The organism is Streptococcus sp. E17BB, assembly GCF_041807725.1.
In the GTDB taxonomy this organism is placed as follows: Bacteria; Bacillota; Bacilli; order Lactobacillales; family Streptococcaceae; genus Streptococcus; species Streptococcus entericus.
Genome location: NZ_JBGTZC010000013.1, coordinates 1 through 50,749, shown reverse-complemented (window position 1 = coordinate 50,749; position 50,749 = coordinate 1). Strand labels below are relative to the sequence as shown.

Genomic DNA, 50,749 nt, shown 5'->3' with positions numbered 1-50,749 from the left:
TGACCGTGGCCATGATTGGGTTTATCCTGTTGAAGATGATGGATAAGGTCGATGTTGAAAATAAAAAACAAAGAGGTCAAGATGAGCCTGAACAAAACTAGAAAACGGGCCATTGCCAGAGCAAGGAGACGGCTGACAAGCAGGGTAACGGCGAACACCTCAAAAAGTCTCTTAGAAACTTCTGAGCAGTTCCTGTTCTTGGGTTATACGGCCGAACAGGTGCGGTCACTTGGTCGTATTGCCCAGGCTGTTAGTGATGGCATGGTGGCCTTTGGAAAGGCATTTAATGAAAGTATGGAAAGGCAAGTGAATGAACAAACGTACTAGAAAGAAGAAAATTCTAAGAGGTCTAGGCAAAGAAGAAAGATACCTTAGAACTCATTGCCCAGTTTGTGATGACAAAATTGGAGTATTTTATGAATATTTCAATAGATATGGATTTTGTTCGGAATATTGCGGGTATGAATACTACGGAATTTCAAGATTATAAAAAAGCCAAGGCGCACCTAGTCCCTGGTCAATAGTTTCTCGCAAGACTATTATATCATAAGGAGGCTGAGTATGAGCAAGGCTAAACAACTTCTTGATGAACTACAAAATCTGGATTTGGATATTCAGAGCCGAATTGACGAAATCAACGAGCTTGAGGCTGATTTGCTCTCAAGCCCTAAATGGAAAGCCGATAAGGTGCAGGGTGGACAAGCTAGGAAAGTTGATGATGTCTATACTCAGCTTATCGTGATGAAAGAAGCATTAGAACAGGCTACAAATGAGGTCATTGAACGGAGAATAGAGCTCATTGGCTTTATCAATAAGCTACAAAATCCTAAACACAGGGCGGTATTAAGGATGGTGTATGTTCGAAAAATGCACCTTTTGGATATTTGTGAGGGCTTGGGCGGTGTCAGTGGGTCTACCTACTCCAGGTTAAAACGTTCGGCTGAAGCTGAATTGGAACGTATCTTGAGCGAAATGACAGTGGATGACAATAAATGACAATGAATGAACGAGCATGATTTCAAAAATCTGGTAGAATGGTAGTATCAAGAAATAAGGGTAAGACACCTATCAAGTGTCTTGCCTTTTTTGATTTTCAAAACGGACAAATAGGAGGTAAAAGGTTGGGCAGAGCACGAGACCCAAACCGAGATAAAGCTTTTGAAATTTACAAGCAAAATAACGGAAACATCACTAACCGCAAGCTTGGTGGAATGTTGGGCGTGCCTGAAAAAACTATCTCAGTTTGGAAGTTAAGAGACAAATGGAATGAATGTAGTACTACAAAAAATAAAAGTAGTACTACCAAACGAACACGGGGAGCGCCAAAAGGAAATAAGAATAGTAAAGGTGCAACCACAGGCAACACAAACGCCCTCAAACATGGATTGTTTGCAAAATACCTTCCTAAAGAAGTATATGAGATAGCGCAGGAACTGGAAGACAAACAGCCTATAGATATACTCTGGGAAAACATTACGCTGACCTATGCTAATTTGTTGCATGCTCAGCGTATTTTATTTGTCCAGGACATAGATGACAGCAATACCTTAATCACAAGCGAGGGCAAAGCTGGCGTAGGCTATGAACATCACACAGCATGGGATAAGCAAGGCAAGGCTCTAGCTGCAATAGCAAGGGCACAGTCAGAGCTTAAAAGCATGATTAAGACCTATGACGAGCTAACACACTCACCGCTTGTCACAGAGGAGCAACGCCTGAGAATTGACAACCTCAAGGCACAGCTTGGGTCTGATGATGAAGATGACACGGTCATTACTGGATTTACATTTGATAGGAGTAAGTACAATGGCGATACTTAACCTAGCTAAATTGATAAACCCAGTCTTTGATGAAGTCCTATACACGCTCAAGAGCCACATAGTGCTAAAGGGTGGCCGTGCCTCTACTAAGTCCTCTGTGGTGTCTATTGACCTAGTCAATGACTTTATCAGTGACCCCTTAGGTAATGTGGTAGTCCTACGGAAAGTGGGAAAGTACCTGAGAATGTCTGTCTATGAACAGATAAGGTGGGCGATTTATGAGATGGGCTTGGCCAATCAATTCAAGTTTGGTAAGTCTCCTCTACAAATCACTCACAAAAAGACAGGTACAGCCTTTTACTTCTACGGTGTAGATGACCCCATGAAACTCAAATCACAGAAGATAGCCAAGGGCTATGTCATGTCCGTATGGTTTGAGGAATTGGCAGAGTTTGCAGGGCGTGAGGACATTGATATAGTTGAGGATACCTTTATCCGACAAGAGCTGCCTAATGGCAAACAGGTCAAGGTATATTTCACATACAACCCACCACGCAACCCTTATGACTGGATAAATGAGTGGGTAGCTGAGAAAGCAAGTGACCCTACCTATCTGATACATCACAGCACCTATCTTGATGACAAGTTAGGTTTTTTGTCTAGGCAGATGAAAGAGAAGATAGAACGGTACAAGGAAACTGACCCTGACTATTACCGCTGGATGTATCTAGGCGAGGTCATAGGGCTTGGTAATCATGTCTACAACATGAACTACTTTAAGCCCCTTGAGAGCCTCCCTGAGGACGATAGGCTGATAGGTATATCATTTGCCTTGGATACTGGACATCAGCAGTCAGCTACAGCCTGTGGGGCGTATGGATTGACTGCTAAGGGTAATGTTATCTTACTTGATACGTTCTACTATTCACCAGCTGGCAAAACAATCAAGAAAGCACCTAGTGAGCTAACGGTGATGATCCATGACTTTATAGACAAGGTTATGAAACAGTACAGAGTGCCTAAGCTCAAGATGACTATTGATAGTGCTGAGGGAGCTTTGAGAAATCAATACTTTAAGGACTATGGCGAACGCTGGCACCCAGTAGCCAAGAAGAAAAATCAGACCATGATTGACATGGTTATCAGCTTACTAGCTGAGGGACGCTTTTACTACCTTGACATCCCTGCTAACAAGGTTTTTGTTGAGGAGCATAAGATGTACCGCTATGACGACAAGACTATTAACTCTGATGATCCAAAGGTTATCAAAGAAGATGACCACACGGTAGATGAGTTTAAGTATTTTGTCCTAGACAACGCTAGGGAGCTAGATTTGAAAGCCTAAAGGAGCTAACAATGGGAATAGTACAAACTATCAAGAATTTCTTTACAAGGAGTAAGTATGTGATGACCACACAAAACTTAACTAATATCACAGACCACCCTAAAATAGCGGTGTCTAGTGCAGAGTATGACCGTATCAGGGAAAATCTCAAGTATTTTGCAGGGCGTTATCCACAGATTGAGTATAAAGACAGCAACGGAACTAATCAAAAGCGAGATTTCAACCATTTACCAATAGGCAGGACAGCCTCAAAAAAGATTGCAAGCCTGGTATTCAATGAACAAGCTGAAATCAAGGTAGATGATGAAAGAGCTAATGAGTTTATCCAGCAACAACTAAAAAATGACCGTTTTATCAAGAACTTCGAGCGGTATTTGGAAAGTTGCCTTGCTCTTGGCGGTTTGGCCATGAGGCCTTATGTTGACAAGGATAAGGTAAGGGTGGCATTTATTCAAGCCCCTGTCTTTTTACCACTACAATCTAACACTCAAGATGTTTCTAGTGCTGCTATCATCACTAAGACAATCAAATCAGAGGGTAACAAGCGGAAGTATTACACGCTGATTGAGTTGCATGAGTGGGGCAAAGATGACAAGTACACGGTAACAAATGAACTCTACAAGTCTGATAATCAGAATGTTGTAGGAGCAAGGGTGCCACTGGCTGAACTCTATGAAAACTTGGAAGAAGTCGCTGACTTGAACGGTCTGAGCCGTCCATTGTTTACCTACCTCAAGACACCTGGAATGAACAACAAAGATATTAACAGTCCACTTGGGCTATCTATCTTTGATAATGCCAAGACTACGATTGATTTTCTTAATACTACCTATGATGAGTTCATGTGGGAGGTCAAGATGGGGCAACGCCGTGTGGCAGTTCCTACTCAGATGATTAGCACTCAGTACAACATGGACGGTGAGAAAGTCACAGTCAAGCGTGAGTTTGAAACAGGTCAAAATGTCTATGAGCAGTTTGACTCTGGAGATATGGACAAGGGCATAGGTATCACAGACCTTACAACCCCTATCCGCTCTGACGACTATATCAAGGCAATCAATGAGGGTATATCCCTTTTTGAAATGCAGATAGGCGTTTCAGCTGGTATGTTTACCTTTGACGGAAAGTCCATGAAGACAGCTACTGAGATTGTCTCAGAGAACTCTGACACTTATCAAATGCGTAACAGTATTGTCAGTTTAGTTGAGCAATCCCTAAAAGAGCTGATTATCTCCATGTTAGAGCTTGGGAAAGCCTATCAACTCTATAAGGGCAATATCCCAGACATGGACGCTATCAGCATTAACCTTGATGATGGTGTCTTTACTGACCGAAACGCTGAGCTTGACTACTGGATTAAGGTAGTTAACGCTGGCTTTGGTACTGATGTCATGGCTATTGAGAAAGTACTCAACGTGACCCCTGAGAAAGCTAAGGAAATAAAGGCTGAAATTAGTGGCAATGCCATTGATAAGGCAAGTAGTGAACGTAGTCCTGATGATGTTGGAGTGTATGGAGAGTGATTAGATGGCTGATGACAAGAAGAAACCAATCAAACTAAATGATGAGCAGTTAATGCTTGACGCTAGTCAGGTTGCAGACATCTATCATCAGCTTACTCTGGATCTATTTGACCAAGTCATAGACCGTATCAAAGAGCGTGGCTCTGCTAGTCTTGATGATAACCCCTACATTTGGCAACTAGAGAAAATGAATGAGATGGGGCTACTCAATGAGGATAACCTCAAGCTCATCTCTGACCGCTCAGGGATTGCTGAGGAACAGCTTAGGCATGTTATCCAAAACGAGGGCTACCAAATTTACAAGGACACCAAGCAACAGCTCTTAGAGTCTACTGGTGGTGGTAGCTTTGTTAGTAACTCTCTTATTCAGAATAGCCTTGCAGCTTATGTCAATCAGACTATGGGCGACATCAACAACCTTATCAATACCACGCTACCAAAGAGCGTTATAGGAGCTTATCAGTCTATCATTGAGGAGGCTACAGCAAAGGTTGTCACTGGCCTTGCAACATCAGACAAGGCTATTTCAGATACTGTCATGAAGTGGGCTAAAAAGGGGTTTTATGGCTTTACAGACAGCCAAGGCAAGCACTGGAAAGCTGACACTTATGCTAGGCAAGTCATCAAATCCACTGCTTGGCGTGTCTATCGTGAGGTTAGAATGGCTCCGGCCGAGGAGTTGGGGATAGATACCTTTTACTACTCCAAGAAATCCACAGCCCGTGAAATGTGTGCCCCTTTGCAACATCAGATAGTTACTACTGGAGTTGCTAGGACTGAAAAAGGGGAGCGTATCCTTGCCTTATCAGATTATGGCTACGGAACCGCTGGAGGGTGCCTAGGCATTAACTGCACTCATGAAATCACGCCTTTTGTGGTTGGTGCCAACTACAAACCTGATTTACCTGATGAGTTGAAAGACTTAACGCCTGAGCAGGCTATCGAAAATGCCAACGTACAGGCCAAACAGAGAGCCCTAGAGCGGTCTATAAGACAATCCAAGGAATTTCTACATGTTGCAGAGAAACTTGGAGACCAAGAACTGATAGACAAGTATAAGAACAAAGTAAGGATACAACAGGGAGCCATGAGAGACTATCTCAGACAGCACCCATTCCTACACCGTGATTATGCCAGGGAGAAATACTACTACAATGATGATACGGTTAAAAAATTATACAAATCTATTGACAAACGCTCTAAAAAAGAGTATTCTGAAATACTACAAAATTTGGGAAATAAAGCACCCAAGTCTTATAGTGATTTTAAGTCGTTAAGCAGTGCCGAAAAAGAGGCATTGAGACAGGATAACAAAGTTGCCTCCTATGTCTGGTCTAGTACCAAGGAAAAACTGACAGACAAGCAAAAACAACAAGCGGTGGACGCTTACTACAATTTCAAAGAGCACGGTGTTAGATTTGGCGGTCATGCTATCTCGCAATACATAGCTAGAATGCGTAGACCTAACGGGCGCTTAATGTATAATTTTAACTCAATTCTGACAGTTGCTAGTCTCCCGCTAAATTATCAATCTGATTACAAAGGACGTAAAGCTAAATACTATAACCGTTTGCTATTGATATATGAAAACAATTCTGATGAGATTGTTACATTCATGAAAACTAGCAAGCCTGCAAAATCATTGACGGAGATTGAAACATGAAGTATTCAAATATTATCTTAGACATGTTAAAAAAAGGTGCGAATGGTGATGTTGATGATTACTATGAGTTCTTTCTTGACCTAACTGCTAAACTTGGAGAAGATGAAGCATTTGCTGATGGCTGGTTAGCAGAGAATGAGCCTCTTTTTGACCTTATCAATGACGAACAAATGTACTACTTCTATGTTGAAGAAGATACAGAGAATAGAGAATTGTGTAGGAAGTTCCTTGAGCCTTACTACGAAAAAGCAAAGCAATTAGTAAAACTTAGCGCTTAGTTAAACCTAGGCGCTTTTCTTATGCCCAAAATAGGAGGAAAAAATGAAACATCAGATAAATAATGGCGAATTTACTGGATTTAAAGTAACAGGTCCGGAAATGGTAACAATTCCTAAATCGGAGTATGATTTACTTATTCAAATTAAAGATAAATTTTTAGGAGAAACCCATGAATAAACGGATTAAAAAGAAACGTGAACTAGAAAACTCTTTACGAATAGCTGGAAGTGCCATAGAGTTTCTACTTGACCAGAATAACCAACTTTGGCGTATCGTTGAGAAGATGGAAGAAATCAACTCTCAGAACGTTATCAACTTCAATAATCGTCTTGAGGGAATTGAAAAAGCCCAAAAGCAATGGGTTGATGATGTTGCAGATATTAGGCAAGATGTCAACCGCCTGAAAAAGACACAGAAAAAGCCTTGGTTTAGTCGTAAATAAGGAGGTGGTCAATCATCTTGACTGGCAGGAAAGGCTGCCAACAATCGAATAACTCAAACTGTATGGGATCCCATGCGGTTTTCTTTTTGCCCTGTCGCATGGCGTAAAACTAGACAAATTCTGCCCCTCGTGGCGTAAAACAAAGGAGTTAAGACATGGGTCTTAAACGTGAGATGTTAGTTGACGCAGGTATCGAAGATAAAGCGGTGTTAGATAATATCATGCAAGCGTACGGTGCAGGTATTGAAAATGCGAAAGCACAGGCTAAGTCTGAGGTACAGGCAGAAAACGACAGCTTAAAACAACAGCTTGAGCAACAGAACCAAGCTATCAAGGACTTGCAGGCTAAAGAGGGAGCTAGTGAGGAAAGCAAGCAACAGCTGGCAGACTTACAGGCTCAATTTGACCAGTACAAGACTGATAGTGAGACTAAACTTGCTCAGGTAACTAAAACCAATGCTGTAGCCCTTGCTTTGAAAGATGTGGGAGCTTACAACTCTGAGGATTTGATGAAGTTTATTGACCTGGACAAGATTGAGCTAGGCGAGGATGGGAAACCTCTCTTAGAGGACACAATCAACAGCCTCAAAGAAACAAGCCCTTACTTATTCCAAGGTGAAGACAAACAGCCTAACCCTACGATTTCAGTCGGAGGCAACCCGTCAGCAGAACCAGGCGCTAAAGGTGACGCTTTTGATGAAATCATGAGTAAATATTAAAAAAATAAAAGGAGAGTAGCATGTCTACAAAAATTTATACAAAAAAATATATGGCGTTGTTAGCAAAAATTACAGAAAGTCGTTCACGCTTCCTACGTTCTTTCGGTGGTCAAATTCAAATTTTTGACGGTGTATCAGACTCTGATACTATGCTGCATTTGAAAGTGAACACTACAAAAGCCATTATCAAGAAGTACGACAAAGGCGAAAATGTAGCGTTTGGAACTGGTACAGGTTCAACAAGCCGCTTTGGTCAACGTACTGAAATTAAGTCAGTCGATAAGGCTGTCCCTTATGAGGCTCCTATTGCAATCCATGAGGGAATTGACAATGTGACTGTCAATGATGTAGCTGACAAAGTTGTAGCTGAGCGATTGGAAGAAAATGCCCTAGCTCAAACTGAATACATCAATGAATTGCTTGCTAAAGCATTGTCAGACAATGCAAGTGAAACGATTGAAGGCAAGATGGACGAAGCAGGAGTGACCAAAGCATTCTCCACAGCTCACAAGAAATTTGTTAACAACAAGATTTCTAAAAATATTGCTTGGGTTGCCTACGTTACATCAGATGTCTATGATTTTTTGATTGACTCAAAACTGGCAACAACCGCTAAAAACTCGTCAGCCAATATTGATGACCAAACAATGTACAAATTCAAAGGTTTTGTCTTGGAAGAAACGCCTGACGAATACTTCCAAGAAGGAGAACAAGTCATGTTTGCAGTCGACGGTGTGGGTATTGCAGGTGTAGGCTTGCAGATTGTCCGTACTATTGACGCAGATGACTTCTACGGCGTAGCAATCCAAGGAGCAGGTAAGTACGGTAAGTATATTGCTGACGAAAACAAAGTAGGTATCCTTAAAGCTAAACTGGCTCCAGCAGGCTAAAAATGGAGGTCTAAATGGCTAAGTTCAAAGTAGTATCGGATTTTTGGGACATTGAAAAAGATGAGTATATTGAAAAAGGCTCAGTCATTGATATCACAAAAAAACGTGCCGAGGAAATCAATAACAATATTGGTTTTCAGGTAGTTATCGAAGAAAAAGCAGCAAAGGAGTAGTCTAAATGGCTAAATTCAAAGCAACATCAAATGTAGTCTTTGTCGTAGATGGTAAAGAGACGGCTTTTGATGAAAATGTTGAGTACGACATGGAAGTAAAGACAGCTGAGGAGCTTAACGCTAAGGGTAAACTTACTCACCCTGAACTCAGTCCATTCTTTGAACGTGTTGACAAAGAAGAAAAAGCAACAAAGGCGGATAAGTAACACCGCCTTTTTAATCGGAGGTGGTTACTATCGCTTATTTAACCAAAGATGAATTTAAAGATTTTGGTTTTGATGAAGTCAATGACTTTGAAAAACTACTAAAAAGGGCAGAGGTGTCTATCAACCTCTTTCTTAATGGTTTCTATGATTTTGTAGAATTTGAGAAAGAGATTGAACATAGAAAGCAAGCTGTCAAGTTAGCTACTGCTTTCCAAGTGGCTTATTTGGACGTTAGTGGCATCATGACGGCAGACGATAAGCAGTCAGTATCAACTGTGATATTAGGACGAACCCACATAAGCTACAATAACGCCTCTCAGAGCTCTTTAGAGAGTGCTAGGTACAATTTATCCCTTGACGCTCTGAACGCTCTGAAAGGGGCAGGTTTTGGATATAGGGGGGTAGGTTATGACAGGTATTGATAAACGTTTACTGGTCGATACTGTAACTATTCAAAAAACCACGGGAGAAAAAGACGCATGGGGTAAAGTAATGTTAGAGAGCCCAGTCACGCTTAGTCCTGTTAGGTTTGATAGACAGTATCAAGTGCAAGGCACCCAGAACAACCGCAAAGAGGCTAAACCTAGCCTTTTGTTTGTGTATCCTCAATATTGCCCAATAGACCTGGATAAGTCTTTTGAAAACGCCATTATCAATGACGGACAGACTGAGTACAGAGTGACTACTATTGTCCCTGTCAGTTATCCACATAATAATAAAATCTTTTGTTATGAAGTGGAGTGTATCTGATGGGAACAAGTATATCTGTAAAAGTTGACCTGAAAGGCATTGAGAAAAAAGTATCATCAGCAGCCTTGGCCAAAGGGAAGTTAGCTATTGCTAGTCAAATGATGATTGACACGCAACCATTTATCCCACGAAAAAGCGGAGAATTAAGTGGTAGCGGTCAGCCTACTAGAGACGGAGTAAGATACCCTGGTCCTTATGCAAGGGCACAGTTCTACGGTGGAGCTTACAACAAAAACCGTAGCTACACGTTTAGGCGTTATACCACTCCCGGAACAGGTAAGCGTTGGGACTTGAAAGCCTCAGCGCTCCATGTTAAGGATTGGGGGAAGGTTGGACTGAGAGCAATGGGAGTTAAGACATGAATAACAATGATTTTTCAGAAGTCCTAAGAGATTTCATCAACACACTAGGCCTCCCTTTGACTTGTAGACTTGATTACTTGTCAGAGACGGAGAGCTTAGTTCTTTATCCTTTACCCGGTGGCAAGGTTGAAAAAGAGTATATGAACGGCAAGCAAGATATTAGCCTTGTTTTTGAGGTGGCAATCAAAACGACTGACCACCAAAAGACAAGCTCTATCCTATGGGCTATCAACTATGCTCTTGCTGATTTCAACCTAGAGCTGCCTAGTCAAAACAATTCATATCAATTCAGAGGCCTTGAAGTCTCACAGCCATTCCTTAATGACCGTGATGACCAAGGTTTTTATGTTTACATGCTGGACATTACAGCAAAGCTAGAAGTACATGGAGGAAACTAAATGCCAAAAATGAAAAACGCCAAACGCAAGCACTATGTGGCCGTTTGGTCAGCAGAAAATCCAGCCACAGAACCAGCAGGCGACGCTTGGAAGTGGCTTGCAGACGGTGTAACAACCGCTGATGTCGAAAATGACGAAGAAACAGATGATGTTGCCTACTACAACGGAGACGGCACCAAGAAAACTGTAGTAACCTCTGTCAAGCATGGTTACTCATTTGAGGGTGACTATATCCGTGAGGACGCAGCACAGAAAATCATTGCCGATATGCGTTTCAAGACCGGAGATGACCGCAATGTGTGGTTCAAGGTCGTTGAAGCTGATGGCAAAACTCAGTATGTGGGCCTTGCTACCGCCTCTGAGATTGAAATCGGTGGCGGTGAGGCCTCTGACTATGAGGGCTTTAAGGCAACCATCAGCTGGGACTCCGCACCTAAACAGTCTGCTGTAGTCGGTGGATAATTTTGTTTGTGGGGAGTAATTTTGCTCCCCTTTTTTATTTTTGATTAGTAGGAGAAAAAACATGGTAGTAATTAAAAAGCGTAACAATGTCATTCCTGTAGAATTTGAAGATTTTACACTTGAATTTCTTGCCAATGATGAGAACATTCTCAAAATGCAGAAAATCGGCGAAAAACTCCAAAAGGACGGTCAGAAAATCGCTGATACAGGAGATGTAGAAGTCTTTGAAACTTTACAGGACATGGTAAAAGAGTCATGGGTTGAGTTATTTGATGAGGAGGCCTATGACAAAGTCTATACCTATTCTCTCTTTTCAACGGTTGACACTATGGCTTATCTGCTTGAAGTTATCGCTGGAGTTGTTGACGAATGGGATAAACGCAACAACGTTGACGCTCTCAAGAAATACCTAGGAGACTAATATGCTGGATTTATCAAGGAAGTTGACAGATACGTTGGTCCTTGGTGATGATGTGTACCCTATGAATATCTCTTTTAACAAGGTATTGAAAGCTATGGAGCTAATCAATGATGATGAGATTGATGAGCTATTCAAACCCTATCTAGCTATTCAAATCTTTACTGATGTTGATTTTACAGAGACTTTGACTCCTGAACAGGCTACGGTCATTTTCAAGATGATTTTTGAGGAGCATATCAGGATAATCTCAGCCAAAGATAGCGAACCAGTGCTAGACCTGGCAGGAAATCCAATCAAAAGCAAGATACGCTCAAGAAGTCAATCAGAAGACGGAGAGCGGCTTTTTAGTTTGAAATATGACGCTGAGTATATCTACTCATCATTTATGCAGGCTTACGGTATTGATTTGATTGACGCTCAGAACAGTTTGCACTGGAAAAAATTCAATGCCTTGTTGAATGGGTTGCCTAGTGATACCAAGTTTGTTGAGGTGCTTAAAATACGCTCTTACAAGCCACATAGAGACGACAGTAAGAAGTACAAGGAGAGCATGAAACAGCTACAGAAAGAGTATGCACTACCGAAAGATTTTGACTACTAATTTTAGAAAGGAGAGGAAGCTATGGCAGATGGTTCAGTTACTATCAAGGTTGACTTAGACGGCTCAAATGCCCAGTCAGGCGTCGGTAAGCTAAAGACCTTGTTAGGCGGACTAAAGGAAACGGGCTCAAAGGTTGGGTCTGTTTTTAAGTCGGTATTAGGAGCTAATTTGATTAGTTCAGCCCTCACACAAGGTATCAGCACAGTTACGGGCGGTATCCGTGAGATGGCTGGGGAGCTGAATAGTTCTCAAAAGGCATGGAAGACCTTTGAGGGAAACCTACAAGCCTTTGGACGGTCTCGTGAGGTGATTGCAGCGGCCAAGGCAGAAATGCAGGACTTTGCAACCAAGACCATCTACTCAGCCTCTGACATGGCTAGTACCTACTCCCAACTTGACGCTGTAGGTACAAAAAATGTCGGTAGCTTGGTTAAGGCCTTTGGTGGTCTTGCAGCCTCAGCGGAAAACCCAGCACAGGCCATGAAGTCACTATCTACTCAGGCTACACAGATGGCAAGTAAGCCTAAGATTGCCTGGATGGACTTTAAGATTATGATGGAACAAGCTCCTGCTGGTATGGCCGCAGTTGCTAAGGAGCTGGGAATGTCAACCGCTGAACTGGTTTCAGCGGTTCAAGATGGCAAGGTCAATACAGAAGAGTTCTTTGACGCTATGAACCGTGTAGGGAACTCTGACGCTTTCCAAAAGATGGCAACTGAGTTCAAGACGATTGACCAGGCGATAGATGGAGCTAAAGAGGGGCTAGCTAATAAACTCATGCCCGCTTTTGAACATCTCAACAAGTTTGGTATCAAAACAATCAACGCTCTATCAGACGCTATGGAGAGCATTGACTTCAGTGGTATGGCTGATGGTCTAGGCAAGTTCCTTGGTGGTATCAACGTCGATGGTATTGTCGAGAAAGTGAGTAGCGTACTTGGTAAGGTTGGGGGCTTGGTCAAGAGCTTCTTTGTCACTGTTGGAGATACTGGAGTATTTCAAAATCTGAGCGACACTTTTTCACTCTTTGGGGAGCTGGCAAGCTCAGTGTTTGACACTCTGGTAGGGGACGCTGCACTTTTTGGAGATGTTGCTGAGTCAATCGGTGATGTCTTTAATATTGTTCTATTCACTATTCAAGACTTGATTTCAGGGGCACAGGCTTTGTTTGCCTCATTTGCAAACACTGGAGCTATCAAGGCTGTTTCAGCCGCTTTCTATGACCTGGTCAAGGCAGGGCTAGACCTGTCAGAAAAGTTATCAGGTATTATCCCATGGGAGATTATCGGAACGGCCGCTGGTCATGTGGTCAAGTTCATTGCTCAAATCGTTCAAGCAATCGCAAACTTTTCTCAATCTTTGAGTGGTAACGCTTGGAGAGGGATAGTTACTGGGATTGGTGGTGCTCTGATTGCTTTCAAGGGCTTTAATTTCCTGAAATCATTCAATCCATTCAGCTTGTTCAAGAAAAATGCAGTCAGTGGGATAGATGGTGCCACCTCAGTTGTAAAATCAGCAAGCAATACTGTTGTCTCAATTATTCGTATCCTTGGCCAAAGTGTGGCGGCCGCCGCTAGAGGAATTGGCCAAGGGATAGGTACTGCTTTCAGAGGAATTGGTCAAGGCTTATCTATGCTTAATCCTGTCACGATTGCAGCCCTGGCGGTGCCTGTTTTGGCACTTGGTGCAGCCTTTGCCCTGATGGGTATGCAGGGGCAGGGTATCGCTACGATTTTGCAAGGTGTAGGTAATGTGATTATCAGCGTCGGGACCGCAATAGGGGCAATTCTTAATGTTGCCATGCAAGGATTGGCTCAGGCCCTTGTCATTGTTGCTCCTGTCCTACCTACAATAGCCTCTGCCTTTGCTACGCTGTCACCGCTTATCATAGCAGCTGGCGTAGCAATTAGCATGATTATTGACTCATTCAGCTCACTAGCTCCAGTAATTCTAGCATTAGGGGAGGCTATCGGTGTCATTGTATCAGCACTCACATCAGGAATAGCTGAGATAGCAACGGCAGTGACTCCAATTATTGCCATACTTTCCGAGGCGTTTGTCCAAATCGTCGATATAGTCTCTCAGGTTATTGTGCAGATTGTTGAGGCTTTGGCTCCATTTGTTCCAGCCGTGAGCGAGATGGTGCAGGCACTAGCTCCAGTCTTACAGGCTCTTGTTGAGGCCTTTAATAACCTAATCAGTCAAATCAGCCCAATCATTGACAGCTTGACCAATCTACTCAAGACCTTTGGGGAACAGGTCAGCTCCATTCTTGAGAGTGCTGGAAGCGTGGTTGAGTCATTTGGCTCAGCTATTCGCAATGTACTTGATGGGGTCGCTGGTATCTTTGAGAGTATGGGGAACGCTGCTAAAAATGCTGGTCAAGGTGTGAAGTTGATGGCCCAAGGTATAAAAATCTTGGTTGACCTCAAACTTGGAGACTTGATTGGAACTTTGGCGGCTGTTGCTACTGGTTTGACAGCTATTGCTGGCTCAGGTATTGCCTCAGCAGGACCAGGATTGAAACAAGCAGGAACTGGACTTAGACTAATTGCAACATCAGCACAAGTAGCAAGTGTGGCAATGCAAGCCTTACCTGCTGCCTTTAGTTCCCTGAACTCAAGCATTGGAACATTACCAAACGCTATGACTACAGCTGGCTCTGCCATGATGTCTTTTGCTAGTGCGGTTATGGCCTCTTTTGTAGGTCTTGCTGGTTCAACAGCTAGCATTACAGCACTACAAAACAGAATTACAGCCTTGTCAGCCTCAATGGTTATGGCACAAGCTGGAGCCTCTGCCATGTCAGCAGGGTTCTCAGCAGCATCTACTGTACTTGGTGTCCTTGGAGGTGTGCTTGGTTCGGTTCCCGGTCAATTTACGGCTATTACAGCCTCAGCAATGACGGCAAGAACCTCAATTATACAACTGGCCACATCAGCGCCAATGGTTGCCTCAGGTTTTGCAAGCATTTCAAACGCTGCTATCTCGTCAATGAGTCAGCTTAACGCTGCTGTACGCTCTGCTATGACACAAGCAGTAGCTACTATGCGCTCAAGTATGCAACAGATGGCATCTGTGGTAAGGCAATCTGCAAGCCAAATGACGCAAGCAGGACGACAAGCTGGTAAAGGTGTCTCAGATGGAGTTACTAACGGTATCCGTTCTGGTATTGGATCAGCTACGGCTGCAATGTCAGCAATGATGAACGCAGTCCGTTCAACTGGTATGGCGGGTGTAGGCTCTATGCATTATGTTGGGGCAATGATTGGTCAAGGTCTAGCTCAAGGCATGTATTCAGCCCTTGGCTCTGTGACAGCTGCTGCAAATGCTCTGGTAGCACAAGCAGAGAGAGCGGCACAAGCTAAGGCTAAAATTCACTCACCATCAAGGCTTTTTAGAGACAATGTGGGTCGCTACATTGCTCAGGGTATCGCTGTCGGTATCGAGCAAAACACCTCAGATGTGACAGATAGCTTAGCTTATGTACAGAAAGAGATGTCAGCCTTTAAGTTTGGGGCTGAGGAGTTGCTAGGTCTTGGACATGGAACTCTATCTAATCGCTTTAGGCTCAAATCTATCACAGAACGTGCAGAAATGAACCAGATTGAGATTATCAGGGAGCAGGCGGACCAAGTTCTTACTAGAGCCCTTGAGGTTGCTGAGCAAGCTGTCAAGCGTCCTACAAACTTGATACTAGATGACGGCACCCTTGTGGCTAAGATTGGTGGACCAATGACCAATTACCAAAACGACAAGCTAAAAATAGATAACATGATGAGGGGGATTGTCTGATGAATAATGACACAATTACTATCAACGGATTTGACCTTTCTGAGGTTATCCGAATTATTGAAATTATCCGCCCTGTTGGAAATGAGCGTAGCATTGAAACAAATGACGCTTCACTCTTGGGAGTGAACTTGCAAGAAGTAAGGACAGGGGCTAAGTTTATCAAGGTCAAGTTTGCCATGCAAGAAAGAGATGGCATGACACTTGAACGAGCTAAGCACACTTTGGCAGGGGTATTCAATACCTCTGAGGCTGTCAGAATTGTTATTTCAGATGAACCTGATAAGTATTATCTGGGTTTTGTCGCTGGTTCTGTTGATATGACCAACGTGACCCGCTGGTTTCAGAAAGGGGAATTTGAGTTGCTTATCCCTGACGGTGTTGCTCATAGCACGGCCTACCGTCGTTTTGCCAATCCAACGGTAGCCAGCGATAAAATCACGTTTGACCTTGTGAATAATGGCAACGTGGACGCCTACCCTATCGTTACCGTTCGGCATAATGCTGAGAATGGCTACGTCGGCCTAGTGAATACCAGCGGAGCTTTAGAGGTCGGCAACCGTGAGGAGGCCGACGCTACAACAGTTCAGATGTCTCAGGTCATGTGGGATTATCGAGATAGTGCCATCACAACAGGCTTGTCAAGGGCTAGTCGAAATGTTGGGATTTTTAACGATGGCACGGAAAGGCTGGGCGGTAGTGTTGGCTCTGTCTCTATGTGGGGACGGCAACACCTACAACTGGCCAGCCGTGGCTCAACAACAGGCTACAATGCCGCTAGCCTGACTTGGAATATCCCAGCTGACAGAGGTGGGCAGACTGGCTCACTGAATGACTACCTTTGGTGGCGTCAAATCTTCTGGCTGGGGTCATCTAACCAGTACGGCTTTATCAAGGTTACCGTCTCTGATGAACAGGGGCGGTTTTTGTATGGTGTTGAAACCTTTAAGAGGTATCAGGGGTTGGGGTGTGAGTACAACTTTCTAGCCTCTAATGGTCGGGGAGGTTTCAACATGATTAAGCAGTGGTCCTTTATTGGCACACACAAGAACGAGGATAACCCATTCAACGAGGGCAGGGGTTGGTCTGACCTCAAGCGTAATGATGATGTCGTGACCGTCTTCTGGTGGGGGTCTTATCATCGGTTTGTTGTTCCAGAGCTAAAGGGTCGTAAGTCTGCCAAGGTTCATGTGGCTTTTGGTTCAATCGGAGACAGACCCTTAGTGTCCCACATGTACCTTGACAGTATTTATTACCAGAAAGACTTTGTTTCCAGCTGGGTTGATGTTCCCAACCGCTACCCTATGGGAAGTACCCTTGTTTTGGACAGCGAGACAGACCGTGTGGTTGTTGATGGAATTGAGCGGCTAAGTGACCTAGTGCATGGGTCGGGGTTCTTAAAAATTCCACCGGGCAACTCAAGGCTTGAGGTCTATTGCTCCAGCTGGTTACGAACCAAGCCAACGGTGGCCGTATCATTTGAGGAAAGGTGGTTGTAGATGTTACTGACTATTCACGACGCTAACTTGAAAAAGGTTGCTATCATTGACAACGACAAGCAGGAAACGCTCAACTTTTTCAACGACACTTGGACTAGATACCTTGAAACAGGGTCGTCAACTTTTGATTTCACAGTTTTCAAAAAGGCCATTATTTCAGATACAGGAACTAAGCGAGCCTACAACTATCTGAATGAAAAAGCCTTTGTTTCTTTTGAGTATAAGGGCAAGACCTACCTGCACACTATCCGAAAAGTGGAAGAAAACGAAAAGGTTATCAAGTGCTATGGTGTCAACCTGAACCTTGAGCTTATCAATGAGTATGCCAATCCTTACAAATCGTCCAGGGCCATGTCCTTTCAAGAATTTTGTGAGGCCATGGACTTACTCAACTTTACCTTTTTGTCCATCGGTATCAATGAGATTTCCACGAAGAAGATTACAGCCGAATGGGAGGGGTCAGACACCAAACTGGCCCGCCTCTTATCGCTGGCTAAGAAGTTTGGGGCTGAAATCGAATTTGACACCTACCTCAAGGCTGATAGCTCCATCAAGGCCTTTGTGGTCAATGTTTACCATGAACACGATGACCAACATCAAGGGGTGGGACGGGTTCAACCAGAACGGCTGACTTACGGCAAAAACTTGAAGACCCTGACCCGAACGGTGGATAAAACCAACATCTACAACATGGTCAGACCAACAGGGAAGACAGAAAATGGCGATGTGGTTACTATTTCTGGCTTGTCTGCTTGGTCCGTGAATAATGCTAAGGGCGAAAGGGAGTTTTACCAGTCAGGCGAGGGACTATATGCTCCCTTGTCTATGGCCATGTACCCAGCTGCCTTTACCTCTGGCACCATGGGCGACCAATGGATAAGGAAAGACATGTCCGTTGACAGTTCTAGCCCAGAGGTTATCCGCACGGCTGCCTATCGTGAGCTGAAGAAGCATTGTTACCCAGCGGTAACCTATGAGGCAGAAGGATTTTTGGATTTGGACGTTGGCGATACTGTCCAAGTCTATGATGACGGTTTTAGCCCTGCCCTCTTGCTTGAAATGCGAGTATCTGAACAGGCTATCAGCTTTACCAATAAGGCCAACAATAAGACGACCTTTGCCAATGCCAAGGCTCTTGAAAATCGTCTGTCTGGCAACATTCAGGCACGGCTTGACCAGCTTATTGAGGACGCCAAGCCCTATGTGGTTAAATTGGCGACTGACAACGGGGTTGCTTTCAAGAACCAGACAGGGGAAAGTGTCATCACACCGACCCTGACCAAGGGTGGTAAACAGGTAGAGTGTGGCTGGCGGTGGGTCGTCGATGGCCAAATCAAGTCCACTAGCCCAACCTATCTTGTTCGTGGCCGAGATGTGACAGATATCCTTGTTGTGACTGTTGCGGCTTGGTTGGATAACCGAGAGGTGGCCAGCGAACAGCTAACCTTTATCAATACTAACGATGGCCGAAATGGTAGTGATGGGCAGAATGGCCGTGATGGTCGTGATGGTCGTGACGGTGCCAAGGGAGATAAAGGAGATACTGGCCCCCGTGGTCCTCAAGGGGAGCGAGGGATAGCTGGTGCAACGGGTGCAACAGGCTCCCCTGGAGCAAGGGGAGCAGATGGGCGGTCAAGTTTTATCCATATCAAATATGCTCCAGTAGTCAATCCAACAGATAGCCAAATCACAGATACCCCGAATGCCTATATCGGTGTTTATACAGATTACAACCAAGAAGATAGCACCAGAGCTAGTGCTTATACTTGGACAAAGTGGAAAGGCTCAGATGGTGCAAATGGAATAGCGGGTCCTAAAGGAGCTGATGGACGGACTACCTACGTTCACTTTGCCTATGCCAATTCAGCCAATGGGCAAACAAATTTCAGCACTTCATACTTTGACGGTGCTCTTTACATGGGAACCTTGACAGATTTTACACAAGCTGACAGTAAAAACTATTCTGCCTACACTTGGAGTAGGTTGAAAGGTGACAAAGGTGACCGTGGAGTTCAGGGAGAGCGAGGGCCACAAGGCGAACGAGGTTTACAGGGTATTCAAGGCCTCCAAGGCCCAAGAGGCGACCAAGGTATTGCTGGCCCCAAGGGTGCAGACGGTCGAAGTCAGTACACCCATATTGCTTATGCTGATACTATTTCAGGGTCTGGATTTAGCCAGACCGACCGAACCAAGGCTTATATCGGCATGTATCAGGATTTCACGGCAACAGATAGCCGAAATCCTGCTGACTATCGCTGGTCCAAGTGGAAAGGTGATGACGGTGCTCAAGGTATTCCAGGTCCCAAAGGTGCAGACGGTCGGACACCATACATTCACTTTGCCTACGCTGAAAGTGCAGACGGTCAAACTGGTTTTAGTCTGACCCAGACAGGTAACAAGCGATACATGGGGACTTATACTGACTTTACAGAAGCCGACAGCCGAGACGCCGCCCGTTACCGTTGGGTTGATATGGTTGGGACAGTCGAAATTGACCATGTTAATTTAGTTGAAAACTCAAAAATCACTAGAAGTAGCAACGTCTATGGATTTGAAACACGCTACGTTCATTTAGTTGCTGGTAAAACCTATTACTTTTTAGCTCGTGCCAAGAAGACAGGTGGTACAGCTGACAAACGAACGAGGGTTTATGTTTATACACCAACTTGGAACCATCAGTTTCACTTGGAATTTAATTCCACAGAGTATGAGACTAGGAGCGTTAAGTTTACAGCTCGTTATACGGAGCGTTATGCCATTAGTTCGTATTGGTTTCCAAATGGTGGTGACCGAGCAGGCACAGCTGACATTGATTGGTATATGGTTGTTGAGAGTAATGTTGAACCGAAACACTGGTCACCAAACCCCAATGACTTTACAACCGCTCTTAATTCCAAAGCTGACCAAGTGTTGACCCAGGAACAGCTGAACGCTTTGGCAGAAAAGGCGCAGGTTCACGAGGCAGAGCTAGCTGCTAAGGCATCAATGGAGGTTTTGAGTGATTTAGAAAAAGCCTATAATGCTTTTGTTAAGTCGAACGGAGAAGCTAAGAAAAAATCAGAAGCTGACCTTATCGAAGCTGGTCGGCGAATTGATTTGTTGACAACGCAGTTTGGCGGATTGAGAGAGTTGAAAACCTTTATTGATACTTACATGACTAGCTCTAATGAGGGTTTGGTTATCGGTAAGAATGATGCTAGCTCAACAATTAAAGTCAGTCATGACAGGATTTCTATGTTCTCAGCTGGTAAAGAAGTCATGTATATCAGCCAGGGAGTAATCCACATTGACAATGGTATCTTTACCGCATCAGTGCAGATTGGACGGTTTAGAACAGAGCAATATCATCTCAATGCTGATATGAATGTTACTAGATATGTAGGTTAGGAGGAAAAATGGCAAAGTATAGTCAATCAAATAATAGTTTATTTCTCAATCTCTACGTTGAACAAGGGCAACAAAACATTGCTAGTAATAGCACGACAGTTAATTGGCGGTTAACAGTAAGCAGGACAGGAGCTTACTATACTTTTAACCACCAAGGCGACAGTAGTCTATCCTTGACTTTGGACGGTCGACAAGTCCACTCTAGCAATCCGAGATGGCAGACTAGCGGAGAGGAGTTTGGTCTCGCTAGTGGGTCAACAAGTGTCAGTCACAATGCAGATGGGACAAAGTCATTTGGGGTTTCTGCGACTTTTAATCCGAACAACGGTATACATGGGACAATAACAGTTAGTGCCAATATCAGTCTAACGACGATTCCACGGGCTAGCTCTGTTTCTGTCGGCGATGGCGTTATCGGTAGTGCAGTGACAATCAGCATCAACCGTCAGAATAATAGCTTTACTCACACGCTAAGATATGCCTGGGGGTCTAAGTCTGGGACGATTGCATCAAACGTTGGCGCTAGTCATTCGTGGACTATTCCTCGTGATTTTGCTAACGATATACCAAATGCCACAAGTGGCACAGGCACACTATACGTTGATACCTATAGCGGTAGCATAAAGACTGGTACACAGCAAGTAAACTTTACCGCTAGCGTGCCAGCTAGTGTCAAACCTAGATTCAGCGGTGTTACCCTGACAGATGGCAACACTGCGGCTAGGAGTTTGTTAAGCGGGAATAATTTCTTGCAGATTATTTCTGATATTCAAGTAACATTCAATGGTGCAGTAGGGAGCTATGGCTCGTCTATCACAGGCTATCATGCTGAAATCGTCAATAAAAACCAATCAACATCGTCAAACGGTGGCAGACTTGGCATGATGAATTTCAGTGGCTCTGCGACTATTCGTGCCTCTGTTATTGATAGTAGGGGCAGACGGTCGGATACAAGAGACATCACTATCAATGTGATTGAGTATTTTTCGCCTATCTTGAGTTTTTCAGCAGTTAGGACTAGGGAGACCCCTAACATCATTCAGATTGTCAGAAATGCCAAAATAGCACCAATCACGCTATCTGGTAGCCAAAAAAATGTAATGACCTTAACTTTTAAGGTTGCGCCGCTAGGTAGCACGAGTTATACAGCAGACAATGGGAGTGCCGCTGGGACGTTTACAACGCTTAGCACACTGACTAATTCATCAGCAAACCTATCACGTAATTATGCGGCTAACAGGTCATTTGTGGTCATTGGCATGTTGTCAGATAAGTTTACCAGAGTTGAGTTTTCAGCGACAGTTGCGACAGAAAGTGTCGTGATGAGCTATGGCAAAGACGGTCGTGTCGGCATCGGCAAAATTGTTGAGCAAGGAAAGGCTGGGTCGCTTGATGTGGCAGGTGAAATATTTTCAGGTGACAATATTTGGGGCAGAAATAAGACTCCGATAGGGCATTACAGTCGAGGTAGAGCAGTCGCAGACCTTGATACGCTATTCTTAGCGGGCATTCACACATTTTCAAATAGCACTCGTAATCAGCCCTTTGGGGCTTCGGCTTGGGGGCATGTCGAAGTGATTGTCACTGCCAGCGAAACATACAACGGTTCTAATAACTGGATTTGGCAACGTTATGCGACGACTAATGGACAGTATTATGAGCGGTATCGTGTTAATGCGGGACAGTGGACTAGCTGGAAAGCGCCAGCACTTGACCAACTTTACCCAGTAGGGTCAATCTATCAATCCACGAACTCAACTAACCCGTCAACATTTATGGGCGGAACGTGGGAGCGGTTTGGTCAAGGTCGGGTTTTGGTCGGTGTCAATGAGAGCGATAGCGACTTTAATGCGCCAAATAAGACAGGAGGGGCTAAGACCCATACCTTGACCGTTGACGAAATGCCATCGCATAGCCACGGACAATACGTTTCGGCAAACAGTGGTAATCAAGCCATCAGACGAGACTGGACAAGTGATGGTGGCTCAACGGCGTATCCTCAAGGCGTGAACACTGGAAACACAGGCGGCAATCAGCCCCACAACAACTTGCAACCATTTATCACAGTGTACATGTGGAGAAGAATAGCGTAAAAAATCCCATTTCAACAGTCATATAATGAAATCATAGTAAAAGGAGGAGCAGACAATGCTAAAAATCAATAAAACACGTCAAACAACAGCGGAATTTCATGTGACAGAGGGCAAGGAGACAAAACTTGTCAAGACAACTGTCATCAATACGAATGCGGAGGCAGTATCAACGGTTTATGAGACCTTGCATGAGCCAGAGCTTTATGCTAAGTACCGCCGAGAGATGCGACAAGATGAGCAGAAGTTGCGAGAGTTGCGCTATGCGATTGAGGATGCCATTCTTGACGAGCTTGAGGCGAAAGAAAGCGAGGAGCAAAAATGATGAATAATTTACCAGATCTTACTTGGTCACAACACCTCAGAGCTTTAGCGGATACCGATGACAAAAAAATCTTATTTGTTCTCACCCTCATTTTAGGAGCGATGATAATTGATTTTTTGTTGGGAGTAACTGCCGCTAAAATTAACCCTAACATCCAGTTTCGGAGCAAAGAGGGGATTAACGGTATCTTGCGCAAGATTGCTAGTATTGCCCTTTTAGCTTACTGCATCCCTTTGTCAGTTATTCTGCCTGACGGGATAGGTTTTGCGGCTCTTCAAGTTCTTTATCTCGGTTACCTATTTTTTGAACTCAAGTCCATTGTTGAAAATTTGGAGAAGCTGGGGGTTAATGCAGCACTTTTTAGAGTTTTTATTGCTAAACTATCTCAACATTTAGCAAATAACACACCATCAGAAAATAAGGAGGATAAAGATAATGAGCATTAACATTGAAACAGCCATCAGTTGGATGTCGGCACGAGCTGGCAAAGTAACTTATTCTATGGACTATCGTAACGGTCCAGGGTCTTACGATTGCTCTAGCTCTGTCTACTACGCTCTGATGAGCGCAGGAGCTATCTCAGCAGGTTGGGCGGTCAATACTGAATATGAGCATGATTGGCTAGTCAAAAATGGCTACAAGCTGATTGCGGAAAACACAACCTTTGATGCCCGACGAGGAGATGTCTTTGTCTGGGGCAGACGCGGTCAGTCGTCAGGCAGCTTCGGGCATACGGGGATTTTCATTGACTCAGATAACATCATTCATTGCAATTATGCTAACAATGGTATTAGTGTCAATGAACATGATGTGACTTGGTCTTATGCAGGGCGGCCTTATTACTATGTGTATCGCTTAACTAACCAACCCACAACCAGTTCAACAGGAAAAAGTCTGGAAACGCTGGTACAGGAGACATTGGCTGGGGTATATGGCAACGGGGACACCCGCAAGGCAGCTCTTGGCAATCAATATGAGGCTGTCATGGCAGTCATCAATGGCAAGGCTACGGCACTTAAAAAGTCGATTGATGAGCTGGCTCATGAGGTAATTCAGGGCAAACATGGCAACGGCGAGGACCGCAAAAAGTCTCTTGGTTCGGACTATGAGGCCGTCCAGAAACGGGTCGCAGAAATCTTGAAAGGTAGCACATCAGGAAATACCTCTAAAACGCCCTCAGACGCTCCAAAAAGTGAGGTGGTAAATTCCTCCACTGAGACTAAAACGGAAGAAACTGAGGCAACTGGTAAAGTGACAGAACCAAAAATCGCCAAAGAGGTAGGCGACTTGTCCTTTAACGGTGCAATCCTGAAAAAATCTGTCCTAGATGTTATCCTGAAAAAGTGTCAGGAACACAACATCCTCCCTAGCTATGCTATCACCGTCCTGCACTTTGAAGGGCTTTGGGGTACCTCAGCCGTAGGTAAGGCAGATAACAACTGGGGAGGCATGACATGGACTGGCAAAGGAGAGCGTTCAAGTGGTGTGACTGTCACCCAAGGAACAGCAAGACCAGCTAACGAGGGTGGACATTATATGCACTATGCCTCTGTAGATGACTTTCTTACAGATTGGTTCTACTTACTACGTTCAGGAGGTAGCTACAAGGTTTCAGGAGCCAAAACCTTCAGCGAGGCCGTCAAGGGCATGTTTAAGGTTGGTGGCGCCACCTACGACTACGCTGCTAGTGGCTATGATAGCTACATTGTAGGGATGGCAAGCCGTTTCAAAGCCATTGAGGCTGAAAATGGTAGCTTGACCAAGTATGACCTTATCCCTGACAGTCCTAGCAGTTTGCAACCTGACAAAATCAACATCACCATTGAGGGGATTGAAATCTCAATCAACGGTGTCACTTATGAACTGACTAAAAAGCCAGTTTAAGCACTAGATATGATAAGATGATTAAAGCCCTTTGGAGAAATCCAGAGGGCTTTTTTGTGTGTTCTCAAGATAGGCTCAAGATACAGTAGAGATAGTAGAATACAGTAAGATACAGTAGCCATTATTGACAAAATGCCCATTTTGCTAATAATTGTGTCAGGTTTTGATTTTTTTATTGTCAAAATCGCCTTTTTGTCAATAATTGCGAATAGTTAGGTAAGGAGGACATCAGATGTTGTGTTATGAAGAACTAAGGGAAGCTGTGGATAACGGCTATATTATAGGAGACACGCTCAACGTGGTAAGAAAGAACGGCAAGGTCTTTGATTATGTTTTACCCGGCGAGCCAGTCAAACCAGAAGAAGTTGTTACTATTGAAATGGTGTCTGATGTATTAGCAGAATTACAAAGTTTCTAACCGCTAATTCAGATTTCAGGTCGAGTGGGTCGCAGTAAAGAGCGTCCAACTGGAGAGTTAATCTTTTTCCACGATGGGATAACAGTACACATCAACCGCGCGACAACAGAAATAAAAGAGATGAATAAAAAAGGGGGACTAGCATGACTTGCTTGCTATGCCGTCAAGACCTAGACCAGTCAACGACTTTCTGGGCTATCCTGTGCCTCTACCAAGACAGGCAGCTGATTTGCCAGTCTTGCAGGGAGCAGTTTGTCCGTATCGGGGCATCCCATTGTCCGACTTGTTACAAGGAGCTGACCAACGGAAGCTGTGCGGATTGTCTTTATTGGCAAGAGCGTGGGGTTAACATCAATCATTTTGCGCTTTACCGTTACAACGAGGCGATGAAGAGTTACTTTTCTCTCTATAAGTTTTTTGGTGACTATGTGTTAGCTCAGCTATTTGCCAAAGACGTCAAAGAAGCCTTGAAACCTTACCGTGATTATCAGGTCGTGCCTGTTCCAGTCAGTCCCCAAACGCGAGAAGAGCGGGGCTTCAATCAAGTCGAGGGTCTCCTTGAGGCGGCTGGGGTAAGTTATCACAACATCTTGGCAAAGGGTGAAGGTCTTAAACAATCAAGCAAGAGCCGCAAGGAACGTTTGGAGAGTCAGCCAAAATATGAGTTGTTGGTTGGATGCAATCTGTCTAAAAAAATTATTTTGGTCGATGATATTTACACAACTGGGGCTACAATCGCAGTCATTACAAGGCTTTTACTTGAAAATGGGGTGGAAGAAGTGAAAACTTTTTCACTAGCAAGGTAGAAAACGGTTGCATTTTCTTTTGACGTGTGCTATAATAAAAATAAAGAAAGACGCCTAGCGTTTAGAAAAGAGGAATCTATATGATTAAATTTAGTATTCGTGGTGAAAACATCGAAGTCACCGAAGCCTTGCGTGATTATGTTGAAACCAAGGTTGCCAAGATAGAGAAATATTTCCATGAAGATCAAGACTTGGATGCTCGTGTTAACCTCAAAGTCTACCGCGAAAAAACAGCAAAAGTGGAAGTGACCATTCCTCTCGGCAATCTGACCCTTCGTGCTGAAGATGTCTCTCAGGATATGTACGGCTCTATTGACCTTGTTGTGGATAAAATTGAACGTCAGATTCGTAAAAACAAGACAAAAATTGCCCGCAAACACCGTGAAAAATTACCAACAGCCCAAGTCTTTGCACCTGAATTCGAAGAGACTGCCGATGATGACTTGTTGCCAATTAACGTGGTTCGGACCAAAAACCTCACACCGTATGAGATGGATATTGATGAAGCCCTCCTTCAAATGGACTTGCTCGGTCATGACTTCTTTGTCTTTACTGATACCGAAGACAAGAGAACCAATATTCTCTACCGTCGTGAAGAAGGTGGTGTAGGTCTCCTACGGATTAACTAATAAGCTCCTTTCATTTTTCTAGGCGCGTGGATTGCGCCTAGTTTTTTTGTTTTTGGCATTTTTAGACAAAAGCTGTTATAATGGTGGTAGGACTAGAAAAACACCGCTAAGTCACCTGATTTCGATGAGGTGTTAATTTAACTCTGTCGGCTTAAACAGTCTTAAGCTAACTGGTTGAGCAAGCAAAGCTGGCTACAGCTGTCAGGATTTTTCAGCTGATAGTTTTAGCCTGTTGTGGGGAAAGTCGTTTTGCAACTCATGATTTCTCTCCTTCAGGGTCAATTACTCAACCCAAGTTTATGGAAGCTAAAGTGCTCGTGAATGGATAGGGAAAACTCTAGAGCTTACAAAATTAGTCAAGAGTTTTCCACTTCACTTTACTTAATGACAGAAAATAAAGAGCCTAGACATCTTGTCCCAGGCTCAATGCTAAGAAATGATATGAAGCAATGAAGATAAAAAAAAGACTTTTACTAAATTATTCTATTTTTGTCCCTTACCTGATTTTGTCAGTGCTTGGTTTGATTGTGGTTTACTCGTCAACCAGTGCGGATTTGGTCTATTGGGAGGCATCTCCCTTTGCACTCGTTCGGAACCAGACCATTTTTTGGCTGGTTAGTCTCGCTGCGATTTGGTTTATTTACCACTTGCGCTTAAAATTTTTGAGAAATTCTCATCTTCTCTTTCTTGCTGTTTTAGTCGAACTGGTACTTTTAGTATTGACTTTGTTTTCAGGGGAAGAAACTAATGGTGCTAATGGCTGGTTGCAATTTGCTGGTAAAAGTATTCAGGCTGCTGAATATCTCAAACTTATCGTGGTCTGGTTGCTGGCGTTCGCTTTTGCCAAGCGACAAAAATCAATTACTAATTATGATTACAGGGCTCTTACTCGTGATACGATTTTACCGAGGCACTTTTTTGACTGGCGGACTTATCTGTTGATATTGATTGCCTTGGTTGTTGTCCAACCAGACCTTGGAAATGCGACCATTATTGTGTTGACGTCAGTTATCATGTATGTCCTCAGTGGGATAGCTCACCGCTGGTTTACAGGTTTATTGGGCTTGATTGCAACAGCCTCGACGGTCTTTTTAGGCTTAATCGGGCTGATAGGGGTGGAGCTGGTCGCAAAAATCCCGCTATTTGGTCACGTGGCCAAGCGATTTGCAGCCTTTTTCAACCCTTTCAAAGATTTGACAGACTCAGGCTTGCAGATGGCGCATTCCTACTACGCCATGTCTAATGGTGGCTGGTTTGGTCGTGGCTTAGGAAATTCTATTGAAAAAAATGGCTACTTACCTGAAGCGCACACCGACTTTGTCTTTTCCATCGTCATTGAGGAATTTGGCTTAATCGGTGCTGGTCTGATTTTAGCTTTAGTGTTTTTCCTAATTTTACGAATACTCAATGTTGGTCTAAAAGCAAAAGATGACTTTAACAGTATGCTGGCTTTGGGTATCGGGGCGATGTTGCTGGTGCAGGTCTTTGTCAATGTCGGCGGTATCTCTGGCTTAATTCCATCAACAGGAGTGACCTTCCCTTTTCTCTCGCAAGGAGGCAATAGTTTGTTAACGATTTCTGTTGCCATTGGTATTGTGCTCAATATCGATGCCAATGAAAAACGAGCCAGTATCCTAAGAGAGTTAAATCAGCAGTAAAATTCGCTACGGCGAATTTTTTTGTAACCAACAGAACTTCTTATTTGTTATCTTAGTGAAGAGGAGCTAGCGAAGGATCGAAGGATTGCCAGAAATTAAAACCTAGCGCTACTTGATGTTAGAGCTCGCATCAGTAGAGATAAATCTGGTAAATCATGTAGCTACTTTCAACCATCAGGAAGGAGGTGAGCCTATCCGCTTAGATGATTATGAAGAAGCTATTCTTGTGATTGCACAAGAAATTAGCTTTTATCTCCAAAAATCAGGTGCCAGCCAGGCAGACAGTCAGGACATTGCCCAAGACGTTTTGGTTAAAATCCTTGAGACGGACATTGTTCTGCCTTATGACAAGCTACGGGCTTGGTTGTACCGCTCAGCTATTCGCACCTATATCGATAAATACCGTAGAGATAAGCGCTATCATGAGATCTTGCAGACCGAGTTTTTTAAGCCCGACCAGCTGACCGTCTATGATGGAGAAGACTATGATTACCTTTATCAGGCCATATCTAGCCTACCAGAGAAGTTTGGACTGGTGCTTGATGCTTATTATTTTCAGGATTTGTCCGTCAAGGAAACGGCTCATCTACTGGGTATCAGTCAAGCACAGGTCAAGGTTTCCCTTTACCGTGCCAGAAAGGCCCTAAGGGTTCACTTAGAAGCTCAAGGACTTGATGGTAGCCTCCTTAACTTACCCCATTAACGAAAGGAAATATCATGAAAACATTTGAAATTATTACTAAGAAAAATAAACGCAAACACCTGCTAAAAACGGCAGTTTTAGCGACATTAGGCAGTAGCGCTGCCCTTCTAGCACTTAACTTTGGACTTAGCGAATTAACTGCTCGAAATGGTCAGCACGTTCGTGACTACTATCAGCTCATGGCAGAAGTCAGCCAGCCTAACATTGACTATAAAACCGCTTATTTTAACCCAACCTCCCAGTACACAGGGACCTTTCATGTCGACCAGACTAAGGATATTGCAGGGATAGAAGTGCCCTATGAGACCTTGGAACTTCCTTACAGCCTTAGACCCTTGTTCGGGGGGCAATCGTCTGGTGGCTATTCAGATAAAAAAGGCACTGCCACCTACACTTATGGCGGAGGTTACAAGATGCCTCATTTCTTTAACACTGCTTACCAGTATAAGGGAGAAAGCTATCACCAACTGACTCAGGACATCAGTTTGCTTCCTCAGATGAGCGGTCAGGCTGTTGAGATGGCGGTCACCTTTGATAAGCCTTATACTTTTGAGGAAATAGCAGAGCTGGTTCCTAATAACCTCAAAATCAACTGGTATTGGATCGGCACCCAGTCTAATAATGATACCGCAGGACTAAACCGTGATTTGTTTGGGTTTGAAGGCGACCCCGATACGCCTAGCTCTTATCAACAGCAACAAGAGGATGAGAAGAATACTAAAGGCATGACGGCAGAAGAGATTGAGACCTACTACAAGGACCGTGTCGGTCAAAAAACCACTTCAGCTCGAGAAGGCTTTGCCAACAGTTATAGTTTCTTTGTCGCCTATCTTAACCAAGTTCTCAATAAAGGTTGGCTAGGGTCAACCTATGGCGGACCTGACGGTGAGCAGATGAGTACATCGAAAGACGTAGAGACTTACCTCAAGGCAAATCCAGATGCTCAAACAGCTAAATTTGCAGGTGTCATCCTAACTGGTCGAGCAGAAAACTTTTCCTCCCTTGAGAAAGCTGACTGGATTTTTGGCTCAAACATCGGTCACCATGTTCAAATTCAACCTTACCATACGCTTGATGTAGAATAATTTCGGAAAAGAACACAAAACACTTGCAATTTCTAGCTAATCTGGTAGAATAGTAAAGTAAGGTTAGACTGTATTGCCTACGGTCTATCTATAAAATATATTTTATATGGAGGCTTTTCCTACAATGGCAAAAGAAAAATACGATCGTAGCAAACCCCACGTTAACGTCGGTACTATCGGACACGTTGACCACGGTAAAACTACTTTGACTGCAGCTATCACAACTGTATTGGCACGTCGCTTGCCGTCATCAGTTAACCAACCAAAAGACTATGCGTCTATCGATGCTGCTCCAGAAGAGCGCGAGCGCGGTATCACTATCAACACTGCACACGTTGAGTACGAAACTGAATCACGCCACTACGCTCACATCGACGCTCCAGGACACGCGGACTACGTTAAAAACATGATCACTGGTGCTGCTCAGATGGATGGTGCGATCCTCGTAGTAGCTTCTACTGATGGTCCTATGCCACAAACTCGTGAGCACATCTTGCTTTCTCGTCAGGTAGGTGTTAAACACCTTATCGTTTTCATGAACAAGATTGACCTTGTTGATGACGAAGAGCTTCTTGAGTTGGTTGAAATGGAAATCCGTGACCTTCTTTCAGAATACGACTTCCCAGGTGATGATCTTCCAGTTATCCAAGGTTCAGCTCTTAAAGCCCTTGAAGGTGATGAGAAGTACGAAGACATCGTTATGGAATTGATGGCTACAGTTGACAGCTACATTCCAGAACCAGAGCGTGACACTGACAAGCCACTCTTGTTGCCAGTTGAGGACGTGTTCTCAATCACTGGTCGTGGTACAGTAGCTTCAGGTCGTATCGACCGTGGTACTGTTCGTGTCAACGACGAAATCGAAATCGTTGGTATCACTGAAGAAACTCGTAAAGCTATCGTAACAGGTGTTGAAATGTTCCGTAAGCAACTTGACGAAGGTCTTGCTGGTGATAACGTTGGTATCCTTCTTCGTGGTGTACAACGTGATGAAATCGAGCGTGGACAAGTTATCGCTAAACCAGGATCAATCAAGCCACACACTAAATTCAAAGGTGAGGTTTATATCCTTACTAAAGAAGAAGGTGGTCGTCATACACCATTCTTCAACAACTACCGTCCACAGTTCTACTTCCGTACAACTGACGTGACAGGTTCAATCGAATTGCCTGCTGGTACTGAAATGGTAATGCCTGGTGATAACGTGACAATCGACGTTGAGTTGATCCACCCAATCGCCGTTGAGCAAGGTACTACATTCTCTATCCGTGAGGGTGGCCGTACTGTTGGTTCAGGTATCGTTTCTTCAATCGAAGCCTAATCGATTTGCGAATAAATTAAGTCAGACCTTGAAAAAGACCCAAATGGGTCTTTTTCTTGTCTATTACCTCACAAAAAACTTTCTTGCTTGAGAGAAATATGGTAAAATAGAAGGGTAATATTCTGTGAAAAATGATTAGAACATCTCATGGAATAAAGAAAAATAAGAAAGAGGTATGTGACATGTCACGTAAACCCATTATCGCCGGAAACTGGAAGATGAACAAGGTGCCTGCAGAAGCGCGCGAATTTATCTCACAAGTTGAGTTGGCTATCCCATCAAACAACCTGGTTGATGCTGTTATCGGTGCGCCAGCTATTTTCCTTGAAGGGATGAAAAAAGGCTTAAGCAAAGCTAACTCTCAGTTGCAAGTTGCTGCGCAAAACTGTCATTTTGAGGATGCTGGTGCCTTTACTGGTGAAAATAGCCCGAAAACTATCGCTGCTCTCGGTGTTGAGTATGTCATTATTGGTCACTCTGAGCGTCGTGATTACTTCCATGAGACAGATGAGGACATCAACAAAAAAGCGCATGCTATTTTCCGTAATGGTATGACCCCAATCATCTGCTGTGGTGAGAGCCTTGAGACTTATGAATCAGGTCAGGCAGTTGACTTTGTCGGTGCTCAAGTATCAGCGGCGCTCAAAGGCTTGTCAGCTGAACAAGTAGCTTCACTCGTTATTGCCTACGAGCCAATCTGGGCAATCGGTACAGGTAAATCAGCAACCAAAGATGATGCGCAAAACATGTGTAAAGCCGTTCGTGATGTGGTTGCTCGTGACTTTGGTCAAGAAGTTGCTGACAAAGTTCGTGTGCAATACGGTGGTTCTGTTAACCCAGCTAACATCGCAGAGTACATGGCTTGTCCAGATGTCGACGGTGCCCTTGTTGGTGGTGCATCGCTTGAACCAGCTAGCTTCTTGGCGCTTCTTGAAGCAGTGAAATAATCTGAAAAACTCTGGGCATGTCGTCCAGAGTTTTCTGATATCAGTTATTCTTTACCTAACACCCTAACACCCAAGTTTTGATCGCATGAGCGACGCCACTCTCATCGTTGGAGAGGGTGATGTGCTTAGCGATTTTTTTGAGTTCAGGATTACCGTTTGCCATGACAACAGGGACAGCAACCACTTCCAGCATGGATCGGTCATTTTCTTCGTCACCGATAGCCATCGTCTGGCTCATGTCAATGCCTAGCTTGTTTGCTAGATGCTTGATGGCATTGCCCTTGCTGCCTGCTTTATTGACAATTTCTAGGTAAAAGGGTTGAGATTTGACAAGGCCGAAACGGTCATGATAGTCAGCTGGGATTCTCGCAATGGCCTCATCTAAGATTTCTGGCTCATCGATGAACATGATTTTAACGATTTCTTTGTCTGCCATTTCTTCTGGTGTGCGATAAAAAACAGGCATGGAAACTAGCTGAGCCTCGTGGACAGTGTATTTGCCGATGTTACGATTGGCAGTATAGATGCCATCCTTAGTGATGGCATGCATGTGAACACCTAGTTTACGCGCCAGCAATTCAATATCCAAGTAATCGTCGTAGCTGACGGTCTCCTTGACCAATTCCTGACCAGAAGAGGTGTCTTGTACTAGACCGCCGTTAAAGGTAATAACATAGTCCCCCTCGTCTTGTAGGTTGAGATCGGACAGCAGTTCTGTCACCCCAGCAATTGGGCGCCCAGTTGTGATCACAATCTTGACACCGGCCGCTTTGGCTTCTTGCACTGCCTGGTAGACTTGAGGGGTAACGGTGCGGTTGCTGGTCAGTAAGGTGCCGTCAATGTCGACTGCAACGAGTTTGATGGTCATAATTTCTCCTTCATAAATAGTAAGAAGGCTGAGGAAGAACCTCAGACTTGGCGAATAGGAATAGAAATTTCAATGAGTTTATCCATGTGAACAGTTTTGACTAACTCCATCATCGCTTTGTTAGGGTGGATTTTACGCTTAAAGAAAAATTCTCGAATTTTATCTAACTCGGCTGACTTGATGGCACGATATTTGTTGGTGATGAGAAGCTCGTAGTGTGTTGGTGCTTCTGAGAAAACCACATCGGTGTTGCCTGCCGAATAAACCTCTACCAAAAAGGCATCGGTATATTTGAGTTGATTCTTGACCAATTCAGGATGGCTACCGGTCACATTAATCAGCCGCATGGGCATATCCTCTTTTCATTTAGGATTCCTTTTTTATTATATCACGAAAGGTCTTAAAAAGGACAAAAATGCCTTAAATTTAATTATTTTTTTGCCACTGCTCAATACCCCAGCGATGGCTACCTCGCTTGAGCTTGGTTTTGGCCTCCTCAATTGGAAACCAAGCTAGCGTATTAAAGTCTTCCAAGGGTTTGCTGACCTCTGAAAAAGACTCTACTGCATAGAGATAGGCGGGATGATAGTAGTGAGTGTCTCTGTGTCGAGAGTAGAAGTACTCATCTGCCTGACCAAGGTCTTGCCCTAGACGAGCTGAGAACCCAAGTTCTTCAAGCAATTCACGCTCTAGAGCCATCTGATGGTTTTCTCCCGCTTCAATCTCGCCACCAGGCAGAAACCAAGCCCCGTTAGGTGCCTGAACGAGGATGAGATGGGTCTTTTCCTCATTTGGGATAATCGCATAGACACCGTAGCGATTTTGGTATGTGGCACTAGCCACCTTATCGCCAAAAGTTGGGATGTTTGTCATCTGATGTTCTCCTGTTTTTATAGCCATTATAACACGATTTAAGCAGAATTGCTTTACTCAAGTTCAAAAACCACCAGACTTTAACGTTTGGCGGTTCTTATCTTATTCAGCAGTTTCTGTTGTCGGTTCAGCAACGGCCTTCACCGCTTTTATAGTGATATCCCCTTTACTGTTGAGCACTGCCCTGAGGTGTTTCTCAGTTGGGTGCTCTAGATAAAAGTCAGTGATGGCATCCTCGATATGGTCTTGGATGGTTCGGCGTAATGGCCGAGCGCCCATCTTTGGATCGTAGCCTAAATCGACCAGTTTCTCCTTGACCTTGTCAGTGATGTCTAGCTGAATGTCATTCCGTGCTAAGCATTCCTTAACGGTTGCCAACATCAGGTCAACGATTCTGAGGAGATTGTCCTTGCTAAGGGACTGGAATTCGATGATACCGTCAAATCGGTTCATGAATTCTGGACTGAAAAAGTTCCCCAACTGACCAAGGACAGATTGGCTCCGCCCTTCGCGCGCAGCACCAAAACCAACAGAAGCCTCAACTTTACCTGTGCCAGCGTTTGAGGTCATGATGATGATGGTATCCTTGAAACTAACGGTCCGTCCTTGCCCATCGGTTAAACGTCCATCGTCTAATACCTGTAAGAACATGTGCATGACGTCTGGATGAGCCTTTTCGACCTCATCAAGGAGAATGAGAGAGTAGGGGTTGCGACGGACTTTTTCCGTCAGTTGCCCAGCCTCCTCATAGCCGACATAGCCTGGAGGGGCTCCGACGAGCTTGGCGACTGCGTGTTTTTCCATATACTCACTCATGTCAAAGCGAATCATGCTATCAGCTGAGCCAAAGAGTTCGATAGCTAGTTGTTTGGACAGCTCGGTCTTGCCGACACCGGTAGGTCCGACAAAGAGGAAGGAGCCGATGGGACGGTTTGGGGAGCCCAGACCAACGCGATTCCGACGGATAGCCTTGGCAATCTTATCCACAGCATCGTCCTGACCGATGACCACACTTTTGAGGTCGCTAGCGAGATTAACCAGTTGGGTTTGCTCTTTTTCCTTGAGGTCACCAACAGGAATATTGGTTTTTTGCTCGATGATGCTTTCGATGACTTTTTCAGTAATGATTGGCGTGTCTTGTTCATCCAGTTTTTGTTGCTGAAGTTCTTTATACTTGGCAATCTGGTCACGGAAGTAAGCCGCACGTTCATAGTCCTCATCCCTCGTCGCCTGAGCCTTGAGGTTTTCAGCCTCAATCAGGCGCTTATCAATGTCTTTAGGATCGATAAATTTGAGGGTCAAGTTGAGCTTAGAACCTGCCTCATCTAAAAGGTCAATAGCCTTGTCAGGTAAGAAGCGGTCTTGAATGTAACGATTAGACAGGACAGCCGCCGCTTCAATGGCCTCATCTGTGTAGCGGACATGGTGATAGTCTTCGTATTTTTTCTGAATGCCCTTGAGGATAATTAAGGTTTCCTCAACGCTTGGCTCATCGACCTTAACCGGCTGCATCCGGCGCTCTAGGGCAGCATCTTTTTCAATCACGCGGTATTCATTGAGCGTTGTTGCACCGACCAGCTGGAGCTCACCGCGTGCCAGAGCTGGTTTCAAAATATTACCAGCATCCATGTTGCCATCGCCAGCAGCACCAGCACCAACAATTTCATGGATTTCGTCGATGAAGAGAATCACATCATCACGGTTGCGGAGTTCGTCCATGAGTTTTTGCATGCGTTCTTCAAATTGCCCACGGATACCTGTCCCTTGCACCAAGCTGACGACATCAAGTCGGATGACTTGTTTGCCTTGAAGTTTTTGGGGAACAGAACCATCGATGATTTTCTGAGCTAGTCCTTCAACCACAGCGGTTTTTCCGACCCCAGGCTCACCGATGAGAACAGGATTGTTCTTGGTACGACGATTGAGAATCTCAATCACACGGATGATTTCCTCGTCACGCCCAATCACAGGGTCAATCCCACCTCGTCGAGCAATATCAGTGATATTGGTGCCAAATTCTTCCAATAAACCTTTGGCTTGCTCCTGTTGTGGAGACTGACCAGGGTGATTTGGTCGGCGATTGTTACCGTTATTGCCGCCACGCCCTCCAGATTGGGTTGGTGGCGTATTGGGAAGATTGCCACTAAAGGCGCGGAAGTTGTTCAAATCAGAGAAGAAGTCATCAAAGAAGGGATCAAGACCCTGCGCTAAGTTCCGAGGGCGATCATCACCTTGTTTAGGTTCAGACTTGATAATTTTATAGCAGTTTTGGCAGAGATCAATCTGCCCCTGCTTGCCATTCATGTTGGTATAGAGATGAATGGTCGCGTCGTTTAATTTACAATTGTGACACAACATAAAAACCTCCTAATCAATTGACCAATTCGATAAAGGTCAGTATTGGTCAAAGTTTATAAGTCTATTATAGCACGATTTTATAAAAAAGCAAAAATAAAGCACGTCTTTCTTACAAATTTTACTAATATGGGTGCATTAGGACTGTTTATAGACAAAAGCTCCCCTTACTTAAGAAGAGGAGCTTTGGTATTAACCTGTTTATTTGCTAAACAAACCTTTGGCTTTATCAATGAGACCCGCACCTTTATCTGTATCAAGTCCCAGGTCTTTGGCCTTATCAAGTACACCATCAAGACCTTTACTCAAATCCAGACCGTCAAGCAAACCTTTTGCTTGCTCGAGATAGTCACCGAGGCTATCTTTGTTTTCATTGATAAATTCTTTTGCAGCATTGATGTCGCCTTTAGCGATGAGCTCTTTGATTTTTTCGAGCAATTCAGTTGTGTTCATTGTTGTCCTCTTTCTTTTTGTTGTTTTTATTACACCATAAATTCTAGCATAAAGCAAGTCGCTTGTTTGGGAATATGAATCTGATCGCAATGTCTGAGCTGTCCTGTTTCTGAGTTAATCGCAAAGCTAGTTGCTTGAGTACCGTTTTGATCAATCAAAATAAGGAATGAACAAGCTGGTGTCACCGTTAAACTCAGCGCTTCTTGGTTAATAGAGATGGGAGCGAGTTTTTGTAAGGACCCGTCACCTAGAATCTCGAAAACACTCAAGTAAGGACAAGTTGGACGAGTGTGATAGAGATGGGCAGCAGTTGCTCCGACAGATGGGGCGAGGAGAGAAGTCGAATGGATTGATGAATCAGTTTGGCTAGTGTGGTACTCAAAAGCACCGTAACCATCATAAAATAATGTATGGATGATCTGGTGTTCACTGATCAAATAGCAGACTTTGGTCGCTTGGTGAAAAATCAGTTGATAAGGGATGCGCTCGTCAGGACTGCTGAATTGATTAACGAAACTCAGTCTATCGTTTGCTACCTCATAGATGAGTAATCTCTGGCGATGTTTGTCACCAATGGCCAGAAGTTTATCTGGTGTGAGGGTGATAAAGGTTGGGTCAACATCATCTAGAGGTAAGCTACCCAAGGGTTTCAGCTCTTTTTCAGTCGTGATGGCATAAGCTGATAAAAGTTTGCCTTTGTCAGTTAGAGTGTAGGCAATATGCCTATCGGCATCATAGCAGAGCTGATCAGCTTGATTAGTAGGTTGAAGTTCTGAGAGGAGCTGCTCATCTTTTGGTAAAAAAACAAGCTGGTCTTGCCCGTCAAGGTGGGTCAGGGCTAGAAATTTTCCATCTCCTTCAGGGATAACTGCCTTCAGTTGCGTTCTAATCAAAGGTTTTAACTCTCCAAATCGACCGTTTTGTTCATCAAAGGAACAATAGTAAACGAATTGCTCTTCTTCCTGATATGATTGATTGGACCAAATAGTTTGTAAGTGTTTTCTCATAGTAAAATTATATCATATCTATCAGTCGAGAACAACAGAACGGTAAAATTCAGCTAATTCCATCAGAACATGCTATAATAAAGAGAAACTAAGATGAAAGAGAGCTGTTATGGTAAAATTAGCAACTATTTGTTATATTGACAACGGCAAAGAACTCTTACTCATGCACCGCAATAAAAAGCCCAATGATGTTCACGAGGGCAAATGGATTAGTGTTGGAGGTAAGTTAGAAAAAGGGGAAAGTCCAGAAGATTGTGCCATTCGTGAAATCTATGAAGAAACTGGTTTGGTTGTCAAAGAGATGAAGCTGGCTGGTCTAATCACATTTCCAGAGTTCACACCAGGTCACGACTGGTATACTTATGTATTTAGGGTTACAGCTGTTGATGGCGAATTGGTTGAGGACTGTGTTGAAGGCACCTTAGAATGGGTCCCCTACGACCAGGTGCTAACCAAACCAACTTGGGAAGGAGACTATGAGATGTTCCAATGGATTATCGACAATCGCCCCTTCTTTTCAGCCAAGTTGACTTATGACAACGAACAGTTAGTTGGCAAAGAAGTCACTTTTTATGGTGATAATGAGCCAAGATAGAGAAAGGAGTTATGATGAAGTCTGATAAACAATCGTTTACCCTCAGTTGGTTTTTCAAGTGGTTTTTGAACCGTAAGAGTGTGACCATTCTTTTAGTCAGCCTCTTGTTTTTTCTGAATTTATTGGTTTTCACCAAAATTAGTTTTTTATTTGAGCCGGTTATTGGCTTTTTGACCATTGTCATGTTGCCGCTGGTGATTTCTGCTCTGATTTACTATTTGCTGGATCCGATTGTCTTGTGGTTAGAAAAGCAGGGACTATCGAAAGTTTGGGCAATTACCATCACCTTTATCGGTGTGATTATCTTAATGATTTTAGGTATTGCTAGTATCATTCCGATGATCCAGACACAGTTGGGCGCTTTTTTCAGTAATTTACCGAGCTATATTGAAACCGTTGAGAGTCAGGTGACCAGTCTGTTACAAGACAATCGTTTTGAAGCCTTACGACCTCAACTAGCAGATATCGTTGACACCGTCGGTCAAAAAGCTATTGAGTATGTCCAGACCTTCTCAAAGAATGCTGTCGACTGGGCCAGCAATTTTGCTTCTGCAATTGCTAAAGTAACGGTTGCTGTCCTCATTGCACCATTTATCATTTTTTACCTCTTGCGTGATGGCAAGCAACTAAAAGACAAGATTGCCGCTTTTTTACCGACAAAGATGCGGCAACCAGCTCGCCGTGTTCTGTCGGATATTAACAAACAGTTGGCGGGTTATGTACAAGGGCAAGTAACGGTTGCCATCGTTGTTGGTCTGATGTTTTCAGTCATGTTTAGCCTTATCGGGTTACCTTATGCCATCACCTTTGGGATTCTAGCTGGCATACTTAATATGATTCCTTATCTAGGGAGTTTCCTAGCCATGGTTCCTGTTGTGATTCTTGGTTTGGTTGAAGGCCCCTTTATGCTGATAAAAGTGCTTCTGGTTTTTGTGATTGAGCAAACCATTGAGGGGCGCTTTGTGACACCTTTGGTCTTGGGGAATAAGCTGAGCATCCATCCGATCACCATTCTTTTCGTGTTGTTAACAGCAGGGTCTATGTTTGGTCTTTGGGGTGTGTTGCTTGGGATTCCGCTCTATGCTTCCGTTAAGGTAATACTCACTGAGGTGTTCAACTGGTACAAGATTGTTAGTGGGCTTTATCAGGAAGAGGTAACAGATGACCAATAGTGAAAAAATGATTGCCTGTCTAGATCAGCAGGACTTGCGTAAAGCAGATAAGTATTTTCAACGTGCCTTGGCAGATGACAGTGACGATGTGCTGCTAGAGTTGGGTGAGTATCTAGAAGCGATAGGGTTTTATCCACAGGCCAGACAGGTTTATGAGCAGTTATCAGAACAATACCCACATGTTAACTTGAGCCTAGCCCAGATTGCCTACGAAGATGGGGATAAAGTTCTGGCCTTTGACTACCTCACTCGTATAGAGGAAGATAGTGACGACTATATCAGTGCTTTGCTAGTTCTGGCAGACCTCTATGACAGCGAAGGGCTAACGGATGTGGCAAGGGACAAGCTTGTCTTGGCTAGTCAATTAACTGATGAGCCCTTGGTGATTTTTGGCTTGGCAGAGCTAGAATTTGCACTTGAAGATTACAGCTCTGCGATTTCCCATTACGCTAAACTTGATAATCGCCTCTTGTTAGAACAGACAGGGATTTCGACTTATGAACGAATCGGTCGTTCCTATGCCAGTTTGGGACAGTTTGAGGCGGCGATTGAGTTTTTGGAAAAGGCTTTGGAGATTGAATACGATGGGCAGACCAATCTTGAGCTGGCAACGCTTTATTACGAGACTAATCACACGCAAAGAGCCTGTCTTTTATTCAAGCAATTAGAAACCCTTAGCCCAGAGATAGAAGGCTACGAATACCCCTATGCACTCTCTTTAGAAGCAGAAGATCAATTTTCTGAGGCGCTTAGACTGGTGCAACAAGCCCTGCGTAAAAACGCTTTTGACACACAGCTTTTACTTTTAGCATCGCAATTGTCTTATGAGTTAGCAGACGCGGTGCAGTCTGAAACTTACCTCAAAGAGGTGCTGGCTCTTGATGAGGACAATGAGGAGGCAAAACTCCGCTTATCAAATCTTTATTTGGAGCAGGAAAGGCATGAAGAGGTTATTGGCTTAGGCTTAGAGATAAGTGACCACCCATTGACCTTATGGCAGTTAGCACAAGCCTATGTGGCTTTAGATCGAGAAGATGAGGCTTTGGTGCTTTATGACCAGACTTTTGCTGATCTTTCTGATAATCCAGATTTTCTCTTGGCTTATGCTTATCTTTTACGTCGTCTAGGAGACTTGGAAAAAGCTAAAACAATCTTGCAGACTTACCTTAGGTTGATTCCTGATGATTTGGCAGTTGAGGAGTTGTTGAGCGATTTGTCCTACGGAGACTAGGAAAATTTGCTGGTGACTGGACTAAAAATATTTCACAAATGAGCATATTCTTTTTCTTATTGGCCATATTTCGCTATAATAGAATCGAAAAGAGGAAGAGTATGTATCAAGTTGTAGAGCTTTATGGGGCATTTGAACCCTGGTGGTTTTTAGATGATTGGAAAGATGATATTATCAAGGTTCAGCATTATGATACCTTTGATGAGGCCATGAGTGCTTTTAAAAAGCAATGGACCCATCTGCGGGTCAGTCACCCATTTTATAAGAGTCGAGCAAGTCTTTTGGCGGCTTTTTGGGATACCAAGCACCAAACGTGGTGTGATGATTGTGAAGAATCATTACAAGAATATCACTCCCTAGCCCTCTTAAAAAACTGGGAAGAGCTACCAGAAGACGAGCATCAACAGCAATTTGAACGCCGAAACGATCCCGTACGCCCTCTATCAGCATGTCAATTAAAAAAGATTGGTTAAGGCCAATCTTTTTTTGCTTGCTTACGAATAACTAGTCAGGAGGCCTTATGGTACAGGATATAGCAAAACGCCTCATTGAAGAGGGGAGAGAACGGCAAGCACAGGATATTTACCTGATTCCGAGACAAGATGATTACGATATTTTTATGAGGATCGGAGATGAGCGACAGTTTTTTGGACAAGAAAAAGCAGCTCTGATGGCGAGTGTCATTAGCCACTTTAAATTCGTCGCTGGGATGAATGTCGGAGAGAAACGTCGAAGTCAACTTGGTTCTTGTGATTATGATATTGGAGAGGGCAAAGTAGTTTCTCTACGATTGTCAAGTGTTGGTGATTATAGAGGTCTAGAAAGCCTAGTTATCCGCCTGCTCTTTGATGGTAAACAAGAGTTAGCTTATTGGTTTGATGGTCTGGAACAGGTTAAGTCTGTTGTCGGTCGTCGAGGGCTCTACCTCTTTGCAGGACCGGTTGGTTCTGGAAAAACAACGCTCATGCATCAGCTCGTCAGTGAAAAGTTCGCAGGGCAACAGGTTATTTCTATTGAAGACCCTGTCGAAATTAAGGAAGACCGTTTTTTACAGCTGCAACTTAATGAGAGCATTGGGATGACCTATGATAATTTGATAAAATTGTCACTACGCCACCGTCCAGATGTGCTCATTATCGGTGAAATCAGGGACACAGAGACCGCTCGAGCAGTGGTGAGGGCTAGTCTAACAGGCGCTGTTGTTTTATCAACTGTTCACGCTAAGAGTCTCTCAGGTGTCTATGAACGCCTGTTGGAGCTGGGGGTTAGTCCCCAGGAAATGAACAATTGCTTGGCTGGGGTTTGCTACCAACGCCTAATCGGGAAAGGAGGTTTAATTGACATTGCAACAGAAAACATTGCCAACCACGACCCAAGTCGTTGGAACCAGAAAATTGATGACTTGGTTAACCAAGGATATCTCACTGAGCAACAAGGACGGGTCGAAAAAATTATCACTTAGACAGCAAAAAAAGTTGATTCAGCTCTTTCACAACCTCTTATCTAGCGGGTTTACCTTGACCGAGATGGTTAATTTTTTAGAACGGAGCAGGTTACTAACGTCGGTGTATACTGACCAGATGCGGCAATCGCTACTGGAAGGAAAATCAATGGCCCAGTTGCTGGCTGATTTGGGATTTTCAGATGGTCTGGTGACCCAGCTGGCCTTAGCCGATGTCCACGGCAACACACAAAAGAGTCTAGCAGGATTGGAAGATTATCTGGAGCAAGTGCTCATCGTTCGTAAAAAACTCATCGAAGTAGCGACTTACCCACTCATGCTCCTGGCTTTTCTCGTCCTTATCATGTTGGGCTTAAAGAACTACCTCTTGCCACAGCTGGAGGGAGAAAACCTAGCGACAACACTGATCAACCATTTTCCTCTTATTTTTCTAGGGATAATGGCAGGGCTGGCGTTTAGCGGGCTACTGCTCAGCTATTTTGCCAAAAAAATAGACAAAATAAGTCTCTACAGCAAGTTATGTAAGATACCCTATCTGGGGCAGTTTATCAGCCTTTACCTGACCGCCTACTACGCCAGGGAATGGGGGAACCTTATCGGACAAGGATTGGATTTGGCGCAGGTGGTTCAGATCATGCAAGATCAAAAATCTCAGCTTTTTCAAGAGATTGGTCTGGATATGCAGCGGGCTTTATTAGCTGGACAAGCCTTTCATGACAAGGTTTTAAGCTATCCCTTTTTTAAGCGAGAATTGAGCTTGATGATAGCCTACGGTGAGGTAAAATCGCGCTTGGGTCAAGAACTTGAACTTTATGCTAAGGAAACTTGGAAGACTTTTTTTCACAAACTCAATCAAGCTAGTCAGCTGATTCAACCTCTGGTCTTTCTATTTGTTGCCCTAATGATTGTCATGATTTATGCGGCCATGCTCTTACCGATTTATCAAAATATGCCAAATTTTTAAGGAGAATATACCATGAAAAAATTATTGAAAACCATTCATAAAAAATCCGTTAAAGGATTTACATTAGTTGAAATGAAAGACACTAAAATTCTTTATATTTTCCATTTGATGACAATGTCCTCAGCTGTGACCTGAACCTTGTTAATAAGGGGTCTTACTATCTCCTTTTGTTGTTCGTAGTTCAGTCCTAGAATGTCATCAGTAGCTAATATTCGTCTCATGTGTTCTTTTTGGCTCTCTGCTTTTAGCGATGGGTCATTTTCTAATTCATCTTGAAGAGTGGCACGCATGGTTGTAAATTCATCAGATTGCTTTTGTAATTCTTCGAGTGTGATACGGTCGTCAATGTAGAGGTTGTTTAATCTACTAAGTTTTTTTGTTAGTTCATCTATTTGTTTTTGATAACTGGCACGGTCAATACGCTCAGTTTCAGGGTCAGAAAATAGTTCGTCTAGGTATGCCGTGTCATGTTGTAGCTTGCTGATTTCTTTTAGTACATATTTCTCTACCTCATCTTTCTCATAAGCTCCTGAGTGGCATTTTTCATTGTTGTTATAGACCGTAACCCCCTTTGTCTTTTTTGGATATCTCTGTTTGCACTCATACTTTATAAATCTAGTGCCATCTTTCCTGATCATGCCCATAACAATCTGTAATGGGGCGTTACAGTAACCACATTGAGCAATACCTGAGAGCATATATTTAGCCTGAAAGGGTCTAGGGTTGAATTTCTCAGCTGCTGTCCGTTGTCTTATTTTTAATTCATCTTGGACCTTATCAAAGACTTCTTTGGAGATAATTGGTTCATGGTTGCCCTTGTAGATTTCCCCTTTGTATTGGTTGTAACCGCAATAGACAGGATTGTCTAAAATCTGCCTTACAATGCGGTAGCTCCAGGCAGGCTTTTTTGGGTAGTTCTCATTGAGTGCGTCTCTGATTTTGGTGATGGATTTTCCGGATAAATACCAGTCATAGATATTGTTGACGGTTATAGCCTGCCATGCGTTGACTGTCATTTCTCCGGTCTCTTTGTGATAATCGTAACCAAAGGCAACTTTTGACCACATCATGGACTTGCCAGTCTTGGCTCGGCCTAACTTGCCTAACTGCATACGTTCCTTGATTTGCTCTCGCTCCAGTTGAGCAAATACTGCAAGCAAACCTATCATAGCCTTACCAAAAGGAGTAGAGGTATCAAAGTTTTCTTGTAGACTTAAAAATTCTATGCTGTTTTTGATAAAGATTTCCTCAATCAAGTAGAGGGTGTCTTTTTGACTACGGCTTAGGCGGTCCAGTTTATAGACAAGAACAGTATCAAACTTTTTCTTTTTGGCGTCCTTGACCAGTTGTTCCAGAGCTGGGCGGTGGGTATTTGAACCAGTAAAGCCCCCGTCGGTGTATATGTTATAGATTGCCCAATCCTTAATTTTACAGTAGGCGGTCAGCTTGTCTTTTTGTTCATCAATTGAATAGCCTTCTTCTGCTTGGTTTGTTGTTGATACTCTGACATAAATTGCCACTTTGTTTGCTGTAATCATTGAATTTGTACCTCTTTTTTGATAAAATGGGTACAAGAAAAGTCTTCAAAAGGTATGCCCTTTGAAATACTTTCTTGTGTCACAGCCCTACGCTCTCCTGTCGCCAAACGTGGAGCGTGGGGCTTTTTTATTTATATAGATTTTCTATTGACTGAACTCCAGTAGGAGTGAAAAAGTCTCTATATTCCATAATCTTGTCTTTACCTTCTTCTTTGAAAGTAGAGTAGTAACGATTGATGAAGTTTGTTTCTTCTTCATCTAGCCCTTGCACCATCTGTTCTAGAGAATTTGCCATTGATTGAGCGTCAAAATTAGGATTATTAGCATACATTCTTGAAAAGTTAGTGACTTCATTCAAGTTGTCTGCTATCTTTTTGACCGTATCAATGTATTCTTTAGGCTCAAGGGTAGTTTTGAGTGTCGGTTCTAGTTCTTCAATCTCAGACAATAATTGTTGAATTTTGTTTCCATTAGAAATTGTTTCAGAAACGGTTGCTTTTTCTTCAACAACAAAAGAAATATTTCCTTTGTCGTCTGTTGGTTTAAATAAAGTGAAGACCCCTTGGAAAATACCGATAACCATAGGAATACCAGTCCAACAGAATAGTAATGAGGTTATTCCCTTTTGTTTTTGTCCAGAATAGAAGTATTGAGCACCAAAGAAACCAAACATGATAGCTAAGAAACAATATACCCATTTATTACATGTGTGGGTTACTGTCTTAGATATTGAGGGAGTAGCAATATTTTGAACAGGAACTGATTTAACAGATGAAATTGATTTCTTGTTCTTACTCGTTGTTTTTAGCCCTTTTAATGGGTCAATAGTAGTTTTGTTATAGATTTTATTATAAACGGCTTTTTTAGGATTGGTAATCATCCCCATTCCTTTTTTGCCATATAGTGGATTAACTGAACGCTTTATAGAGCGTTTTAATTTTCCAGTAGTTCTAGCTTTAATACTTTTCTTTAAATTAGGTGTACGCAATCCAACCTTCATTCCTATCCCTCCCTATAAATATCCACGACTTCTCCAATGGTCCTGATGTTGTCATCTTCTGTCAGGTAGATTTCTTCATAGTTGTTGTTTAGACTTTGAAGATACCAAGAACCATCATAGTCACGTTTTAGCTTTTTGACAAAGTTTTTGCCGTTGACCTGGAAGATACCAATAGAATTGATATCCACTTGGTTTGTAACCTCAATGAATAGCAGGTCGTCGTTACAGATAAGTGGCTCCATACTATCGCCTACGACTTTTGCGATGGTGTCATACTTTTCAGGGACATTATCGGCACGGAGTTTGACTTCCATATAGAGGTTGTCCTCTTGGAAAGATCCGTGACCAGCAGCGACCAGCCCCTGAATATAGTCTGTGATGTATTCCTCATCATCTTCCTCCTCAATCTTTTTATCAAAGATCGGGAGAACCTTGTTCCCCTCTTGTTCTTCCAGCTGTTCAGAAGCAAAGTCAAGGACTTTTTCCTGTCTATCTTCTTCCAGCTGGTTGTAGATGGTCAGTAGTTGAGATTGTTCTTGCTGTTCTGATTTTTTTGTCTTAGCTTGAGAAAGTCCTAGAAGATAGTCGGAAGAGACTGAAAAAATTTCGGCTAATCTCTTTAGGTCACGACCTTTAGGAAAATTTTCGTTTTTCTCCCACTTAGAGACCGTTGTGTAGGTCTTCATACCCAATATTTCGGATAATTCGGTTTGGGTCATGTTCCTGTTTTCTCTAAGCTCTCGTATTCTGTCTCCTATTTGCATTGGTATCTAATCCCTTTTCTTGATTGATAAGTAAATTATATCAAAAACAAGATTATAAATCAACTGTATAAGAAAAAAGTTTTATATTTTTTAATAGAATGACTGATTTTCTAAAAAAACAGAAAATAAATCATAAAAAATAGTTGACAAGAGATTATAAATCATATAAAATAAAATCATCAAAAGCGAAAGGAGCATATCATGATTACTATTGCAGAGCTACGGGCAAAAAATAATAAGATGTCTCAGAGAGAACTTGCAAAAAAACTCGGTGTGACCCAAACTTCAATCAGTAACTGGGAGAAAGACCAGACTAAGATTGGTGGGGAACATTTAATAAATTTAGCTTTGCTATTCAATGTCTCCACAGACGATATTCTGGGTATTGAACATAATGCTGTCTAAAAATTTTACCCTTTATATGATTTTTAATCATATAGCTAGAAAGGAGATTGAACCTATGTATGTTATTTCAATCTATGTCATCAACAATGACAATCAAAGCGAGAGTTTTGGCATGATTGGCACAGGTTTCTGCCCGGCAGGAGAAACAGACTTAAAGGCTGAGTCATTTTCTACTAAAGAAGAAACCGTGTCCTATTTGAAATCTGCTGGGTATGAACCAGATGGTATCTATAACAATAGATGGCGAGCAACAATTCTGGATGGTGAACTTACCTCTATTTGCAAGATTTGGAAAGTTGTCTGATTTAGAAAGGAGACAGATGAACGAATTAACCTTACCAAATAACCTAGATCAGATTGAGTTAGAAATCAATCACCATAAGCAGATTGCAGGGCAGTCCATTTGGGAGATTGGCAGGCGACTAAACCACGTTAAGGAGCATGACCTAGTACATGGGCAGTTCATGGAGTGGCTTGAAAAAATTGAGGTTGACCATACGGCGGCCAAGAGAATGATGAAAATAGCTAATCAGCTTCCAAATAGTGCAACGTTGCACCATTTAGGCACATCAGCCCTCTACCTAATCGCTACGTTGCCTGACGAAGCTCAAGCAGAACAACTTGAACGGATTGAGCAAGGCGATAGCCCAACCGTTAGGGAGCTTCAAGAGGTCAAACGACAGCTCCAACTGCAAAAGCAAATTACCAGTGACCTGACAGACGAAAATAGCCGGCTAAAATCAGCTACGGTGGAGGTTAGGGAAGTAGTTAGGGAAATCATACCACCTGACTATTCCGAAGCTCTGGAACGCTCTGAGCGACTGTCGGAACGTGTTAAGGCGACAGATGAAAGGAATGCCTTTCTTGAGAACCAGCTCCAAGAGCTATATGCCCAGCGTGCAGAGGTAGATGAAAAATCTGCCAAGTATGATGAGCTGACCAAGGCTATCCAGCAATCACAAGGGGAACTAAATGCCACCCAGTCCAAGATTGGGAATTACAAAAACCTACTGTCGTTCCTCAGAAAAGGAAATGACATGCTACTACACATGGGAGGGCTTATCTATGTAGATGAAGAACGGATTATCAACTCAGACACTCAAATCCGCAAGGAATTTGAGCAACTACAACAGTCGGTCAATCGATTGGCTGATGACCTAAACAGAATGGTCAACGGCGACACTAACATTATTGAAGGAGTATTCAAATGACACAAGAACTTATTCAACAACCAACACAGAACCTGCCAGAGGGCATGACACAGGAAGACATCTTCATCCACCTTTTACAGGGGCAAAAGGAGCTTAAAAAAAGCCAAGAGGTCTTGGCTGGCGATGTTGACTATTTGAAGAACAGGCAACCCATCAATCCATCTGTCAGCATGGAGCTTGAAAAATTGCGTAAAACTAGGGTCATCAATGCTCTTGGAGGCATGGGCAGTCCAGCCTATAAGAACCGTTCTTTTGCAGGCAAGGTATTCCGTCAGGCAGCCAAGGACTTCAAGGAACACTTTCGCATTCCACGTTACGACATGTTGCAGGTCAAAGATGAACAAGCAGCATTTGATTACTGGGGAGCTTGGGAGCCGTCCACCAATACCAAGATGGATATTCAGCGTCTCAACGGGCAGACCTCTTTGGAGCTTATCAGCTAAACAAAAAAACACCTCACGAACGCCAATTCTACTGAGGTGCAAATCAAATAGATTATAAGGAAATTATAACATGAAGCGAAAAAAAGAACAATGGAAACCCAAAGTAACAAACATTATGGCTGACGGTTCGGTAATTGAGGACTTGACCGGGTACGTTATACCATCAGGCCATCAATACTATCAAGTTATCAAACGCATTTATACAGAACAAGGAGCATAAAATGACTAAAACAGAAATTCTACTGATGATTGCCACAGCTTCAACGACGCTGTGCAGTGTGAGCTGGCTTAATAAATTGAAAGATATGGTTGACAAGCCGTCGTCTGATTCTAATATTTCTAAGAAGGCTACAACGGTGTCTAACCAGCCAAAAGGTTTTATTGACTATAAGACAGGTCGTAGGGTTGATATTGACCCTAAAACAGGCAAGGAGTATTTTTTGGACACGGGGGAACTGGTGTGATCAAAGACTTATTCAAATTGAGACAAAATCCAGCCAAGTTACTCCGTGAGTCAATAGACAGCTTTATCCAACTAGGCTTGAAAGAGCAAGAGCCACGACCACAACCAACTGAGCAAGCTGGCCCAGTTTACTCAGGCGATACGGTCACGCTGACCAAGGAAGCCTACCACAAATTGCTTGAAGAGAACCAAACTTTACGGCATGAAGTGGCTCAGATGGAGGCTATTATCCTATCTTGTCAAACGGCTATTAGAAATGGAGGTTTTGGTTGATGGATTATATCTTTCAGAAATCCCCACGAAAACTACACCGCAATTAACAATGCTTTTTTACAGGACAGTGATTTAGAACCTGCCACAATAGGTATTCTAGCGGTCTTGCTTAGCAACAAGACTAACTGGGAGATATACCCAGAGGAAATTGCCCGGCGAATGAATATCAGCCGAACCACAGTAGATAGGCACTTCAAAAAGTTAGAGCAGTTAGGCTACATGAAGACATTTAAGTTCAGCAGAGGAAGAGGGAAAGGCTTCCGCATTCTAAGGTTTGTGTCAGATGTAAAATTTACCGATTTCCAGCTATCTATCATCAAGGAAAGAATAGCAGAGGACAAGGAGTTCTGTGACATACCATCAGATAGGATTGCTGACCAATAGTTTTCCACGGTTTCCACAAAAAAAGCTGATTTTAGCCAGTTTTCCACAATTTCTATAAGTTACAGTTCACAGAAAATGTGATGTGTAAAAATGTGATGTGTAAATCTGTGACCTAACAAATATTAACCTACAACAAGTATTAACTACTAAATAAATATTAACCTTAAACAAGCCATCCTTATTGAATAAATAATATAGGGAAACCTACAACTTATCCACAGGAGAAAAATCATGAAACAAACTAACACATTTATCGTATTGCGTAAGAAAGAGGGTCATTTCCTTTCTGGGTATGAAAATAAAAAGTCTCGCTTGCCTTTTTCTGCAAGATGGACAGATGAAATTGAAAGTGCCTTAACTATTGATGAGGAACATTACAACGGCAGAGACAATGAACGTTATTTGGCTATGGCTATGCTCTTTGAAGCAGAACCAATCAAAGTCCAAGCAGAGTACATGCTGACTACTTTGGATGGCCAAGAGCCAGCAGAACCAGTCAAAAACGATGAAGATGAATTAAATGCCCTTTTAGGGAAGTTGCTTTTTGGCGGTAGAAAGGACTAAGCTCATGACGAAATGGCGACAACGTGAAAATCTGGTCTGGCTATCTGCTACGGTTGGAGAAAAAGAGCGACTACTGGACACTGGACTGTCTGACCGTGTCCGCTATATCAGCCTAGTCCGTGAGCTGGGCAGGAAATACGCAAGCTAGGAGGTAGAACATGGACGATAAGAAACGGACAATGATTT

General features: G+C 43.3%; 60 protein-coding genes and 1 pseudogene. 52 read left to right on the top strand and 9 right to left on the bottom strand.

The features are described 5' to 3' along the window. Positions 1 to 81: 81 nt before the first annotated feature. From ACERC7_RS04780 to tpiA, 36 genes and pseudogenes are all read left to right on the top strand, one after another. Positions 82 to 327 (top strand): hypothetical protein, encoded by a 246-nt coding sequence (locus tag ACERC7_RS04780; RefSeq protein ID WP_373666278.1) that lies wholly within the window; start codon positions 82 to 84, stop codon positions 325 to 327. A 234-nt stretch (positions 328 to 561) separates the two neighbouring features. Next, positions 562 to 996, top strand: a complete 435-nt coding sequence (locus ACERC7_RS04775; protein ID WP_373666277.1) for a DUF1492 domain-containing protein — start codon at positions 562 to 564, stop codon at positions 994 to 996. Between the two features lie 125 nt (positions 997 to 1,121). After that, entirely contained in the window at positions 1,122 to 1,820 is a 699-nt protein-coding gene (gene terS / locus ACERC7_RS04770) for a phage terminase small subunit (protein WP_373666276.1), read from the top strand. Next, entirely contained in the window at positions 1,807 to 3,105 is a 1,299-nt protein-coding gene (locus tag ACERC7_RS04765; RefSeq protein WP_373666275.1) for a PBSX family phage terminase large subunit, read from the top strand. The genes terS and ACERC7_RS04765 overlap by 14 nt, the downstream gene beginning before the upstream one ends. A gap of 11 nt (positions 3,106 to 3,116) precedes the next feature. Next, the gene (locus ACERC7_RS04760; protein ID WP_373666274.1) at positions 3,117 to 4,628 is read left to right on the top strand and encodes a phage portal protein; all 1,512 of its coding nucleotides are present in this window, start codon (positions 3,117 to 3,119) and stop codon (positions 4,626 to 4,628) included. Positions 4,629 to 4,632: 4 nt separating this feature from the next. Beyond that, the gene (locus ACERC7_RS04755) at positions 4,633 to 6,291 is read left to right on the top strand and encodes a phage minor capsid protein (protein WP_373666273.1); all 1,659 of its coding nucleotides are present in this window, start codon (positions 4,633 to 4,635) and stop codon (positions 6,289 to 6,291) included. Next, a complete protein-coding gene (locus ACERC7_RS04750; protein WP_373666272.1) occupies positions 6,288 to 6,569 on the top strand; it encodes a hypothetical protein in 282 nt (93 codons plus the stop codon). Before ACERC7_RS04755 ends, ACERC7_RS04750 begins: the two co-directional genes overlap by 4 nt. Positions 6,570 to 6,612: 43 nt before the next feature. Continuing rightward, complete coding sequence (locus ACERC7_RS04745) at positions 6,613 to 6,747, top strand: hypothetical protein (RefSeq protein ID WP_373666271.1); 135 nt, start codon at positions 6,613 to 6,615, stop codon at positions 6,745 to 6,747. Continuing rightward, positions 6,740 to 7,012 (top strand): hypothetical protein, encoded by a 273-nt coding sequence (locus ACERC7_RS04740; protein WP_373666270.1) that lies wholly within the window; start codon positions 6,740 to 6,742, stop codon positions 7,010 to 7,012. The genes ACERC7_RS04745 and ACERC7_RS04740 overlap by 8 nt, the downstream gene beginning before the upstream one ends. A 155-nt stretch (positions 7,013 to 7,167) precedes the next feature. Beyond that, positions 7,168 to 7,731: a phage scaffolding protein gene (locus tag ACERC7_RS04735; protein ID WP_373666269.1), complete on the top strand. Its 564-nt coding sequence runs from the start codon at positions 7,168 to 7,170 to the stop codon at positions 7,729 to 7,731. A 20-nt stretch (positions 7,732 to 7,751) separates the two neighbouring features. Then, on the top strand, positions 7,752 to 8,621 hold the full coding sequence (locus ACERC7_RS04730) for a capsid protein (protein ID WP_373666268.1): 870 nt from the start codon (positions 7,752 to 7,754) through the stop codon (positions 8,619 to 8,621). 14 nt (positions 8,622 to 8,635) lie between these two features. Next, a complete protein-coding gene (locus ACERC7_RS04725; RefSeq protein ID WP_373666267.1) occupies positions 8,636 to 8,794 on the top strand; it encodes a hypothetical protein in 159 nt (52 codons plus the stop codon). 5 nt (positions 8,795 to 8,799) lie between these two features. Beyond that, positions 8,800 to 9,000: a hypothetical protein gene (locus ACERC7_RS04720; RefSeq protein ID WP_373666266.1), complete on the top strand. Its 201-nt coding sequence runs from the start codon at positions 8,800 to 8,802 to the stop codon at positions 8,998 to 9,000. A gap of 29 nt (positions 9,001 to 9,029) precedes the next feature. Beyond that, complete coding sequence (locus ACERC7_RS04715; RefSeq protein WP_373666280.1) at positions 9,030 to 9,422, top strand: hypothetical protein; 393 nt, start codon at positions 9,030 to 9,032, stop codon at positions 9,420 to 9,422. Further along, a complete protein-coding gene (locus tag ACERC7_RS04710) occupies positions 9,409 to 9,750 on the top strand; it encodes a putative minor capsid protein (RefSeq protein WP_373666265.1) in 342 nt (113 codons plus the stop codon). The genes ACERC7_RS04715 and ACERC7_RS04710 overlap by 14 nt, the downstream gene beginning before the upstream one ends. Beyond that, positions 9,750 to 10,112 carry a minor capsid protein gene (locus tag ACERC7_RS04705; RefSeq protein WP_373666264.1) on the top strand — a complete coding sequence of 121 codons (363 nt, stop codon included), beginning with the start codon at positions 9,750 to 9,752 and terminating at the stop codon, positions 10,110 to 10,112. Before ACERC7_RS04710 ends, ACERC7_RS04705 begins: the two co-directional genes overlap by 1 nt. Then, complete coding sequence (locus ACERC7_RS04700; protein ID WP_373666263.1) at positions 10,109 to 10,510, top strand: minor capsid protein; 402 nt, start codon at positions 10,109 to 10,111, stop codon at positions 10,508 to 10,510. Before ACERC7_RS04705 ends, ACERC7_RS04700 begins: the two co-directional genes overlap by 4 nt. Further along, on the top strand, positions 10,511 to 10,972 hold the full coding sequence (locus ACERC7_RS04695) for a phage tail tube protein (protein ID WP_373666262.1): 462 nt from the start codon (positions 10,511 to 10,513) through the stop codon (positions 10,970 to 10,972). 61 nt (positions 10,973 to 11,033) lie between these two features. After that, complete coding sequence (locus ACERC7_RS04690) at positions 11,034 to 11,393, top strand: hypothetical protein (RefSeq protein WP_373666261.1); 360 nt, start codon at positions 11,034 to 11,036, stop codon at positions 11,391 to 11,393. A 1-nt stretch (position 11,394) separates the two neighbouring features. Next, positions 11,395 to 11,994 (top strand): Gp15 family bacteriophage protein, encoded by a 600-nt coding sequence (locus ACERC7_RS04685; RefSeq protein WP_373666260.1) that lies wholly within the window; start codon positions 11,395 to 11,397, stop codon positions 11,992 to 11,994. 21 nt (positions 11,995 to 12,015) lie between these two features. Continuing rightward, complete coding sequence (locus ACERC7_RS04680) at positions 12,016 to 15,789, top strand: tape measure protein (protein ID WP_373666259.1); 3,774 nt, start codon at positions 12,016 to 12,018, stop codon at positions 15,787 to 15,789. Then, positions 15,789 to 17,285: a distal tail protein Dit gene (locus ACERC7_RS04675; RefSeq protein WP_373666258.1), complete on the top strand. Its 1,497-nt coding sequence runs from the start codon at positions 15,789 to 15,791 to the stop codon at positions 17,283 to 17,285. The genes ACERC7_RS04680 and ACERC7_RS04675 overlap by 1 nt, the downstream gene beginning before the upstream one ends. Beyond that, positions 17,286 to 20,672, top strand: coding sequence for a phage tail spike protein (locus ACERC7_RS04670; protein ID WP_373666257.1), 3,387 nt, complete (start codon positions 17,286 to 17,288; stop codon positions 20,670 to 20,672). An 8-nt stretch (positions 20,673 to 20,680) separates the two neighbouring features. Continuing rightward, positions 20,681 to 22,765, top strand: a complete 2,085-nt coding sequence (locus tag ACERC7_RS04665) for a DUF859 family phage minor structural protein (protein ID WP_373666256.1) — start codon at positions 20,681 to 20,683, stop codon at positions 22,763 to 22,765. Positions 22,766 to 22,820: 55 nt separating this feature from the next. Further along, positions 22,821 to 23,087 carry a hypothetical protein gene (locus ACERC7_RS04660; RefSeq protein ID WP_373666255.1) on the top strand — a complete coding sequence of 89 codons (267 nt, stop codon included), beginning with the start codon at positions 22,821 to 22,823 and terminating at the stop codon, positions 23,085 to 23,087. Further along, a complete protein-coding gene (locus ACERC7_RS04655; RefSeq protein WP_373666254.1) occupies positions 23,087 to 23,533 on the top strand; it encodes a phage holin family protein in 447 nt (148 codons plus the stop codon). Before ACERC7_RS04660 ends, ACERC7_RS04655 begins: the two co-directional genes overlap by 1 nt. Beyond that, a complete protein-coding gene (locus ACERC7_RS04650; RefSeq protein ID WP_373666253.1) occupies positions 23,523 to 24,971 on the top strand; it encodes a peptidoglycan amidohydrolase family protein in 1,449 nt (482 codons plus the stop codon). Before ACERC7_RS04655 ends, ACERC7_RS04650 begins: the two co-directional genes overlap by 11 nt. A 232-nt stretch (positions 24,972 to 25,203) precedes the next feature. Then, entirely contained in the window at positions 25,204 to 25,389 is a 186-nt protein-coding gene (locus tag ACERC7_RS04645; protein ID WP_373666252.1) for a Paratox, read from the top strand. 3 nt (positions 25,390 to 25,392) lie between these two features. Beyond that, positions 25,393 to 25,536: pseudogene (locus tag ACERC7_RS04640) on the top strand (DNA/RNA helicase); the annotation flags it as partial. Further along, entirely contained in the window at positions 25,533 to 26,195 is a 663-nt protein-coding gene (locus ACERC7_RS04635) for a ComF family protein (protein ID WP_373666251.1), read from the top strand. The pseudogene ACERC7_RS04640 and the gene ACERC7_RS04635, both read left to right, overlap by 4 nt. Before the next feature lie 80 nt (positions 26,196 to 26,275). Further along, complete coding sequence (gene hpf / locus ACERC7_RS04630; RefSeq protein WP_373658643.1) at positions 26,276 to 26,824, top strand: ribosome hibernation-promoting factor, HPF/YfiA family; 549 nt, start codon at positions 26,276 to 26,278, stop codon at positions 26,822 to 26,824. A gap of 449 nt (positions 26,825 to 27,273) precedes the next feature. Beyond that, on the top strand, positions 27,274 to 28,482 hold the full coding sequence (gene ftsW, locus ACERC7_RS04625; RefSeq protein ID WP_373658644.1) for a cell division peptidoglycan polymerase FtsW: 1,209 nt from the start codon (positions 27,274 to 27,276) through the stop codon (positions 28,480 to 28,482). Positions 28,483 to 28,675: 193 nt separating this feature from the next. After that, complete coding sequence (locus tag ACERC7_RS04620; RefSeq protein ID WP_373658668.1) at positions 28,676 to 29,185, top strand: RNA polymerase sigma factor; 510 nt, start codon at positions 28,676 to 28,678, stop codon at positions 29,183 to 29,185. 14 nt (positions 29,186 to 29,199) lie between these two features. Then, on the top strand, positions 29,200 to 30,270 hold the full coding sequence (locus tag ACERC7_RS04615) for an anti sigma factor C-terminal domain-containing protein (protein ID WP_373666250.1): 1,071 nt from the start codon (positions 29,200 to 29,202) through the stop codon (positions 30,268 to 30,270). Between the two features lie 124 nt (positions 30,271 to 30,394). Further along, positions 30,395 to 31,591: an elongation factor Tu gene (gene tuf, locus ACERC7_RS04610; RefSeq protein ID WP_018367994.1), complete on the top strand. Its 1,197-nt coding sequence runs from the start codon at positions 30,395 to 30,397 to the stop codon at positions 31,589 to 31,591. Between the two features lie 182 nt (positions 31,592 to 31,773). Continuing rightward, on the top strand, positions 31,774 to 32,538 hold the full coding sequence (gene tpiA / locus ACERC7_RS04605; protein WP_373660036.1) for a triose-phosphate isomerase: 765 nt from the start codon (positions 31,774 to 31,776) through the stop codon (positions 32,536 to 32,538). Positions 32,539 to 32,593: 55 nt separating this feature from the next. Here the strand turns inward: tpiA and yidA are convergent, their stop codons facing one another. From yidA to ACERC7_RS04575, 6 genes are all read right to left on the bottom strand, one after another. Continuing rightward, on the bottom strand, positions 32,594 to 33,406 hold the full coding sequence (yidA, locus tag ACERC7_RS04600) for a sugar-phosphatase (RefSeq protein ID WP_373658647.1): 813 nt from the start codon (positions 33,404 to 33,406) through the stop codon (positions 32,594 to 32,596). 41 nt (positions 33,407 to 33,447) lie between these two features. Beyond that, entirely contained in the window at positions 33,448 to 33,753 is a 306-nt protein-coding gene (locus ACERC7_RS04595) for a DUF1827 family protein (protein WP_018367997.1), read from the bottom strand. Positions 33,754 to 33,832: 79 nt separating this feature from the next. Then, a complete protein-coding gene (locus ACERC7_RS04590) occupies positions 33,833 to 34,279 on the bottom strand; it encodes an NUDIX domain-containing protein (protein WP_373658648.1) in 447 nt (148 codons plus the stop codon). Between the two features lie 102 nt (positions 34,280 to 34,381). Continuing rightward, positions 34,382 to 36,637 carry an AAA family ATPase gene (locus ACERC7_RS04585; RefSeq protein ID WP_373666249.1) on the bottom strand — a complete coding sequence of 752 codons (2,256 nt, stop codon included), beginning with the start codon at positions 36,635 to 36,637 and terminating at the stop codon, positions 34,382 to 34,384. Between the two features lie 198 nt (positions 36,638 to 36,835). Then, complete coding sequence (locus ACERC7_RS04580) at positions 36,836 to 37,087, bottom strand: hypothetical protein (RefSeq protein ID WP_373658650.1); 252 nt, start codon at positions 37,085 to 37,087, stop codon at positions 36,836 to 36,838. A 29-nt stretch (positions 37,088 to 37,116) separates the two neighbouring features. Beyond that, the gene (locus tag ACERC7_RS04575) at positions 37,117 to 38,094 is read right to left on the bottom strand and encodes a beta-propeller fold lactonase family protein (RefSeq protein WP_373658651.1); all 978 of its coding nucleotides are present in this window, start codon (positions 38,092 to 38,094) and stop codon (positions 37,117 to 37,119) included. A 109-nt stretch (positions 38,095 to 38,203) separates the two neighbouring features. On the opposite strand from ACERC7_RS04575, the gene ACERC7_RS04570 reads away from it, so the two are divergent. From ACERC7_RS04570 to comGB, 6 genes are all read left to right on the top strand, one after another. Then, a complete protein-coding gene (locus ACERC7_RS04570; protein WP_373658652.1) occupies positions 38,204 to 38,689 on the top strand; it encodes an NUDIX domain-containing protein in 486 nt (161 codons plus the stop codon). 14 nt (positions 38,690 to 38,703) lie between these two features. Continuing rightward, positions 38,704 to 39,861 (top strand): AI-2E family transporter, encoded by a 1,158-nt coding sequence (locus ACERC7_RS04565; RefSeq protein WP_373658653.1) that lies wholly within the window; start codon positions 38,704 to 38,706, stop codon positions 39,859 to 39,861. Next, a complete protein-coding gene (locus ACERC7_RS04560; protein ID WP_373658654.1) occupies positions 39,851 to 41,092 on the top strand; it encodes a tetratricopeptide repeat protein in 1,242 nt (413 codons plus the stop codon). The genes ACERC7_RS04565 and ACERC7_RS04560 overlap by 11 nt, the downstream gene beginning before the upstream one ends. A 101-nt stretch (positions 41,093 to 41,193) precedes the next feature. Beyond that, positions 41,194 to 41,565, top strand: coding sequence for a DUF1033 family protein (locus tag ACERC7_RS04555; RefSeq protein ID WP_373658655.1), 372 nt, complete (start codon positions 41,194 to 41,196; stop codon positions 41,563 to 41,565). Positions 41,566 to 41,612: 47 nt separating this feature from the next. Next, complete coding sequence (comGA, locus tag ACERC7_RS04550) at positions 41,613 to 42,554, top strand: competence type IV pilus ATPase ComGA (protein WP_373658656.1); 942 nt, start codon at positions 41,613 to 41,615, stop codon at positions 42,552 to 42,554. Continuing rightward, on the top strand, positions 42,490 to 43,518 hold the full coding sequence (comGB, locus tag ACERC7_RS04545; RefSeq protein WP_373658669.1) for a competence type IV pilus assembly protein ComGB: 1,029 nt from the start codon (positions 42,490 to 42,492) through the stop codon (positions 43,516 to 43,518). Before comGA ends, comGB begins: the two co-directional genes overlap by 65 nt. A 92-nt stretch (positions 43,519 to 43,610) precedes the next feature. Here the strand turns inward: comGB and ACERC7_RS04540 are convergent, their stop codons facing one another. The 3 genes from ACERC7_RS04540 to ACERC7_RS04530 form a co-directional block, all read right to left on the bottom strand. After that, positions 43,611 to 45,056: a recombinase family protein gene (locus tag ACERC7_RS04540; protein ID WP_373666248.1), complete on the bottom strand. Its 1,446-nt coding sequence runs from the start codon at positions 45,054 to 45,056 to the stop codon at positions 43,611 to 43,613. 127 nt (positions 45,057 to 45,183) lie between these two features. Continuing rightward, positions 45,184 to 46,056 carry a TM2 domain-containing protein gene (locus tag ACERC7_RS04535; protein ID WP_373666247.1) on the bottom strand — a complete coding sequence of 291 codons (873 nt, stop codon included), beginning with the start codon at positions 46,054 to 46,056 and terminating at the stop codon, positions 45,184 to 45,186. A 2-nt stretch (positions 46,057 to 46,058) separates the two neighbouring features. After that, positions 46,059 to 46,820, bottom strand: coding sequence for a helix-turn-helix domain-containing protein (locus tag ACERC7_RS04530; protein ID WP_373666246.1), 762 nt, complete (start codon positions 46,818 to 46,820; stop codon positions 46,059 to 46,061). A 201-nt stretch (positions 46,821 to 47,021) separates the two neighbouring features. On the opposite strand from ACERC7_RS04530, the gene ACERC7_RS04525 reads away from it, so the two are divergent. From ACERC7_RS04525 to ACERC7_RS04480, 10 genes are all read left to right on the top strand, one after another. Beyond that, on the top strand, positions 47,022 to 47,225 hold the full coding sequence (locus tag ACERC7_RS04525) for a helix-turn-helix domain-containing protein (protein WP_373666245.1): 204 nt from the start codon (positions 47,022 to 47,024) through the stop codon (positions 47,223 to 47,225). A gap of 55 nt (positions 47,226 to 47,280) precedes the next feature. Then, the gene (locus tag ACERC7_RS04520; protein ID WP_373666244.1) at positions 47,281 to 47,529 is read left to right on the top strand and encodes a hypothetical protein; all 249 of its coding nucleotides are present in this window, start codon (positions 47,281 to 47,283) and stop codon (positions 47,527 to 47,529) included. A 16-nt stretch (positions 47,530 to 47,545) separates the two neighbouring features. Then, positions 47,546 to 48,436, top strand: a complete 891-nt coding sequence (locus tag ACERC7_RS04515; RefSeq protein WP_373666243.1) for a DUF3102 domain-containing protein — start codon at positions 47,546 to 47,548, stop codon at positions 48,434 to 48,436. After that, the gene (locus ACERC7_RS04510; RefSeq protein WP_373666242.1) at positions 48,433 to 48,879 is read left to right on the top strand and encodes an ORF6C domain-containing protein; all 447 of its coding nucleotides are present in this window, start codon (positions 48,433 to 48,435) and stop codon (positions 48,877 to 48,879) included. The genes ACERC7_RS04515 and ACERC7_RS04510 overlap by 4 nt, the downstream gene beginning before the upstream one ends. A 70-nt stretch (positions 48,880 to 48,949) precedes the next feature. Continuing rightward, positions 48,950 to 49,099 (top strand): BOW99_gp33 family protein, encoded by a 150-nt coding sequence (locus ACERC7_RS04505; protein WP_373666241.1) that lies wholly within the window; start codon positions 48,950 to 48,952, stop codon positions 49,097 to 49,099. Between the two features lies 1 nt (position 49,100). Further along, positions 49,101 to 49,343 carry a hypothetical protein gene (locus ACERC7_RS04500; protein ID WP_373666240.1) on the top strand — a complete coding sequence of 81 codons (243 nt, stop codon included), beginning with the start codon at positions 49,101 to 49,103 and terminating at the stop codon, positions 49,341 to 49,343. Then, a complete protein-coding gene (locus tag ACERC7_RS04495) occupies positions 49,340 to 49,615 on the top strand; it encodes a hypothetical protein (protein WP_373666239.1) in 276 nt (91 codons plus the stop codon). Before ACERC7_RS04500 ends, ACERC7_RS04495 begins: the two co-directional genes overlap by 4 nt. Positions 49,616 to 49,618: 3 nt before the next feature. Continuing rightward, positions 49,619 to 49,999: a winged helix-turn-helix domain-containing protein gene (locus ACERC7_RS04490; protein WP_373666279.1), complete on the top strand. Its 381-nt coding sequence runs from the start codon at positions 49,619 to 49,621 to the stop codon at positions 49,997 to 49,999. A gap of 231 nt (positions 50,000 to 50,230) precedes the next feature. Next, positions 50,231 to 50,563: a hypothetical protein gene (locus tag ACERC7_RS04485; RefSeq protein WP_373666238.1), complete on the top strand. Its 333-nt coding sequence runs from the start codon at positions 50,231 to 50,233 to the stop codon at positions 50,561 to 50,563. A gap of 4 nt (positions 50,564 to 50,567) precedes the next feature. Then, the gene (locus ACERC7_RS04480) at positions 50,568 to 50,711 is read left to right on the top strand and encodes a hypothetical protein (RefSeq protein ID WP_373666237.1); all 144 of its coding nucleotides are present in this window, start codon (positions 50,568 to 50,570) and stop codon (positions 50,709 to 50,711) included. The last annotated feature ends 38 nt before the right edge of the window (positions 50,712 to 50,749 follow it).

Coding starts and splice junctions, on each gene's coding strand:
- ACERC7_RS04780 (WP_373666278.1), top strand. CDS start 82: ATGAGCCTGAACAAAACTAGAAAACGGGCCATTGCCAGAGCAAGGAGA.
- ACERC7_RS04775 (WP_373666277.1), top strand. CDS start 562: ATGAGCAAGGCTAAACAACTTCTTGATGAACTACAAAATCTGGATTTG.
- ACERC7_RS04765 (WP_373666275.1), top strand. CDS start 1,807: ATGGCGATACTTAACCTAGCTAAATTGATAAACCCAGTCTTTGATGAA.
- ACERC7_RS04760 (WP_373666274.1), top strand. CDS start 3,117: ATGGGAATAGTACAAACTATCAAGAATTTCTTTACAAGGAGTAAGTAT.
- ACERC7_RS04755 (WP_373666273.1), top strand. CDS start 4,633: ATGGCTGATGACAAGAAGAAACCAATCAAACTAAATGATGAGCAGTTA.
- ACERC7_RS04750 (WP_373666272.1), top strand. CDS start 6,288: ATGAAGTATTCAAATATTATCTTAGACATGTTAAAAAAAGGTGCGAAT.
- ACERC7_RS04745 (WP_373666271.1), top strand. CDS start 6,613: ATGAAACATCAGATAAATAATGGCGAATTTACTGGATTTAAAGTAACA.
- ACERC7_RS04740 (WP_373666270.1), top strand. CDS start 6,740: ATGAATAAACGGATTAAAAAGAAACGTGAACTAGAAAACTCTTTACGA.
- ACERC7_RS04735 (WP_373666269.1), top strand. CDS start 7,168: ATGGGTCTTAAACGTGAGATGTTAGTTGACGCAGGTATCGAAGATAAA.
- ACERC7_RS04730 (WP_373666268.1), top strand. CDS start 7,752: ATGTCTACAAAAATTTATACAAAAAAATATATGGCGTTGTTAGCAAAA.
- ACERC7_RS04725 (WP_373666267.1), top strand. CDS start 8,636: ATGGCTAAGTTCAAAGTAGTATCGGATTTTTGGGACATTGAAAAAGAT.
- ACERC7_RS04720 (WP_373666266.1), top strand. CDS start 8,800: ATGGCTAAATTCAAAGCAACATCAAATGTAGTCTTTGTCGTAGATGGT.
- ACERC7_RS04710 (WP_373666265.1), top strand. CDS start 9,409: ATGACAGGTATTGATAAACGTTTACTGGTCGATACTGTAACTATTCAA.
- ACERC7_RS04705 (WP_373666264.1), top strand. CDS start 9,750: ATGGGAACAAGTATATCTGTAAAAGTTGACCTGAAAGGCATTGAGAAA.
- ACERC7_RS04700 (WP_373666263.1), top strand. CDS start 10,109: ATGAATAACAATGATTTTTCAGAAGTCCTAAGAGATTTCATCAACACA.
- ACERC7_RS04695 (WP_373666262.1), top strand. CDS start 10,511: ATGCCAAAAATGAAAAACGCCAAACGCAAGCACTATGTGGCCGTTTGG.
- ACERC7_RS04690 (WP_373666261.1), top strand. CDS start 11,034: ATGGTAGTAATTAAAAAGCGTAACAATGTCATTCCTGTAGAATTTGAA.
- ACERC7_RS04685 (WP_373666260.1), top strand. CDS start 11,395: ATGCTGGATTTATCAAGGAAGTTGACAGATACGTTGGTCCTTGGTGAT.
- ACERC7_RS04680 (WP_373666259.1), top strand. CDS start 12,016: ATGGCAGATGGTTCAGTTACTATCAAGGTTGACTTAGACGGCTCAAAT.
- ACERC7_RS04675 (WP_373666258.1), top strand. CDS start 15,789: ATGAATAATGACACAATTACTATCAACGGATTTGACCTTTCTGAGGTT.
- ACERC7_RS04670 (WP_373666257.1), top strand. CDS start 17,286: ATGTTACTGACTATTCACGACGCTAACTTGAAAAAGGTTGCTATCATT.
- ACERC7_RS04665 (WP_373666256.1), top strand. CDS start 20,681: ATGGCAAAGTATAGTCAATCAAATAATAGTTTATTTCTCAATCTCTAC.
- ACERC7_RS04660 (WP_373666255.1), top strand. CDS start 22,821: ATGCTAAAAATCAATAAAACACGTCAAACAACAGCGGAATTTCATGTG.
- ACERC7_RS04655 (WP_373666254.1), top strand. CDS start 23,087: ATGAATAATTTACCAGATCTTACTTGGTCACAACACCTCAGAGCTTTA.
- ACERC7_RS04650 (WP_373666253.1), top strand. CDS start 23,523: ATGAGCATTAACATTGAAACAGCCATCAGTTGGATGTCGGCACGAGCT.
- ACERC7_RS04645 (WP_373666252.1), top strand. CDS start 25,204: ATGTTGTGTTATGAAGAACTAAGGGAAGCTGTGGATAACGGCTATATT.
- ACERC7_RS04635 (WP_373666251.1), top strand. CDS start 25,533: ATGACTTGCTTGCTATGCCGTCAAGACCTAGACCAGTCAACGACTTTC.
- hpf (WP_373658643.1), top strand. CDS start 26,276: ATGATTAAATTTAGTATTCGTGGTGAAAACATCGAAGTCACCGAAGCC.
- ftsW (WP_373658644.1), top strand. CDS start 27,274: ATGAAGATAAAAAAAAGACTTTTACTAAATTATTCTATTTTTGTCCCT.
- ACERC7_RS04615 (WP_373666250.1), top strand. CDS start 29,200: ATGAAAACATTTGAAATTATTACTAAGAAAAATAAACGCAAACACCTG.
- tuf (WP_018367994.1), top strand. CDS start 30,395: ATGGCAAAAGAAAAATACGATCGTAGCAAACCCCACGTTAACGTCGGT.
- tpiA (WP_373660036.1), top strand. CDS start 31,774: ATGTCACGTAAACCCATTATCGCCGGAAACTGGAAGATGAACAAGGTG.
- yidA (WP_373658647.1), bottom strand. CDS start 33,406: ATGACCATCAAACTCGTTGCAGTCGACATTGACGGCACCTTACTGACC.
- ACERC7_RS04595 (WP_018367997.1), bottom strand. CDS start 33,753: ATGCGGCTGATTAATGTGACCGGTAGCCATCCTGAATTGGTCAAGAAT.
- ACERC7_RS04590 (WP_373658648.1), bottom strand. CDS start 34,279: ATGACAAACATCCCAACTTTTGGCGATAAGGTGGCTAGTGCCACATAC.
- ACERC7_RS04585 (WP_373666249.1), bottom strand. CDS start 36,637: ATGTTGTGTCACAATTGTAAATTAAACGACGCGACCATTCATCTCTAT.
- ACERC7_RS04580 (WP_373658650.1), bottom strand. CDS start 37,087: ATGAACACAACTGAATTGCTCGAAAAAATCAAAGAGCTCATCGCTAAA.
- ACERC7_RS04575 (WP_373658651.1), bottom strand. CDS start 38,094: ATGAGAAAACACTTACAAACTATTTGGTCCAATCAATCATATCAGGAA.
- ACERC7_RS04570 (WP_373658652.1), top strand. CDS start 38,204: ATGGTAAAATTAGCAACTATTTGTTATATTGACAACGGCAAAGAACTC.
- ACERC7_RS04565 (WP_373658653.1), top strand. CDS start 38,704: ATGAAGTCTGATAAACAATCGTTTACCCTCAGTTGGTTTTTCAAGTGG.
- ACERC7_RS04560 (WP_373658654.1), top strand. CDS start 39,851: ATGACCAATAGTGAAAAAATGATTGCCTGTCTAGATCAGCAGGACTTG.
- ACERC7_RS04555 (WP_373658655.1), top strand. CDS start 41,194: ATGTATCAAGTTGTAGAGCTTTATGGGGCATTTGAACCCTGGTGGTTT.
- comGA (WP_373658656.1), top strand. CDS start 41,613: ATGGTACAGGATATAGCAAAACGCCTCATTGAAGAGGGGAGAGAACGG.
- comGB (WP_373658669.1), top strand. CDS start 42,490: ATGACTTGGTTAACCAAGGATATCTCACTGAGCAACAAGGACGGGTCG.
- ACERC7_RS04540 (WP_373666248.1), bottom strand. CDS start 45,056: ATGATTACAGCAAACAAAGTGGCAATTTATGTCAGAGTATCAACAACA.
- ACERC7_RS04535 (WP_373666247.1), bottom strand. CDS start 46,056: ATGAAGGTTGGATTGCGTACACCTAATTTAAAGAAAAGTATTAAAGCT.
- ACERC7_RS04530 (WP_373666246.1), bottom strand. CDS start 46,820: ATGCAAATAGGAGACAGAATACGAGAGCTTAGAGAAAACAGGAACATG.
- ACERC7_RS04525 (WP_373666245.1), top strand. CDS start 47,022: ATGATTACTATTGCAGAGCTACGGGCAAAAAATAATAAGATGTCTCAG.
- ACERC7_RS04520 (WP_373666244.1), top strand. CDS start 47,281: ATGTATGTTATTTCAATCTATGTCATCAACAATGACAATCAAAGCGAG.
- ACERC7_RS04515 (WP_373666243.1), top strand. CDS start 47,546: ATGAACGAATTAACCTTACCAAATAACCTAGATCAGATTGAGTTAGAA.
- ACERC7_RS04510 (WP_373666242.1), top strand. CDS start 48,433: ATGACACAAGAACTTATTCAACAACCAACACAGAACCTGCCAGAGGGC.
- ACERC7_RS04505 (WP_373666241.1), top strand. CDS start 48,950: ATGAAGCGAAAAAAAGAACAATGGAAACCCAAAGTAACAAACATTATG.
- ACERC7_RS04500 (WP_373666240.1), top strand. CDS start 49,101: ATGACTAAAACAGAAATTCTACTGATGATTGCCACAGCTTCAACGACG.
- ACERC7_RS04485 (WP_373666238.1), top strand. CDS start 50,231: ATGAAACAAACTAACACATTTATCGTATTGCGTAAGAAAGAGGGTCAT.
- ACERC7_RS04480 (WP_373666237.1), top strand. CDS start 50,568: ATGACGAAATGGCGACAACGTGAAAATCTGGTCTGGCTATCTGCTACG.